This window comes from Janibacter melonis, assembly GCF_003721155.3.
Classification (GTDB): domain Bacteria; phylum Actinomycetota; class Actinomycetes; order Actinomycetales; family Dermatophilaceae; genus Marihabitans; species Marihabitans melonis.
Map to the genome: position 1 here is coordinate 678,717 of NZ_CP044548.2, position 57,671 is coordinate 736,387.

Consider the following 57,671-nt stretch of genomic DNA (forward strand, 5'->3'; position numbering starts at 1 on the left):
GCCCCCGGGTACACGCTGCACTACGACATGGTCTTCACCCCGCAGCTGCCGCTGTCGGCGCGCACGCTGGGGGTGGACGGCTCGGTCCCGCGCGCGGTCCCGAGCGATCTCGTCGTCGCGCTCGTCTCGACGCTCGTGCCCGGCTGGGTGGTGCAGAAGGTCGTGCTGCTCGGGTCCTTCGTCGTCGCCGGCGCCGGTGCGGGGCGTCTCGCGACGACCCGGCCGGGCAGCGTCGCCGCCGCCGCTCTCATGACGTGGAACCCGTGGGTGGCCGAGCGGCTGGCCATCGGGCACTGGGTCTACGTCGCCGGCCTCGCTCTGCTCCCGTGGGTGCTGGGCGGAGCCGTGGCCCACGTGCGGGCCCGCGCTGACGGTCCGGCGCGCGAGCGCTGGGCGCTGCCCGTCCTCCTCGTGCTCGCCGGGCTCGGCGGGTCGACCACCAACCTGCTCGCCGCGATCGTCGCGGCGGTCGCCGTCGTCGCGGCCGGCACCGGACGACGAGACCGGGCGCGCGGTCTCGCCGTCGTCGCCGTGGTGAGCCTCGTGGTCTCCGCCGCGTGGTGGTGGCCCTTCCTCACCGCGGCCCCGTGGAGCGCCGACCCCTCCGGGGTCGAGGCCTTCGCGACAACCGCCGACACCCCCTTCGGCCTCCTCGGCTCGGCCCTGCTCGGCGGCGGCATCTGGCACGAGCCGTCGTGGCCGGTCGAGCGCACCGGGGTGCTCGTCTCCGGGGTCGCCCTCCTGCTCACCCTCGCCGTGCTCGTCGCCGCCCTCGCGCGGCGGTCGTGGTGGGCCGACCCCCGCCGTCGCTCGGCGGCCCTCGTCGGGCTGCTCGCGCTGGTCCTCGCCGTGGTCCCGGCCACCGGGCCCGGTGCCGCCCTGACGACGGCGCTCGTCGAGCACGTGCCCGGCGCCGGCCTGCTCCGCGACTCGCAGAAGCTCCTCGCCCCCGCCGTCCTGCTCCTGGCCGTCGCCGCGGGCGCCGTCGTCGACGGCCTCGTGCGAGCACGGGCCGGCGTCGTCCTCGTCGTCGCCGCGGTCGTGTGGCCGGTCGCGACGCTGCCGGGTCTCGCCCTCGGGAGCGCGGGCGCCTGGGGGAGCGTCGACTACCCGGCCGCGTACGTCTCGGCCGCGGCCGCCGTCGACGACGCACCCGGGCAGGGCGCCGTCCTCGTCCTGCCGTGGAGCACCTACCGGGCCTACCCCTGGGACGCAGGTCGGGTCGTGCTCGACCCGTGGGATCGGCTCGTGCGGCGGGACGTCGTGCGCAGCGACGACCTGCCCGTGTCCGGGAGACGGGTGGTCGGGGAGGACCCGCGGGCGGCCGAGGTCGGCGAGCTGCTCCGCGGCGACGCCCCCGCGGCCGAGCAGCGCGAGCGGCTGCGTGCGCTCGGCGTGCGCTACGTCCTGCTCGACGCGAGCCAGCCCGGCGACCCCACGACGAGCACCGACCTCGGCGGAGCCGTCGTCGTGCGCGAGGGCGGGCTCACGCTCACCGATCTCGGGCCGACCTCGGTCGCGCCGCGACGTGATGCACCGGTCGGCCTCGTCCTGGCCGGTCTCGGGTCGCTCGTCGTCCTCGTCGGCGCGGCGCGGGCGCACCGGCGGGCGCCCGCACGGCGTCGCGCGGACGACGCGACGCGCGGGTAACATCGTGACGAGCATCGCCCTCGCGGGCGCGACGCCACGGCTACACTGACGCCGGAACCCACGAGAGGACGTGCAGTGAACAACGACAACAAGGTCGCCTACAACGTCGCCGGCGCTGTCATCGGCGCGTTGCTCGCCGCCGTCGCGATCTTCTCGATCGTCCAGGTCCAGAGCAGCGCCCAGACGCCGCAGGAGCACACCCGGCTGATCTCGTACGACAGCTGAGCCCCACGCATCACGAAGGGGGAGGACCGTGCCGGTCCTTCCCCTTCGTCGTGCCCGGCGGTCAGGCCCGCAGCGGCTCCGGCTCGGGCAGACGGTGCTCCAGCGCCGCGTCGCGGGGCGCGAGGAGGGCGTCGAGGTCGATGACGTCGTCCTGGTGGCGCGGGGCCAGCCCGAGGACCGAGGCGATGACGTGCTCGAGGCGCAGCCCGGTGCGGTGCCAGTCGAAGGACGCGGCGTAGGTGCGCGCCGCCCGACCGAGGTCCTCGCGCAGGCACGGGTCGTCGAGCAGGGTGCGCACGTGCGCCTCGAGCTGGGCCCGGTCGTCCGCGAGCAGGCCGGTGCGGCCGTGGACCATCGACTCGCTCGGCCCGCCGGCGAAGGAGTACGCGACCGCGGGCGTGCCGTGCAGCCCGGCCTCGACGATCGTCAGCCCCCAGCCCTCCTTGTGCGAGGGCATGACGACGACCCAGGAGGTCGCGAGCAGCCGGTGCTTGTCCTCCTCGCTGACGAAGCCATGCATGTGCACCCGGTCGGCGACCCCGCGCTCGCGGGCGTGCGCGACGATCTCGTCGGCCCAGTAGCCGTCGCCGACGACGTGGAGCACGAGACCGGGGTGGTCGACCTCGAGCTCGGCGAGGAGGTCGACGGCCTGCTCGACGTGCTTGTGCGGCACGAGGCGGCCGAGGAAGAGCAGGCTCGGCTCAGGGGTGCGGGGGAGCGCGGCGTAGGTGTCGAGGTCCGCGGGTCGGTCGTTGCCCGAGTACACGAGGTCGACCCGCTCGCGGTCGACGCCGAGACCGACGAGCTCGTCACGGGTCGAGCGCGAGACGGTGACGTACCGGCTGCGCCGGTAGACCCACGGGGCGAGGCGCGACTCGAGCGCCCAGCCGAGCCGGGCCAGCCGGGGGCCGAAGACCGCCGACCACTGGTCCTTGTGGACGTGGTGGACGACGTCGATGACCGGGACGGGGGAGACGAGCGGCGACCAGAAGGGCACGCCGTTCTGCACGTCGAGGACGACGTCGTACTCGTGACCGTGGCGCAGGACGTGCCACAGCCCGTGGAGGTAGCAGGTGAAACGGCCCCCGCGGCGGCGCACGACGACGTCGCCGTGGCGGTCCTCGCGTCGGGCCCCGGGGAAGCGGGCGGTGTGGATGACGACCTCGTGGCCCTGGCCCGTGAGGACCTCGGAGGTGCGCTCGGTGAAGGTCTCCGCGCCCCCGGCCTCGGGGTTCTCCCGGTCGCGCCAGGACAGGTAGAGGATGCGCAGCGCCCCGTCGGCGCGGCTCGTCGTCGAGCTCCGTCGTGCCACCTGGCCCTCGTCCTCCCGTTCGGCCACCGGGGCGCCCCCGGTGCGACGGTTAGGGTAACCCCGTGGGTTACCGGACGGTAGGCGAAGGGCGGTCGCGGGCGTGTGAGATCTGCCGCTCGTGGAGCCGGGGCTGGGCGATCGGCCGCGACCAGGTCCTGTGGCGCTGCGAGGAGTGCGGCCACCTCGAGCGCGACCTCGAGCACTGCCCGGCGTCGCACCGCGACCTCGCCTACGGAGGAGAGGCCACCCTCGACCGGGTCCGTCTCGACCTCACCTACCGGCTGCTCGTGCGCGGCGGCGTCCCCGCGTCGGTCTTCGAGATCGGCTACGGCGCCGGGCACCTGCTGCGCCGATTCCTCGACGACGGCGCCCAGGTCGCCGGCGTCGACCCCGACCAGCTGGGGGTCCACGTCGACCCGGAGGTGGCCCGCCGCGGACGCCTGCACCGTGGCGGTGTCGAGGAGATGGCCGGCGAGGACCTCGGCCGCCACGACCTCGTCTACGGCATCCATGTCGTCGAGCACGTCGCCGACCCGGCGGCGACCTTCGCGACGGCCCGCGCCCTGCTGCGACCCGGCGGCACGCTCAGCCTCATCACCCCTGCCGGAGACTCGAGCGGTCTGCGCCTGCACGGCGAGCACTGGTGGATGCTCGAGGACCCCACCCACGTCCGCTTCTTCACGGCGCGCTCGCTCGCCCGGGCCGCTCATGACGCGGGCCTCGTCGACGTCGAGGTGCGCCGCCCGGTCCTCGACAGCCTGAGCGTCGACGTCGCGAGCCTGGCCCGGCGCCGGGGGCGGCCGGCGCCCGGTGGCGTCCTGGCCTCGCGCCCGGTGCTCGCGGCGTCGGTGGCGAGCGTGCCGGCCGTCGTCGCCGCCCGGCTGGCGCGCCCGGCGCTGCGCCCGACCCTGCAGCTCGTGGCCCACGCGCCTGCGTGATGATGGCGCCGTGAGCGACGACGTGCGGCGACCCGTGCCCCGGCGCGGCCTGCGCCGCTCGGTGCGGCTCTTCCGCGTCTTCCTGCTCGAGCAGAGCGAGCCCGACGTCTTCTACTCCGCTCTCGCGCACGACTCGCGCGACCTCCTCGCCGAGTGGGTCGAGCTCGACGGCGCGAGCCTCGTCGACGTCGGCGCGGGCCCGGCCGACTTCGCGCGGGTCTTCCGCGGGGCCGGCGCCCGCTACGTCCCGCTCGACCACGACCCGACGGTGGCCTCGGTGCGCGACGGGGGCGTCGTGGGCGACGCATCCCGGCTGCCGCTCGCCGACGGCAGCGTCGACGTCGTCTTCTCCTCCAACGTCTGGGAGCACGTGCGCGACCCGCGCGGGGTGGCCGACGAGATGCTGCGGGTCACCCGGCCGGGCGGGGTGGTCCTCCTCAGCTACACGAACTGGCTGTCCCCGTGGGGCGGTCACGAGACCTCGCCGTGGCACTGGCTCGGCGGGGAGCGCGCCGTCCGCCGCTACGCCCGGCGCCACGGCCACCCGCCGAAGAACAGGGTGGGCGAGACCCTGCACCGGGTGAGCGTCGCCGACGGACTGCGGTGGGCGCGCGCGAGCGGCGCCGAGGTCCTCGTGGCCCGCCCGCGCTACCTGCCCGACGCGGCCCGTCACCTCCTGCGCGTCCCGGGGCTGCGCGAGGTGCTCACGTGGAACCTCCTGCTCGTCCTGCGCCGGCGATGAGCGCCGCCCACGACGAGCGCGTCGCGGTGCTGCGCGCCCGGTGGCACCGCCTGCTCGTCGTCGCCGGGCTCGCGCTCCTGCCGTGGCTCGTCGCCCCGGGGCGGGTGCAGCCGGACACGAAGCTCGACCTCACCGTCTCGCCGTGGCGCTACCTCGAGCGCTCCACCCACGCGTGGAGCACCCACAACGGCGTCGGCGAGCTGCAGAACCAGGCGTACGGCTACCTCTTCCCCATGGGGCCGGTGCACGGGGTGCTCACGAGCCTGGGGATGCCCGCCTGGGGGGTGCAACGGGTGTGGTGGGCGCTCGTGCTCGTCGTCGCCGTCCTCGGCGCCGAGCGCCTGCTGCGTCGCCTCGGTGTCCCCGGCACGGTGCCGGCCCTGCTCGGGGGTGCGCTCTACGCGCTCTCGCCCCGGGTCCTCACCATGCTCTCGGAGAGCTCGGTCGAGCTGTGGCCCTACGCGCTCGCCCCCTGGCTGGTGCTCGTCGTGCTGCCCCTCGCCGACCCGGCTGCGGGGTGGCCCGAGCTGCGTCGCTCGGCGGTGCGCACCTCCGCGCTCACGGTCTGCCTCGGCGGGGTCAACGCGACGGTCGACCTCTTCGCCCTCGCCCCGGCAGCGCTGTGGGTCCTCGCCGCCGCGCGAGGTCGCACCCGGCGGCGGGCCGCCGGGCTGTGGCTGCTCGCCGTGCTCGCCGGGTCCGCCTGGTGGCTCGCGCCGCTGCTCGTGCTCGGCCGGTACTCCTACCCCTTCCTCGACTACATCGAGCTCGCGGCGACGACGACCGGGGTGACCGGCGCCGTCAACGTGCTGCGCGGCGCGGACCACTGGCTGGCCTACATCCTCACCGACGCCGACCACCCGGTGTGGCAGTCGGGCTGGGTCCTCGCGCAGAGCGCCGTGGCCGTCGTCGCCACGTGCGTGCTCGCCGGGCTCGCGCTCGCCGGGCTCCTCGCCCACCGGGCCGCGCCGGACGTCGGACGCGACGCAGACCGCGACGTCGCGCCGGACCGCGACCCCGTCGTCGCTGCCTCGCGTCGGTGGGCGCTCGTGTGCCTGCTCCTCGGCGTCGTCGTCATGGCGGTCGGTCGCACCGGCACCGCCTCGGGGCCCCTCGCACCGCTCGTGCAGGACCTGCTCGACGGGCCGGCGGCGCCGCTGCGCAACGTCCACAAGGCCGACCTGCTCGTCCGCCTCCCGCTCGCGCTCGGCGCGGCGCTCCTCGCGGCCCGGGTCGGCTCGCCGGCCCCTGGCCGGCGGGTCCTGCGCCAGGCCGGCGCGGTCGCGCTCACCCTGGCCGTCGTCGGGTCGGTGCTGCCGGTGTGGCAGGGGCGGGTGGCCGACGCCTGGGGGTACGAACGCATCCCGCTCGAGGTGCGCCAGACGGCGGGCGACCTCGACCGGGCCGCGCAGCGCGACGGGGGGAGCACCCTCGTCCTGCCCTCGGCCCGGATGGCCCACCTGTCCTGGGGACGCACGAACGACGAGCCGCTCGGCGCCCTCGCCGAGAGCCCGGTCCTCGTCCGGGCGGCTGCGCCGCTCGGCCACCCCGGGTCGACCCGTCTCGTCGACCGGGTCGACCGGCTCGCGTCCTCCGGGCGGGCCCAGCCCGAGCTCGCGTCGGCGCTGCGCCGGCTCGGCGTGAGCCGGGTCGTCCTGCGCTACGACGGCGCACCCGACGAGCCGACGTCCGACCCCTTCGCCATGGAGGCCGCGCTCGTCGCGAGCCCGGGGATCGAGCACGTGCGCACCCGAGGGGCCGGTCGCACCGCCCTCACCCAGTGGGCGGTCGCCCCCGACCCGGCGGTGACGCAGGGGGTGCGCAGCGACCCCGTGGGCGCGGTCACCGTGGCCGCCGCCTCGCCCGAGGGCGTGCTCGACCTCGAGGCCACCGGCGTCGTCCGCCCCGGTGCGCCGGTCGTGCTCGCCGGCGACGCCGGGCCGCTGGGCCGGGACCCGCAGTTGGTCACCGACACCCTGCGGTGGCAGCTCTACAACGCCGGGCGACCCGCGGCCTCCGCGACCTCCCCGACCGTCGCCCAGGACGACCCCCGGCCAGGGACGACCGGGGCCCGGGCCCTGCCCCCCGGCGACGTCCTCGGCCGGGCGACGACGCGGACCTGGCCCGGTTACCGCTCCGTCGAGGTCAGCTCGACGGGCGCCGACCCCTTCGCCGGGGCCCGCGCCCCGGCCTCGGCGGGCCCGGGCGCCCTCGTCGACGGCGACCCCACGACGACCTGGGTCAGCGACCCGGATGACCCCGACCCTCGAGTCGTCCTCGAGCCCGACCGCCCTCTCGACGGGGGCGCGACCCCCGTCGTCGTCACGGTGCCCGACGGCCCCGCGCGGCCCGCACGGCTCGCGGTGAGCATCCCCGGCGGGGGTGCTGCGGGCTACCGCGACGACGTGGCCGTGCCGGCGACCGGCCGGCGGGTCACCCTCACGGTGCCCTCCGGCGGGCAGCGCGTCGAGATCGCCCCGCAGCGCGCCGCGGGCAGCTCCGTCGTCGGGCTCAGCGAGGTCGACCTCGGTGCGACGCCGACCTACCCGTGGACCCGGCGCGCGGGGACCGCGCTCACCCTGCCCGCCGCGCCCGGGGCCGAGGCCGCGCTGCTCACCCGGGACCCGCGGGCGGCCGCGTCGACCGCCCAGGGCGAGGACCCGGCGAGCCTGCGGCGCAGCGTCTCCGGCCTCGACGGCGATCTCGCGGTGACGGCCTGGCTGCGCCCGCGCCCCGGTGCGGCCCTCGAGCACCTCCTCGACCGCGGGTGGGACCTCGCGGGCAGCACGCGCGGCGACCAGGAAGACGTCGGCGCGTCGCTGCGCTCCAGGCCGGGGGCGGCTCTCGACGGCGACCCGCAGACGCGGTGGCAGCCCGACCCGGGTGAGGACCGGCCCCGCCTCGTCGTCGACCTCGGCTCGGCCCAGCCGGTGAGCCAGATCCGGCTCGGAGCACGCCTGGGTGGCCTCGTGCGGGTCACCACCGACACCGGCGCGTGGCTCGTGCCCGCGCAGGCCGGGGCCCTCGACGTGCCGGCGGGCACGACGCGGCGCGTCGAGCTCGTCTTCGAGCGATCCGGCGAGTGGGTGGCGCCGGAGGTCGAGCTCGTCGGTCCGGCCCGTTCGGCGGCGGGACCGGTGACGACGGCGTGCGGGCAGGCCGGTCGCGTGCGCGTGGACGGCGCGGCCGTCGACCTCGAGGTGACGGCGAGCCCGGACCAGCTGATCGCCGGGACGGTCCTGCCCGCCCGGACCTGCCCGGCAGCGGCGCCCGTCGCGCGCCCGGAGGGCATCGCCGTCGAGGCCGTCGCCGGCGAGGCCTTCGTGCCCGAGCGGGTGCTCCTGCGCACCCCCGGGGCCCAGCCCGGCACCACGCCGACGCCGGCCCGCGCCGTCGAGGGCGTGAGCGGCGAGGCCGAGGACCGGACGATCACCCTCGGCGCAGGCGGTGACAGCGTCGTGACGACCGACCAGGGAGCCAACCGCGGGTGGCGAGCGACCGACGCGGAGGGCCGGGTGCTGCGCCCGGTGACGGTGGACGGGTGGCGCCAGGGCTTCGTCGTGCCGGCAGGGGAGGCCGGTGCCGTCCGGGTGAACTTCGTGCCGTCGACGACCCATCGGGTCGGCCTCGCGGTCGGCGGGGTGCTCGCCGTCGTCGCGCTCCTCGCCGGGGCGGCGAGCCTGCTCGGCGGGCGTCGCCGGTCCGTCTCGGCCGCGGCGGCGGACGTCTCGGTCGCCGGGCCCGACCCAGGACGGCCCATGACCGACGGGCGCACCACCGCGGGACCCGCGCCGGTGTGGGGGGCGCCGCTCCTCGCCGCCCTCGTCGGGCTCCTCGTCGCCGGGCCTCTCGGCCTGCTCGCGGCGGCGGCCGCCTCGCTCGTGCCCGCGCGGGCGCGCAGCGCTGCCGTCGTCACCCTCCTCGGCGTCGCGGGGGTGGCCCTGGCGGTGCTCGGGGTCGCCGAGCGGCAGTCCCTCGGCGCGCTCGTCGCCCAGCTCCTCGGCAGCGCCGTGCTCGGGCTCGTCAGCGCGGGGCTGCTGCGCCCGCGGGCGACCCGACCGGCTCCTGCCGCAGGCGCCGCAGGGCCGGACGCTCCACCCCCACCCAGGTGAGCGCCGCGAGCCCGAGGCTGATGACGAGCACCGCGACGAGCAACCACCCCGCGGGGACGGCGAAGAGCGGCAGCGAGAGCGTGGCGAAGAGCACCTGCAGCACGAGGACGTGCCACAGGAAGACGCCATACGACAGGTCGCCGGCCCAGCGGGCGGCCCCGGCGGCGGGAGATCTCTGGACGCGCTCGTCGGCACCGCGGGCGAGCGCTGCCGCGAGGAGCAGCGCGGCGAGCACCGCGTAGAGCAGCTCCTTGACGACGGCCTCGGCCGGTGACGGCGCGGCGAGGTCGCGGGGGCCGGCGAGGGGGGTGCACGCGACGAGCAGGACGAGACCGGCCGTGAGCACGAGCGTGCCGGGGCTCGTCGCGACCGTCTCGCGCAGCGCGCCCCAGCGCGCGGGCAGGGCTGCGCCGTCCAGCGAGACGACCGCGGCCACCAGCCCGACGGCGAACCACGCGGCGTGCCCGACGACCGACGTCGCGAGCGGCCCGGACCACCCGGCGCCGGGGGCCGAGGCGGCCAGGGCCTGGACGGCGAGACCGACGAGAGCGAGGACGAGGACACCGCAGAGGACGGCCCGCCCGCGTGCCGCGCCGGGCAGGCGGCGCAGGAGGACGCCGAGGGCGCCCGCCGCGAGGGGGAGGAGCAGGTAGAAGCACACCTCGGTCGTCAACGACCACGTCTGGGTGAAGGACTGGAAGGTCGGGCCGACGAGGCCCTGCCCGACGACGAGGTGCACGAGCACCGTGCGCACCGACACCGGGTCGGCGGCACGACCGCCGATGACGAGCGCGGCGAGGACCACGGCCGCGAGGACGAGCAGGTAGGCGGGCAGGATCCGCACGGCTCGGTGGCGGGCGTAGCGCGCGACCCGAGCGGGGGGCGGGTCGTCGGCCAGCGCCCGGGCGAGCGCGGGGCGCCCCAGGAGGTAGGCGGAGATCGCGAAGAAGACCGCGACGCCGCTGTCGCCGCGGGCGGCGAGCGCCCCGAGCACGCCGTCGCGGGACGCGCCCGACCAGAAGCCGACGTGCGAGACGAGGACGAGCAGGGCGCCGACGCCGCGCAGCGCGTCCAAGGTCACCACCCGATGCCGCTGCACGTGTCCCACCACCCTGTCGTCCTCACCTACTCTTCGGTAGTCACGAGCCAGTGTGGACTACGAGAGAGGGACGTCATGGATGCGGTCCGGCCGGTGCTGCGCGCCCGCGCCCCCCTTCGCGTCTCCTTCGCCGGAGGCGGCACCGACGTCTCCCCCTTCCCCGAGCGCGAAGGGGGAGCGGTCCTCTCCGCGACGATCAGCAGCTACGCCTACGCGACGCTGCGGCCGCGATCGGACGGGCGGATCACCGTCGAGTCCCACGACTACGGCACCTCCATCGGCTACGAGGTCGGCGGGCCGGTGGTCTTCGACGGGCACCTCGACCTGCCCAAGGCCGCGATCAGCCGGATCATGGCCTTCGACGGGGCGATGGAGTCCCAGGGCTTCGACCTCTTCCTGCACACGAACGCCCCGCCCGGCTCCGGTCTGGGGAGCTCGAGCGCGGTCATGGTCGCCGTCATCGACCTCGTCGCGCGCCACTGCGGCATCCACCTCGACCCCTACGAGATCGCCGCCCTGGCCTACCGGCTCGAGCGCGACGACCTCGGCATCCCCGGGGGCTACCAGGACCAGTACGCGGCAGCCTTCGGCGGCTTCAACTTCATGGAGTTCCGCGGCGAGGGCGATGTCGTCGTCAACCCGCTGCGCGTCCAGGCCGACACGGTGCACGAGCTCGAGCACAACATGCTCCTCGCCTACACGGGTCGCACCCGCGTGAGCGACCACATCATCGAGGACCAGGTGACGCGCTACGAGAGCGGCGAGCACGAGGCGGTCGCCGGGCTGCGCGCCCAGCGCGACCTCGCCGACGCGATGAAGATCGCCCTGCTGCGCGGCCGGGTCGACGAGGTGGGCCGCCTCCTCGGCGAGGCCTGGCGCGAGAAGCAGCGGATGTCGACGCGCATCGCGACGCCTCTCATCTCCGAGGCGGTCGAGAGGGCGCTCGAGGTCGGCGCGCTCGGCGGCAAGGTGACCGGCGCCGGCGGCGGTGGGCACATGATCTTCATCTGCGAGTTCGAGCGGCGGCACATCGTCGCCGACACCCTCATCGGCATGGGGCTCTCGGTCTCGGAGTTCACCTTCACCCAGCACGGCGTGACGACGTGGCGGGGGCGGCGATGAGCGCCGACGTCGTCGCCGCCCGGCTGCGGGCCGGGACGCTCGCCTGGTCCCGCCTCGCCGAAGACCTCGCCGAGCCCGCGCTCGTCGCCCAGGTCGAGGCGGCCGGCTCGGTGGTCGTCGAGGCGCTGCGCGAGGGCCGGACCCTCCTCGTCGCCGGCAACGGCGGCTCGGCGGCCATCGCCAGCCACGTCGCCGCGGAGTTCCTCGGCAAGTGCGTCCACGACCGCCACCCGCTCCCGGCGATCTCGCTCGCCGAGTCGCACAGCTCGCTCACCGCGATCGGCAACGACTACGGCTTCGAGCAGGTCTTCCTGCGCGGGGTGCAGGCCTTCGGCCGCGAGGGCGACGTGCTGCTCGCGATGTCGACCTCGGGAGCGAGCCCGAACGTCCTGCTCGCCGTCGAGGAGGCCCGCGCCCGCGGCCTGCGCACGGTCCTCATGGTCGGGGAGCGGGGCGAGGGCCGCCGCGGCCTGGCCGAGCACACGCTCGTCGTGCCCTCGGACGAGACCCCGCGCATCCAGGAGGTCCACATGCTGTGGGCCCACGCGTGGTGCGAGGCGGTCGACGAGGTCCTCGCCGACGAGGCGGGGACGCGCGGTCCGTGACCGGCCCGCACCCGGCCGACGGGCCGCCGATCCCGCCGGCGGGGGAGGGCGCCCCCTTCGACCTCGTGCTCCTCGACCGTGACGGGACGCTCAACGTCCAGGTCGTCGACGACTACGTGCGGGAGCCGGGGGCGCTGCGCCTGCTGCCCGGTGCGGCGGCGGCCGTAGGGCGGCTGCGTGCCGCGGGCTGCCGGGTCGTCGTGGTCACCAACCAGCGCGGCGTCTCGCGCGGGCTGATGACGCTGACCGACCTCGACGCCGTGCACGAGCGTCTCGAGGAGGAGCTGGCCGCGCGGGGCGCCGCGCTCGACGCCGTCCTGTCCTGCGTGCACGCGGCGGGGGAGTGCGGGTGCCGCAAGCCCGCGCCCGGTCTCCTCGACGAGGCCTTCCGGCGCGCCCCGTGGGCCGCGCGCGAGCGCAGCGTCCTCGTCGGCGACAGCGGCTCCGACCTCGCCGCGGCGCGCGCCGCCGGCGTCCCGGCTCGTCGGGTCGGGCCGGCCGGCGCGGCCCCGTCGTTGCTCGACGTCGTCACCGACCTCCTCCAGGGGCGCGACGGGTGATCCCGCGGGCGGCGCACCGCTCCGACGACCGGTGCGGCGGTGTGACGTCCCCTACGCTGTGCGCAGGTTCCGGGCCGCGCGATCTCAGTGCTACTGTCCGGTAGGTTTTGCTGGCGGACCAAGGAGGGTTCACACGTGCGCAAGGTTCTTCCGGCAGTGGTCATCGGGCTCGGTGCATTCCTGCTGACGATGGGTCTGCTGCTCAAGTTCGTGGCCTACCCGCGCCTGGCCGTCGTCCCCCTCGACATGAACACGCAGGCCGTCGTCGTCGACGACGACGCGAGCTTCTTCGACGCCGACAACGTCAAGCCCGCCACGGGCAAGCTGACGACGATCTCCACCGTCATCGGCGACCCGCAGGCCTCCGAGGACGCCTCGGAGCAGACCGGGCGCAAGGTCGCGGTGTGGGAGCTCGGGCAGAAGTCGGACAACAACGACGACAACTACCCGATGTCCGCGAGCACCGAGCGCGTCGCCTTCGACCGGACCACCGGCGAGGCGATCAACTGCTGCGAGGAGAACGTCGACGGCACCCAGGTGACCCACGAGGGCCTCGTCGTGAAGTTCCCCTTCGACACCCAGCCGGTCGACACCTACCGCTGGTGGGACGGCAACACCAAGGCGGCCTACCCCGTGAAGTACGAGGGCGAGGACGAGGTGCAGGGCATGGGCGTGTACAAGTTCACGACCGACGTGCCGCTGACGAAGTACGCCACCCGCGAGCTGCCCGACTACGCGCTGGGTCTCAAGGACGCCGGCCCCATCCAGGCCGACCGCTACTACTCGAACAAGCGTACCTTCTACGTCCAGCCCGCGACCGGCGTCATCATCGACCGCGTCGAGGAGCAGCACCAGGAGTTCCGCGCCCCGGGTGCGGAGACTCTCGACGCGCTCGACACGACGTCGCGCTTCACCCAGGAGACGGTCGACGCCAACGTCGAGGAGTACAAGTCCAAGGGCGCGCTCCTCGCCGCCGTCAACGGCCCGGCGTCCTACGCGATGATCGTCCTCGGGGTGCTGCTGCTGCTCGCCGGCGTGCTCCTCTCGCTCGTCCTCGGACGTCGCCGCCGCGAGGACGCCGCCCACGCGCAGCCCGCCTACGCCGGCACCCCGGCCTACTACGACAGCCCGGCCCACGGGGACGCCCCCGCGCCGGTCGACCCCGACCAGGACACCGTGCGGCGCTCGGACCTGCGGCGCGACGGCTGACGTGCGGGTCGTCGTCACGGGTGGCGCCGGGTTCCTCGGCTCCCACCTGTGCGAGCGGCTGCTCGCACGCGGTGACTCGGTCGTCTGCCTCGACAACTTCGTCACGGGGTCGGCGGCCAACCTCGCCCACCTCGCGCACGACCCGCGCCTCGAGGTCGTCGAGGTCGACGTCACCGACGACATCGACGTGGCCGGCGAGGTCGACCTCGTCCTGCACTTCGCGTCGCCGGCCAGCCCGGTCGACTACCTCAAGCTGCCGATCGAGACGCTCAAGGTGGGCTCGATCGGGACGCTCCACGCGCTCGACCTCGCCCAGCGCACCGGCGCCCGCTTCGTGCTCGCGTCGACCTCCGAGGTCTACGGCGACCCGGCGGTGCACCCGCAGCCGGAGAGCTACTGGGGCAACGTCAACCCCGTCGGGCCCCGCGGGGTGTACGACGAGGCCAAGCGCTTCGCCGAGGCGATCACGCTCGCGTACCGCACGACCCACGGGGTCGACACGGGGATCGTGCGGATCTTCAACACCTTCGGTCCGCGGATGCGGCCCAACGACGGTCGGGCGATCCCCAACTTCATCCGTCAGGCCCTCGCCGGCGAGCCGGTGACGGTCGCCGGGGACGGCAGCCAGACCCGCTCCATCTGCTACGTCGACGACCTCGTCGACGGCATCCTCGCGATGGCCGACTCCGGGCATGCCGGTCCGGTCAACGTCGGCAACCCGCACGAGATCTCGATGCTCGCGCTGGCGCGCTGGGTCATCGAGCTCACCGGCTCGAGCTCGAGCGTCGAGCACATCGCCCGACCCGTCGACGACCCCACCGTGCGCCAGCCCGACACGACCCTCGCCGTCGAGCTCCTCGGCTGGCAGCCGCGGGTCGAGATCGAGGACGCGCTGCAGCGCACCATCGAGTGGTTCCGCCAGGAGGCCGCCCACGGCCTCGACCTGCCGCCGCTCACGCCCGACGACACCGAGCACATCCTCTCGGGCCACTGACCCGGTCGGTCTCAGAGCGGCTTGTCGGCGACGACGACGAGCGTGCCCGGCAGGTGCTCGCCGCGCAGGGGCGACCAGCCGCCCCACGTCTGCGTGTTGCGCGCCGGCCACTCCGGCTCGACGAGATCGACGAGGGTCAGCCCGGCGCTGATGACCTCACGGACGCGGTCGCCGACGGTGCGGTGGTGCTCGACGTAGCTCACCTCGCCGAGGTCGTCGCTCTCGACGTACGGCGTGCGGTCGAAGTAGGAGCCGTGCGCGACCAGCCCCTCCGGGCCGGGGACGTCGGGGAAGGCCCACCGCACGGGGTGGCTCGTGGAGAAGGCCAGCCGGCCGCCGGGGCGCAGGACCCGCGCGAGCTCGTCGACGAGGGCTTGGCTGTCGGCGACGAAGGGGGTCGCGCCGTACGCGCTGAGGACGACGTCGAAGGAGTCGTCGGCGAAGGGGAGCCGCTCCGCCGGGCACTGGACGAGGAGCGGTCGGGGTCGCTCGGGGGACGCCGCGTCGATGAGCGCCGCCGTGCGCAGCATCCCCATCGACAGGTCGGTGGAGACGACGCGCGCCCCCTGGTCGGCGGCCCAGCGCCCGCCCTGCGCGCCGCCGCAGCCGAACTCGAGGACGTCGAGGCCGTCGAGGTCGCGCTCGATGCAGCCGAGCTCGTGCTCGTGCCAGCCCTCGGGGCCCCACACGAGGTCGCGGTCGCCGAGGAAGGCGCCGTGCTCGAGGTAGTAGTCGAGGGCCTCGGCGTCCCACCACCCGCGGTTGGCGACGGAGGTCTCGTCGGGGTCGGACGGGCGACGGTCGACGCCGTGGGTCATCGCTCTCCTCGTGCGCTCGGGCGGCTTTTGGTGGTGGGTCCTCGTGTGGCTAGGATGGAGGGGTCTTTCCTGTGCTCCGCCCCGATCCTCCTCGGACCGCCGGCGCAGCCCACGGGGACATCGCAACTGTGGCACACGCACCACCTGCCGCAGGCGCACCCCGCACCACCTGTCCGCACAACGAACCTGTCCGCAACGGAGCTCCTACTACATGACTGCCACCACGGTCCCCGCGACCGCCCCCGAGATCGCTGTCAACGACATCGGATCTCAGGAAGACCTCCTCGCTGCCATCGACGCCACGATCAAGGACTTCAACGATGGCGACATCGTCGAGGGCCACATCGTCAAGGTGGACCGCGACGAGGTGCTGCTCGACATCGGCTACAAGACCGAGGGCGTCATCCCCTCGCGCGAGCTGAGCATCAAGCACGACGTCGACCCCGGCGAGGTCGTCGCCGTCGGTGACGCCGTCGAGGCCCTGGTCCTCCAGAAGGAGGACAAGGAGGGTCGTCTCATCCTGTCCAAGAAGCGTGCGCAGTACGAGCGCGCCTGGGGCACGATCGAGAAGATCAAGGAGGAGGACGGCGTCGTCACCGGCTCCGTCATCGAGGTCGTCAAGGGTGGTCTCATCCTCGACATCGGCCTGCGTGGCTTCCTCCCCGCCTCCCTCGTCGAGATGCGTCGCGTCCGCGACCTCCAGCCGTACGTCGGCAAGGAGATCGAGGCCAAGATCATCGAGCTCGACAAGAACCGCAACAACGTCGTGCTCTCGCGTCGTGCGTGGCTCGAGCAGACCCAGTCCGAGGTGCGCACCACCTTCCTCAAGGAGCTGCAGAAGGGCCAGGTCCGCACCGGCGTCGTCTCCTCGATCGTCAACTTCGGTGCCTTCGTGGACCTCGGTGGCGTCGACGGTCTCGTCCACGTCTCCGAGCTGTCCTGGAAGCACATCGACCACCCGGGCGAGGTCGTCGAGGTCGGCGACGAGGTCACCGTCGAGGTGCTCGACGTCGACATGGACCGCGAGCGTGTCTCCCTGTCGCTCAAGGCGACGCAGGAGGACCCGTGGCAGCACTTCGCCCGGACCCACGCGATCGGTCAGGTCGTCCCGGGCAAGGTCACCAAGCTCGTCCCCTTCGGTGCGTTCGTGCGCGTCGAGGACGGCATCGAGGGCCTCGTGCACATCTCCGAGCTGGCCGAGCGCCACGTGGAGCTGCCGGAGCAGGTCGTCCAGGTCGGCGCCGAGATCTTCGTCAAGGTCATCGACATCGACCTCGAGCGTCGCCGCATCTCGCTGAGCCTCAAGCAGGCCAACGAGGACGGCGCCAACCTCACCGAGTTCGACCCGACGCTCTACGGCATGGCCGCCGAGTACGACGAGCAGGGCAACTACAAGTACCCCGAGGGCTTCGACTCGGAGACCAACGAGTGGCTCGAGGGCTACGAGACGCAGCGCGAGGCCTGGGAGAAGCAGTACGCCGAGGCGCACGCCCGCTGGGAGGCGCACCGCGCCCAGGTCGAGAAGTCGGCCGCCGACGACGCGGCTGCCGCCGAGTCGGGCGAGTCGACTAGCTCGTACTCCTCGGACAGCGCCCCGTCCACGAGCAGCCAGGCCGCCCCGGCGTCCTCCGGCGGCTCCGCCGGGGGCACCCTCGCCTCCGACGAGGCGCTCGCGGCTCTGCGCGAGAAGCTCACCGGCAACTGACCTCAGGTCACCCCGTGCGAAGGGGGCCGCGCACCGCTCGGTGCGTGGCCCCCTTCGTCGTCCCCGCGAGCCCGCCTACAGTGGCGGCCATGCTGCACGTGGGACTCACCGGTGGGATCGGGTCGGGCAAGTCGAGCGTCGCGCGACGGCTCGCGGAGCTCGGCACGGTCGTCGTCGACGCGGACCAGGTGGCCCGCGACGTCGTGGCGAAGGGGGAGCCCGCCCTCGCCGCGGTCGTCGAGCGCTTCGGCCCGCAGGTCCTGCGCCCCGACGGCGGGCTCGACCGGCCGGCGCTCGGACGGGTCGTCTTCGCCGACCCCGAGGCGCTGCGCGCCCTCGAGGGCATCACCCACCCCGCCGTGTGGGAGCGCACCGCACTGCTGCGCGAAGAGGCCGCGGGCGCGGGAGCCGCGGTGCTCGTCCACGACATGCCGTTGCTCGTCGAGAAGCAGATGTCGCCCGAGTACCACCTCGTCGTCGTCGTCGAGACCCCCGTGGAGACGCGGGTGCGCCGGCTCGTCGAGCACCGGGGGATGCCCGAGGAGGACGCGCGCGCCCGGATGAGGTCGCAGGCCGACGACGAGGCCCGCCGCGCCGCCGCCGACGTCGTGCTCGACAACGACGGCACCCCGCATGAGCTCGTGGAGCAGGTCGACCGCCTCTGGCGCGAGCGGCTCGCCCCCTTCGCCGAGAACCTCCGCACGGGGACCCCGGCCGCGCGGACCGACCAGCCGGCGCACGACAGCCCCGACGAGCATCGCGGTGCCCGGCTCGCCGCTCGCGTCGCGCACGTGCTGGGGGAGCGGTCCGCGCAGGTCGTGCCGGTGCCGTCGACCAGGGGCGTCGAGCTCCAGGCCGCCCTGCGGCCAGGGGGCGCCGAGGGCGACCTTGTCGGCCTGCTGGCCGCCGCAGGATACGTGCGCGACGACACCTCGGCGGAGGAGCACGTCTACCTCGGGTGCGACCCCGGTCAGACGGTGCGGCTGCGGCTCGTCCCCTCGCCGCGGCCGGGCAGGCCGTAGCCGACGAGACCGGGCTGGGTGAGCGAGAGGTGGCGCACCTTGATCGCGTCGCCCTCGTTGCCGCCGACGGTGACGACGTCGTGCCCGTGCCGGGTGACGAGGAAGTGGACGTGCTCGCCGGGCATCGACCCCTTCGCCCAGACGAGCAGGTCACCGGGGACGGGCACGTACCCGCTCCCGGCCTCGCGGAAGCGCCCGGTGCCGCGCAGGTGATCGGTGAGGGTGAGGACGCCCGGGATGCGCCAGCCGCCCGAGGCCGGGTTGCGCAGCGGGACCCCGGCCTCGCGCAGGACCCACGAGGCGAAGTCGGCGCACCACGGCTCGACGACGCCCTCGGCGTACCTCGTGCCGGGTCCCTGGTCGGCGTGCTCGGCCCGTGCCGTCGTGAGGACGCGGCGACGCGTGGGCGGCAGACCGCGGGGGATCGCCGGGAAGTCCGGGTCGACCTGGCCGAGGGTGGGTCGGGCCGGCCGCTGCGTCGCGGCGACCGGTGCGCAGGCCGCGAGCAGGCCGAGCGGTGCGGCGGCGAGCAGCGCCCGCCGACCGGGTCCGCGTCCGTCCCCCCGTGCCATGGACGTGATCGTAGACCTCCGGCGTCGTCGGCCCGCTCGCCTACGCTGCGGCCATGCCGTCCTACCGGGTCGCGATCGACGTCCACGAGACCCACCCGGGTGTCTCCCCGCCGAGCCTGCTCCCGCTCGCCGAAGAGCTGCTCGCGCGCACCCACCGCGTCGAGGACCGGTCGGTCGAGCTCGTCCGGATGCAGCCGCAGGTGCACCTGCGCTTCCTCGTCGAGACGAGCACGGACCGGCAGGAGGACGACGAGGCCGAGGACGCCGTGCGCCGTCTCGTCGCCGATCTCACGGCGTCGGCCGTGCTCGGACGGTGGGTCCTGCGCCGGGGACCCGGCGGGCACTGGCGGGTCGTGCGCGAGGGGTTCGCCCCGGAGCCGCCGGACGTGCCCGTCGACTTCTGATCAGGTCTGCGCGGCGCGCCCGGTGGTGGACTCGCGGGCCACGAGCGTCCACGGCACCGCGACCTCCTGGCTGGGAGAGGTGTCGCCGTCGATGCGCGAGACGAGCATCTCCAGCGCCCGTCGCGCGAGATGGGTGAGGTCGGGGGAGATGGTCGAGATCGAGGGGTTCGCGTACCGCGTCTCGGCGATGCCGTCGAAGCCGATGACCGCGACGTCCTCGGGCACCCGCACGCCGGCCTCGGCGCACGCCCGCACGGCACCGACCGCCATGAGGTCGTTGAAGCAGAAGACGGCGTCCGGGGGCGAGGGCAGGGCGAGGAGCTGCTGCATCGCCGCGTACCCGTCGCCCCGCTCGAAGTGGGGCACCCCGACGACGAGCTCGGGGTCGTAGGCGAGGTCGGCGGCGCGCAGCGCCTGCCGGTAGCCGCGCAGGCGCTCCGACGCGGTGCCGCGCACGGTCTCCCGCCCGATCGCCGCGACGCGCCGCCGGCCGAGCGTCAGGAGGTGCTCGGTGGCCGCGCGGCCCGCCGCGACCGAGTCGACGGCGATGTGGTCGTAGCCGGTGGGGGTCGGCCGCTCGCCGAGCAGGACCATCGGCAGGTCGTCGTCGCGACCGGCGATCTCGTCGGCCGAGAGCGCGAGCGGCGAGAAGATCACGCCGTCGATGACGTGCGAGCGCATCCCCTCGAGGACGACGCGCTCCGCGTGCTCGTCGCCCCCGGTGGCGTCGAGGAGCACGATGAAGCCCATCGCGGCCGCCTCGCTCGTCACCTTCGCGGCGAGCTCGGCGAAGTACGGGGAGTCCATCGCCGGCACGGCGAGGGCGAGGAAGCCGGCACGCCCGTGCTTGAGGTTGCGGGCCGAGAGGTTGGGCCGGTAGCGCAGCTCCTCGATGGCGGCGGAGACCTTCGCCCGGGTCGCCTCAGTGACGTGGGGATGATTGTTGACGACGTTCGAGACCGTCTTGACCGACACCCCGGCCCGCTCCGCGACGTCCCGCAACCGTGCTGCCACGCCCGACCTCCTCCGCGGCACGTGGTCGTGCCGTCCTCACTCGTACCGCATCACGGGTGCGCCTGCACCCTCGGGACCGGCGCACCCCGTCGGGTGCATTTTCGTCCCGACCTCTGGACAAGCATGTCATCCGTTGTAAAGATGGCGCCCAGCACCCGCGTTTCCACCGTTGCAAAGGCGACGGCAAGAGCATCGGTGCAGGTCACGGCAATGTCGCCGAACGGTCGAGGAGGACCACCGCATGGGCCATGCCACCGTCAGGGTCGACCCGGCGTTCGCCGTCGGGCCGCTCAACCGGCGTCTCTTCGGCTCGTTCGTCGAGCACATGGGGCGGTGCGTGTACACGGGGATCTACGAGCCCGAGCACCCCAGCGCCGACGCCCTCGGCTTCCGTCGCGACGTCGCCGACCTCGTCCGCGAGCTCGGCGTCACCGTCGTGCGCTACCCGGGCGGCAACTTCGTCTCCAACTACCGGTGGGAGGACGGCGTCGGCCCGAAGGGGGAGCGCCCGGTCCGCCTCGACCTCGCCTGGCGCTCGATCGAGACCAACCAGGTGGGCACCGACGACTTCGTCGACTGGTGCCGCTCGGTCGACGTCGAGCCGATGATGGCCGTCAACCTCGGCACGCGCGGGATCGCCGAGGCGGTCGAGCTGCTCGAGTACTGCAACGGCGACGACGGCACGCAGGTGAGCGAGCGCCGGGTCGCCCACGGCCACGAGCAGCCGCACGACATCCGCGTCTGGTGCCTCGGCAACGAGATGGACGGCCCGTGGCAGATGGGCCACAAGACCGCCGAGGAGTACGCGCGGCTCGCCGAGGAGACCGCCCGGGCGATGCGCCGCCTCCAGCCCGACCTCGAGCTCGTCGCGTGCGGCTCGAGCAACCGGGGGATGCCGACCTTCGGGACGTGGGAGCGGGTCGTCCTCGAGCGCTGCTTCGACCTCGTCGACCACATCTCGGCGCACGCCTACTACGAGCCGCACGACGGCGACCTCGACTCCTACCTCGCGTGCGCCGAGGACATGGACCGCTTCATCCGCTCGGTCGTCGCGACGGCCGACCACGTCGCCGCGGTCCGCGGCAGCGACAAGCGGATCGGCGTGAGCTTCGACGAGTGGAACGTGTGGTTCCAGGCCCGCTTCGACGGCGAGAGCAGCCTGGCGATCCGCGAGGCCCCCGAGCTCATCGAGGACGTCTACGACGTCATGGACGCCGTCGTCGTCGGCAGCCTGCTCATCACGCTCATGCAGCACACCGACCGGGTCGCCATGGCCTGCCAGGCCCAGCTCGTCAACGTCATCGCCCCCATCTCCACCCGACCGGGTGGCGCGTCGTGGCGGCAGAGCATCTTCTACCCCTTCGCCCTCACCGCCCGGCACGCCCGCGGCACGGTCCTGCGGCCCGCGGTGGTGAGCACCGCCGTGGAGACGGCGGAGTACGGCGCGCTCGACCAGCTCCTGCTCACCGCGACCCTCGACGAGGGCAGCGGCGACCTCGTGATCTTCGCGGTCAACCGCTCGCGCACGGAGCCCTGCGAGCTCACCCTCGACGTCGTCGGCCTCGCCGGGTCGGCCGCGGGCGGGGCGGGCTACCGCCTCGTCGAGCACCTCGTGATCTCCGACGAGGACCCCCACGCCCGCAACACCGAGGACGACCCCGAGCGGGTCGTGCCCGGTGCCGGCACCAGCACCCTCGACGGCGCGACCCTGCGCTCCGTCCTGCCCGCCATCTCCTGGCACTGCATCCGCCTCACCGAAGGGACACCGCGATGACCAGCTTCACACCACGAGGACCCAGCCGAGCGCCGCTGAGCCGGCGCAGCCTGCTCACCGGGGCGCTCGGCGCGGGCACCGCGCTCGGGCTCTCCGCCTGCGGCGGCGGCGGCTCGAGCAGCGTGCCGGGCCGCAGCTCGGCCACCGGCGGGGGCGGGGCCACGGGCTACGACGGCCCGAAGGTCACCCTGCAGTTCTGGAACGGCTTCACCGGCGGCGACGGCCCCTTCATGAAGAAGCTCGTCGACGAGTTCAACGGCGAGCACGAGAACATCGCCGTGACGATGAACACGATGCAGTGGGCGGACTACTACGCGAAGCTGCCGTCGGCCGTCTCGGCCGGCAAGGGCCCCGAGATCGCGATCATGCACGTCGACTCCGTCGCGACGAACGCTGCACGGCGCGTCATCCAGCCGCTCGACGACGTCGCCTCGGCGCTCAAGCTCACCGAGGCCGACTTCGCGAAGGTCCCGTGGGACGCCGGCGTCTACCAGGACCAGCGCTTCTCGATCCCGCTCGACGTGCACCCCCTCGGCTTCTTCTACAACAAGGACGTCATGGAGAAGGGGGGCCTGGACCCCGAGAAGCCGCCGACCGACGCCGAGTCCTACATGTCGGCGCTGGAGTCGATGAAGTCCAAGGGGCTGCAGGGCCACTGGGCCAGCCCCTTCCCCTTCACCGGCGGGCTCACCGTGCAGTCGCTCGTCTACCAGTTCGGCGGCTCGATGTTCGCCGAGGACGGCAGCGAGGTCCTGTGGGCGGACGAGGCCGGGGTCGAGGCCCTCACGTGGTTCTCGAAGCTCGTCACCGACGGCCACTCGCCGGGCAAGATCGCCCAGGACGCCGACATCGTCGCGCTCGAGAACGGCAAGACCGCCTTCAACTGGAACGGCATCTGGACGATCAACACCCTCAAGGAGAAGAAGGACCTCCAGTGGGGCGTCGCGGCGCTGCCGAACATCGGCGGCCAGGCCGCCGCGTGGGCGGGCTCGCACCAGTTCGTCCTGCCGACCCTGAAGACCCCGGACGAGGACAAGTCCACCGCCGCCCGGGTCTTCCTCAACTGGATCAGCACGAAGAGCCTCGAGTGGGCGAAGGGGGGCCAGGTGCCCGTGCGCAACGAGGTGCGCGAGTCCGCGGACTTCGAGGCCCTGCCCGAGCAGTCGACCCTCGCCGCCCAGATCGACGACCTGCGCTTCCCGCCGGCCGTCGCCGGCATCGGCGACGCGATGCCCGAGTTCGACAAGGCGCTCAACCTCGCCGTGCTCGGCTCGAAGGACCCCAAGACCGCCCTCGAGGAGGCGGCCGGCCGGGCCAACAAGATCCTGGAGGCCAACCAGAAGAAGTACGGCTGAGCGATGGCCACGACGACGACCGAGCCCGTGCCCGTGGCGCCGCCCACCGCGGCGGCGCCGCGGCGCCGGCGCTCCGGGATCCACGGGTCGGTGCTCACGCCCTACCTCTTCCTCGCGCCCTTCCTCTTCCTCTTCGTCTGCTTCGTCCTCGTGCCGGGGGTCTTCGGCATCTGGATCTCGTTGCACGACTGGGACTTCCTGCTGCCGGGCAAGCCCTTCGTCGGTCTGCAGAACTACGCCGACCTCTTCGACAGCAGCTCGGTGCAGTACGGGGCCTTCTGGGCGAGCATGCGGGCGACGGCGATCTTCGTCGTCGGCAGCGTGCCCTTCCTCGTCGTCCTGCCGCTGCTCCTCGCCATCGCGCTCAACCGGTCCTTCCCGGGCCGGACCTTCTTCCGGGCCGTCTTCTTCGCCCCCTTCGTCCTCGGCGTCGCGGTCGTCGGCCTCATGTGGCGCTACCTGCTCGACCCGAGCTTCGGTCTCGTCAACGGCATGCTCGGCGCGATCGGGCTGCCCGACGACATCCCGTGGACGACCGACCAGCCGTGGGCGTGGATCTCGCTCATCGGCGTCACCGTGTGGTGGACGGTCGGCTTCAACGCCGTCATCTACCTCGCCGGGCTCGCCGACATCCCCGCCGAGCACTACGAGGCAGCCGAGCTCGACGGCGTCAACGCCTGGCAGCGGCTGCGCTACATCACGCTGCCGGCCCTGCGGCCGGTCCTCATCTTCGTCGTCGTCACGACCTTCCTGGCCAGCGCCAACATGTTCGGCCAGAGCTACCTGCTCACCCAGGGCGGGCCGGGCGACAGCACCCGGACCGCCATCATCACCATCACCGAGCTCGGTCTCACGCAGTTCCGGATGGGTCAGGCCTCGGCGATGAGCTACGTGCTCGCGCTCTTCCTGTGCCTCGTCTCGCTGCTGAACTTCTGGGCCCTGCGAGAGAGGAGGTGACCCGATGACCCGTCGCCGCGGACCCCTCTTCTGGGTCACCATGGGAGTGCTCAGCCTGGTCTTCGTCGGGCCGCTCCTCCTCGTCCTGCTCACGTCGCTGAAGTCGCAGGGCGAGGCGCGCAGCGTGCCGCCGACCTACCTGCCCTCGGAGTGGACCGCCCGGGCCTACGACGTCCTCTTCTTCCAGGACGACGCGAGCCCCGTCGTGCGGTGGTTCGCCAACTCGTTGCTCGCGGCGAGCCTGCACGCGATCCTCGTCGTCACCGTCTGCGCGATGGCCGGCTACGCGCTGGCGCGGCTCGAGTTCCCCTTCAAGCGGGCGATCTTCGCGATGATCATCGCCACGCTCTTCGTGCCGGGCTTCATCTTCCTCATGCCGAACTTCATCATCCTCGACCGGCTGGGCTGGCTCGACACGATCTGGGCGCTCGTCGTGCCCGGGGCGGCGGGAGCCTTCGGCGTCTTCTTCATGCGCCAGTTCTTCCTCGGGCTGCCCAAGGAGCTCGAGGAGAGCGCCCGGCTCGACGGGGCGGGCCCCTTCCGCACCTTCGCGAGCATCGTCCTGCCCAACGCCCGGCCGGCCCTCGTCACCCTCGGGGTGCTCAGCTTCCTCACCAACTGGAACGACTTCATCTGGCCGATCTACGTGCTCTTCTCCCCGGAGCGTCTCACCCTGCCCGCCGGCCTGAGCCGGCTGCAGGGCGCGTACACGATCGACTACCCGGTGGTCATGGCCGGCGCGATGCTCGCCGCCATCCCCGTCCTCGCGCTCTACGTCTTCGTGCAGCGCTACGTCATCGAGGGCGTCGCGAGCAGCGGCGTCAAGGGCTGACCCCCGTCAGGAGCACCATGCGCACCACGAAGCACCGCCTCGCCGTCGTCACGACCGCCCTGCTCGCCGCCGTCGGGCTCGTCGCCGGGCCGTCCTCCGGCGCCACCCGGCCGGACGACCCCGCCCCGCCGCGACCCGTGGCGCAGAACGCGGTGTCGGACAGCTTCTCCGACACCTACGCCGACCCCTCGGTCATCCGGGGGAAGGACGGGTGGTGGTACACCTACGCGACCTCCGACCCGCTCGTGTCCGGTGGCACCCCCGGGCTCATGCACATGGCCCGGACGAAGGACTGGTCCTCCTTCGAGTACCTCGGCACGGTCTTCACCGACGCGACCCGGCCGACGTGGGCGACGCGGACCTCGGGGCTGTGGGCGCCCGACGTGCGCAAGATCGGCGACCGGTACGTCATGTACTTCACCGTGACGGACTCGACCCAGCACCCGCAGGGCGACGACTCGGCGATCGGCGCGGCGACGGCGCCCACCCCGGCGGGGCCGTGGACGGCCACGGACGGCCCGGTCGTGCCGCCGCGAGCCGCCCCGGGCGGCGGCTGGTGGTGGACCTTCGACCCGTCGGGCTTCACCGACCTCGACGGGCAGCGCTACCTCTACTACGGCAGCTACTTCGGCGGCATCTGGGTGACGAAGGTCGCCGACGACGGCCTCACTGCGGTCGGCGAGCCGGTCCGGGTCGCCGTGGACAACCGCTACGAAGGGGCGTACGTCGTGCGTCGGGACGGCTGGTACGTCCTCATGGCCTCGGCCGCCAACTGCTGCGCGGGCCCCTCGACCGGCTACTCGGTCTTCGCCGGGCGCTCCCGCAGCCCCATGGGCCCCTTCGTCGACGCCGAGGGCACCTCCCTCGACACCTCCGCGGTGGGCGGGACCATCGCGCTCACCCAGAACGGCAACCGCTTCGTCGGCGTCGGCCACCACGCGGTCGTCACAGACAGCACGGGTGCGGACTTCGTCGTCTACCACGGCATCGACCGGCACGACCCGTGGCTGGCCGAGCCCTTCGGCATCAACCGGCGCCCGATGCTCGCCGACCGGCTGGACTGGGTCGACGGCTTCCCCCGCACCCGGGCCGGCGCCGGGCCGAGCGACACCCCGCAGCCCGGTCCCACCCTCGGCTCCTCGCTCGGCATCACGCCCGAGGACCCCGCGGCCGGTGGCTTCACCGGGATGCGCGTCGGCCCCCGCGACCGGCTCGGCGGAGCCACCGGGCTCGTGCGCGGCACGGCGAGCACCCGGCGGGCCGCGCCCGCCGGCGACGTGCACGTGCGGCTCGACATCCGAGGGGACAAACCCCTGCGTGTCACCCTTGGCCGCGCTCCCGGGGTCACCGTGACGGTCGACCCCCGGGGCCGCACGCTCGGGATGAGCACGAGCGGCGCCGGCCGACCGCTGCGCGACTCGACCGCGCTGCCGAGCACGAGCGGGTGGCAGACGCTCACCGTGCGGGCCACGGACGGGCAGGTCCGGGCCTCGCTGTCCGAGGACGACCTCCATGACCCGTACGCCGAGGTGACGCTCGAGCGCGACCGGCTCCGCGTCGGGTCCGCCCCGGTGCGCCTGAGCAGCGGGGGCACGGTCGTCGACAACGTCGTCGTGACCCCGGCGGCGCAGGACGCCCGTGAGCTCGCTCCGGTGCCCCAGGCGGGTCCCCTCATCACGGGCGAGGAGTTCGACGACGCCTCGACCCCGGCGCTGACCTGGGTGCGTGAGAACCCCCAGGCCCGCGTCGAGGACGGGCAGCTGCGCTGGCCGGTAGAGGGCACCGACCTCACCGGCGGGGGCAACCAGGCCGGGCTGCTGCTCCACGACGCGCCCGACGACGGCGACTGGATCGCGCAGACGAAGGTCCACCTCGACCTCGGCACCGACGAGATCCGCAACTACCAGCAGGCGGGCCTCGTCGCGCACGCCACCGACGACGACTTCGCCCGGCTCGGCACCGTCGCGATCTGGAACACCCGGCAGACGGAGTTCGGTCGTGAGGTCGCCGCGGCTCCCGACGGCCGGACGTCGTACGGCGGTGCACTCGTGGGGACCGCCGCCCCCACCATGTGGCTGCGCCTGGCGCACCACCGCACGGCGGAGGGGGAGCACCTCTACCGCGCGGGGACGAGCCGGGACGGCCGGACGTGGACGTGGGGCGCGACCTGGGCGCTCGGCGCCGGCACCGAGCCGAGGATCGGGCTCTACTCGCACGGCGGGGCGTCCCCGGCCGCCGTGGCCTCCTTCGACCACCTGCGCTTCTACCGCACCCGGTGGCCCTCCGACCCCGGCGCCGGGTGAGCCGGTCAGGGGTGCGACGGGCTCGCTCGCGAGGACGGCGCACGGCCGCCGTCCTCGCGGGCGCGGCCCTCGCCCTCAGCGCGTGCCAGTCCCCGACACCCGACGCCGCCCCGCGGCAGGAGAGCGAGAGCATGACCGGCTTCACCAACCCCGTGTGGGCGAGCAACTTCCCCGACCCGCAGGTGCTCGACGCGGACGGCTCGTACGTCGCGATCGCGACGAACGGCAACGGGATGAACGTCCAGACCCTGACGAGCACCGATCTCGTCGACTGGAGCCAGGGATCGGACGCGATGCCCGAGCTCGCGAGCTGGACGTCGCCGGGCAAGGTGTGGGCGCCCGAGGCCGTGCAGATCGGCGACCAGTGGGTCATGTACTACACGACCCGCGCCCCGGACCCCGAGATCCAGTGCATCGGCGTCGCCGTCTCCGCGCAGCCGGAGGGGCCCTACGTCGACGACAGCGACGGACCCCTCGTGTGCGAGGAGGACGCGGGCGGGTCGATCGACGCCCACCCCTTCGTCGACACGGACGGCCAGGCCTACCTGTACTGGAAGAACGACGGCAACGCCGTCGGGGTCGACACGTGGATCTCGGTGCAGCGCCTCGGCCCGGACGGGACGACGCTGCTCGGCGAGCCCGAGCGGGTCATCCGCCAGGACCTCGCGTGGGAGGGCGACCTCGTCGAGGGGCCCTTCGTGCGGGAGGAGGACGGGGTCTACCACCTCTTCTACTCCGCCAACGACTTCGGCTCGGACCGGTACGCGGTGGGGCACGCGACCGCGGAGGCGCCGACGGGCCCCTTCGTCAAGGACGACGAGCCGGTCCTCGTGAGCAACGAGGTGGCCGCGGGGCCGGGGCACAACTCCCTCGTCGAGCGCGACGGGCGGGTGTGGATGGTCTACCACGCATGGGCGCCGGACGCGGTGGGCTCCGAGGTGCCCGGGCGCACGATGTGGCTCAGCGAGGTGACCTTCGACGGGCGCCCGGTGAGCGTCGACCCGCCGGCGTCGGAGGTGCCGACGCGACCCTGACCCCGGCGTCCCGGAATACGTTGTCGGTGCGTGCGCTTAGGTTGTCCATATGCGTCCCGTGACCGATCTGCAGCGCACGGTGGCCCCCTTCCAGGTGGTCTCCGAGTTCGAGCCCGCCGGCGACCAGCCCGCAGCCATCGCCGAGCTGGCCCGCCGGGTCAACGCGGGGGAGCAGGACGTCGTCCTCCTCGGCGCCACCGGCACCGGCAAGTCGGCGACGACGGCCTGGCTCATCGAGCAGATCCAGCGCCCGACCCTCGTCATGGCGCCGAACAAGACGCTCGCCGCCCAGCTGGCCAACGAGTTCCGCGAGCTGCTGCCCAACAACGCCGTCGAGTACTTCGTCAGCTACTACGACTACTTCCAGCCCGAGGCCTACGTCCCGCAGTCGGACACGTACATCGAGAAGGACAGCTCGATCAACGAGGAGGTCGAGCGGCTGCGTCACTCGGCGACCAACAGCCTGCTCACCCGGCGTGACGTCGTCGTCGTCGCGTCGGTCTCGTGCATCTACGGCCTCGGCACCCCGCAGGAGTACGTCGACCGCATGGTCCGCCTGTCCGTCGGCGACCAGGTCGACCGCGACACCCTGCTGCGCCAGTTCGTCACGATGCAGTACACCCGCAACGACCTCGCCTTCACCCGCGGCACCTTCCGGGTGCGCGGGGACACCATCGAGATCATCCCGGTCTACGAGGAGCACGCGATCCGCATCGAGCTCTTCGGCGACGAGGTGGAGCGCGTCTACACCCTCCACCCGCTGACCGGCGAGGTGATCCGCGAGGAGCAGGAGATGTACGTCTTCCCGGCGACCCACTACGTCGCCGGGCCCGAGCGCATGGAGCGCGCGATCGTCGGCATCGAGCACGAGCTCGAGGAGCAGCTCAAGGTCTTCGAGAGCCAGGGCAAGATGCTCGAGGCGCAGCGGTTGCGCATGCGCACGACGTACGACATCGAGATGATGCGCCAGGTCGGCAGCTGCTCGGGCATCGAGAACTACTCGATGCACATCGACGGCCGCCAGCCCGGGTCCGCGCCGAACTGCCTGCTCGACTACTTCCCCGAGGACTTCGCGCTCGTCATCGACGAGTCGCACGTCACCGTGCCCCAGATCGGCGCGATGTACGAGGGTGACGCCTCGCGCAAGCGCACCCTCGTCGACCACGGCTTCCGGCTGCCGAGCGCCATGGACAACCGACCGCTGACGTGGGAGGAGTTCCTCGAGCGCACCGGTCAGACCGTCTACCTCTCGGCGACCCCCGGCGACTACGAGATGGCCAAGAGCGACGGCGTCGTCGAGCAGATCATCCGCCCGACCGGGCTCGTCGACCCCGAGATCGTCCTCAAGCCGACGAAGGGTCAGATCGACGACCTCCTCGACGAGATCCGCACCCGCACCGAGCGCGACGAGCGCGTCCTCGTCACGACGCTGACGAAGAAGATGGCCGAGGACCTCACCGACTACCTCCTCGACAAGGGCGTGCGGGTCCGCTACCTGCACTCCGACATCGACACCCTGCGCCGCGTCGAGCTGCTGCGCGAGCTGCGGCTCGGCGAGTACGACGTCCTCGTCGGCATCAACCTCCTGCGCGAGGGTCTCGACCTGCCCGAGGTCTCGCTCGTCGCCATCCTCGACGCCGACAAGGAGGGCTTCCTGCGCAGCAGCCGCTCGCTCATCCAGACGATCGGTCGCGCGGCGCGCAACGTCTCCGGTCAGGTGCACATGTACGCCGACAACATCACCGACTCGATGCAGCACGCGATCGACGAGACCCACCGGCGGCGCGAGAAGCAGATCGCCTACAACACCGAGCGCGGCATCGACCCGCAGCCGCTGCGCAAGAAGATCGCCGACATCACCGACATCCTGGGCCGTGAGGACGCCGACACCGACGCCCTCATCGGCTCGGGTCGCACCCAGTCGCGCGGCAAGACCTCGCGCAGCGCGAAGGGGGCGCCCGCCGGCGGCAACCGCGGCAAGGACCTGCCCAGCGGCGAGCTCGCCAGCCTCATCCAGGACCTCACCGACCAGATGCACCAGGCGGCGACCGACCTGCACTTCGAGCTCGCGGCCCGGCTGCGCGACGAGATCTCCGACCTCAAGAAGGAGCTGCGTCAGATGACGCAGGCGACCGGCTGAGGGGACTTCGCACAGGTGAGCCGGGCCCGACCGTCGGGCCCACGGGGTGGGCTCCGGTCGTCACGGGCCCGACGCATCTGCGACGATGGTCTGCGCGGAGGGGAGTATCCCCACGCGGTGTCCTCGTCAGCACGGCACCTCGGCCCCCTTCGGCCGGGAGGCCCGGGGTACCGGCCCCTGGGTGGGAGAGACCTCCGGACATGACCGAACCCTGTCCGGAAGGCGACCCCAGCACGTGACATCGATCCCCGCCAGCATCCCTGGCATCGCACCGAGCATCATCAGCGGCGGCACCATGGACGTGCCGACCTGGGTCTGGCTCCTCACCCTCGGCGTGGCCGCAGCGGTGCTGATCTTCGACGTCGTCCTCATCGCTCGCCGGCCGCACGTGCCGTCGAACAAGGAGGTCGGCACGACCCTCGCCGTGTACGTCTCGGCCGCCATCCTCTTCGGCCTGGGCATCTGGTGGGCCGAGGGCAGCACCCGCGCGGGTGAGTTCTACGCCGGCTGGCTCACCGAGTACTCGTTGTCGATCGACAACCTCTTCATCTTCCTCATCATCATGGCGAGCTTCCAGGTGCCGGCGAAGTACCAGCAGATCGCCCTCATGTGGGGCATCATCATCGCCATCGTGCTGCGGACGATCTTCATCTTCGTCGGCGCCGCGGCGATCAACCGCTTCTCCTGGGTCTTCTACATCTTCGGCGCCTTCCTCATCTACACGGCGATCAAGCTCGCCGTGCAGAAGGACGACGACGACGAGGAGTTCGAGGAGAACCGCTTCCTCAAGTACATGGAGAAGACGATCCCCTCCACCAAGGAGTGGAGCGCGAAGATCTTCACCAAGGAGAACGGCAAGCGGGTCGCCACCCCGATCTTCTTCGTCGTCCTCGCGCTGGGCATGACCGACCTGCTCTTCGCGCTGGACTCCATCCCGGCGATCTACGGCCTGACCAAGGAGCCGTACATCGTCCTCACGGCCAACCTCTTCGCCCTCATGGGTCTGCGGCAGCTGTACTTCCTCATCGGTGGTCTGCTGAAGAAGCTCGTCTACCTGAGCATCGGCCTGGCCGTGCTGCTCGCCTTCATCGGCGTCAAGCTCATCCTCCACGCCCTGCACGAGAACGAGCTGCCCTTCATCAACGGCGGCGAGCACATCCCGGTCCCCGAGATCCCGATCTCGGTCTCCCTGGGCGCCATCGTCGTCATCCTCGGCATCACGACCATCGCCAGCCTGTGGAAGACCCGCAAGGACGAGCGCCAGGGCGTCGAGAGCTGACCCGCCCCACCCGTCACCAGTTTCTCGGGTGACCCGATAAACCCCGGCTCAGCATGGGTAAGAAACTCGTGCTGAGCCGGGGTTTGTCATGTCGAGCGCGCGAGGAGGTGGGTGCGGACGCCCGACGCTGGAGCTCACCCGCCAGCGAGCCTCACCCGTCACCAGTTTCTCGGGTGACCCGATAAACCCCGGCTCGGCAAGAGAAAGAAACTCGTGCGAAGTCGGGGTTTGTCATGTCGAGCGGACGAAGGGGGAGGGGCCCGCCCGACCGAGCGAAGGGGAAGGAACTCACCTGTCCGGCCGAAGGGGGAGCGAGCCCATCTGTCCGACTGAAGGGGCAGGCGGACCGACCCGGCGACGGGCACTTTCTTCGCCGAGTACATCTAGGCGCCGGTCTCGGTGAGGTGGGCGGGGGTCTCGCCCTCGGAGCGCTCCCGAGGCCGGCCGAGGACGAGGACGCTGGCGACGACGACGAGCGACATGCCGACGAGCTGTGGCCCCGAGAGGACCTGGCCGAGGACGACGAGGCCCGCGAGGGCCGCGACCGCCGGCTCGAGGCTGAGCAGGATCCCGAAGACCGTCGCGCTCATCCGTCGCAGCGCGAGCAGCTCCAGCGAGTACGGCAGCACCGAGCTGAGAAGCGCCAGGCCCAGCCCCTTGAGCAGGTGCTCCGCGGTGACGGTGTGCCACCCGAGGGCGCCCGCGGGCAGCACGACGACCATGGCGACGACCATCGCCAGGCTCAGCCCGTCGAGCCGGTCGAAGACGGCGCCGGTCCGCGAGGAGCACACGATGTAGGCCGCCCAGAAAGCCCCTGCGAGCAGCGCGAGACCGATGCCCCGCCAGCTGAGCTCGGACAGCGGCAGGTGGGTGACCTCGGAGACGAGGACGACGCCGACCGCCGCGACGGCGACCGCACCGAGGTCACGGACGCGGCGCGACCCGGCAGCGGCGAGGAGCAGCGGGCCGACGAACTCGAAGGTCACGGCGACCCCGATCGGCAGGTAGGCCAGCGAGGCGTAGAAGGCCCAGTTCATCCCGCCGAGCGCGACACCGAAGAGCAGCACGGTGCGCCAGGCTGCGGGGGAGTGGCCGAGCAGGCGGGGCCGGGCGAGGACGAGCATGATCGCCGCGGCGAAGACGAGGCGCAGGAGCACGGACGTGCTCGCGCCGACCTCGGGGACGAGGGTCGCGGCCAGGGCCCCGCCGAACTGGACGGACAGGACCCCGCCGAGGACGAGGAGAGGTGCCGGGACGGCGTCGGCGCGGCTCACCAGCCCCGCTCGCGCCACTCGTCGAGGTGGGGCCGCTCGGCACCGATGGTCGAGTCGGCGCCGTGCCCGGGGTAGAAGTGCGTGTCGTCGTCGTAGACCCCGAAGAGCCGCTCGACGACGTCGCCGTAGAGCAGCTCGAAGCTCTGCCCCTCCATCTTCGTGTTGCCCACCCCGCCGGGGAAGAGCGTGTCGCCGGTGAAGAGATGGGTCGACCCCTGCGGGTCGCGGTAGGCCAGGGCGACCGAGCCGGGCGTGTGCCCGCGCAGGTGCGAGACCTTGAGCACGACGTCACCGAAGCGCACCTCGTCACCCTGGCGCAGCAGGTGGTCGGGAGCCACGGGCAGCCCGACGGCGTCGTCGACGCCGGCGTAGGTCTCGGCGCCGGTCTCGCGGGCCACCTCGGGCAGAGCCCGGTGGTGGTCCCAGTGCTGGTGCGTCGTCACGAGGTGCCCGAGCGAGCCCCCGCCGAGCGCGACGAGCGCGAGGCAGCGCTCGGCCTCGTCGGCGGCGTCGACGAGCAGCTGCTCGCCGGTCGAGCGGCAGGTGAGCAGGTAGACGTTGTTGTGCATCTGCGACACCGACATCTTGCGGATCGTCAGCGCCGGCAGCTCGCGCACGTGCACGGGCCCGCCCGGGGTGACCTCGCCGGTGTACTCGTGGGTCTCGGTCAGCGTCTCGCTCATGGCGGCACGCTACCGCCGCCCGCCCGACCGTGGGACCGGGCGTCCGGCGCCCGCCCTGCCGGGCCGAGGACCCGGGCGAAGGGGGAGCCTCAGGCGGTCGCGGTGGCCCGGGCCTTCGCGTCGGCGAGGTGGTAGGCCGCGCCGATGAGGGTGAGGTGCGAGAAGGCCTGGGGGAAGTTGCCCGCCTGCCGGTCGTGCTCGGTGTCGTACTCCTCGGCGACGAGACCGACGTCGTTGAGCAGCCCGACGAGACGGTCCATGAGCTCCTCCGCGCGCTCCACCTGGCCGGTCACCGCGAGCGCGCTGACGAGCCACCAGGAGCAGGCGAGGAAGGGGTGCTCTTCGCCGGCGAGCCCGTCGACACCGGTCTCCGTGCGGTAGCGCAGGAGGAAGCCGCCGCGCATGAGGTCGTGCTCGACGGCCGCGATCGTGCCGTGCACCCGCGGGTCGTCCGGCGGGAGGAAGCCGACGAGCGGGATGAGCAGCAGCGAGGCGTCGACCTCGTCGGTGTCGTAGTGCTGGGTGAAGGTCTGGCGCTCCTCGCTCCACCCGCGCTCGCACACCTCGGCGTGCACGCGGTCGCGCAGCGTCCGCCAGGTCTCGACGTCGCCGCTCAGCCCGTGCTCCTCGACGGCGCGGATGGCGCGGTCGAAGGCGGCCCAGACCATGACCCGGCTGTGGGTGAAGTGCCGCAGCGGGCCGCGGATCTCCCACAGCCCGTTGTCCGGCTCGTCCCAGTGGGTGGCGAGGCTGTCGACGAGGGCCCGCTGGATGGCCCAGGACTGGTGCGACTCCTCGAGCCCGAGCTCGCGGGCGTCCTCGAGGGCGATCATCACCTCGCCGAGGACGTCGGTCTGCTTCTGGTCGACGGCCCCGTTGCCGATGCGCACCGGCCGGCTGCCCGCGTACCCGGGCAGGTGGTCGAGCTCGCGCTCGGGCAGCTCGCGGCCGCCGTCGACCGCGTACATGATCTGCATGTCCTCGGGGTCGCCGGCGACGGCACGCACGAGCCAGTCGCGCCACAGCTTCGCCGTGCCGACGTAGCCCGACTGCAGGAGCGCCTCGAGGGTGAGCGAGGCATCACGCAGCCAGCAGTAGCGGTAGTCCCAGTTGCGCACCCCGCCGAAGTCCTCGGGCAGGCTCGTGGTCGGCGCCGCGACGATGCCGCCGCGACGGGTGTCGGTGAGCAGGCGCAGCACGAGCAGCGAGCGGACGACGGCCTCGCGGTGCGGCCCTTCGTAGGTGCACCGGCTCGCCCACTCGCTCGACCGCGCGACGGTCGCCTCGACCCGTCCGCCGACGTCGAGCGCCGGGGGCACCTGCTTCCACGACGAGAACCACGTGAGCGTGAAGTCCAGCGTCTCGCCCGCGCGCACCTCGAAGCGGTCGCGGTGGTGGTGGTCGTCGGGATGCGGCAGCCGGCTGCCGCGCAGGACGAGCATGTCGGGCCCGGCGATCGCCGTGAGGAGGTCGTCGCCGTGGTGCGTCGTGTGGGTCACCCACGGGGTGACCTTGCCGTAGGCGAAGCGCACGACCCACTCGTGCTCCATCTCGACGGTGCCGGACACCCCTTCGACCCGGCGGATGATGTCGGCCCGGTTGTCGCCGAGCGGCATGAGATCGGTCACCCGGACGGTCCCGGACGCCGTCTCGTGGGTCGTCTCGAGGACGAAGGAGTCGCCGCGATAGCTGCGCGTGGTGCGCGCCTCGCCGACCGGGCCGATGAGCCAGCGGCCGTGCTCGGGGGTGCCGAGCAGCGCGGTGAAGCACGACGGCGAGTCGAAACGGGGGAAGCAGAGCCAGTCGATCGACCCCCCGCGGCTGACGAGGGCGACGGTCTCGGTGTCGCCGATGACGGCGTACTCCTCGATCGGTGTGCTCATCCGCTCACCCTACGGGGGGCCGCCGAGGGGGCCGCAGGCGCAACGCTGTCGGTGGCGAGACATAAAGTTGTGGCCGTGACTTCCGCACCCCACGCCCGGCACGGCTCTGCCCTGCACGACCAGCTCGTCGTGCGAGGCGCCCGCGAGCACAACCTCAAGGACGTCTCGATCGAGATCCCGCGGGACAGCCTCGTCGTCTTCACCGGTCTGTCCGGGTCGGGCAAGTCCTCGATGGCCTTCGACACGATCTTCGCCGAGGGCCAGCGCCGCTACGTCGAGTCCCTGTCCGCCTACGCCCGTCAGTTCCTCGGCCAGATGGACAAGCCCGACGTCGACTTCATCGAGGGCCTGTCCCCGGCGGTCTCGATCGACCAGAAGTCGACGAACCGCAACCCCCGCTCCACCGTCGGCACGATCACCGAGGTCTACGACTACCTGCGCCTGCTCTTCGCCCGCGCCGGCCGCCCGCACTGCCCCCGCTGCGGCGAGCCGATCACCCGGCAGAGCCCGCAGCAGATCGTCGACCGCCTCCTCGAGCTGCCCGAGGGCACCCGCTTCCAGGTCCTCGCGCCCGTCGTCCGCGCGCGCAAGGGCGAGTTCGTCGACCTCTTCTCCGAGCTGCAGACGAAGGGGTACAGCCGCGCCCGCGTCGACGGCACCGTCGTCAGCCTTACCGACCCGCCGAAGCTCGAGAAGCAGGTCAAGCACACCATCGAGGTCGTCGTCGACCGTCTCGTGGCGAAGGGGGCGGAGCGCACCGCCCAGCGTCGGCTCACCGACTCCGTCGAGACCGCGCTGCGCCTCGCCGACGGCATCGTCGTCGTCGAGTTCGTCGACGCGCCGGTCGACGCCGACGAGCCGGGGGAGCGGCCCGCACCGCTCGACGCCCAGGGCGAGCCGCTGCCGCGCGAGCGCCGCTACTCCGAGCGGATGGCCTGCCCGAACGACCACCCCATCGAGATGGACGAGGTCGAGCCGCGGTCCTTCTCCTTCAACTCCCCCTTCGGCGCCTGCCCGCACTGCACCGGCATCGGCACCGAGCTCGAGGTCGACCCCGAGCTCGTCGTCCCCGACGAGGACCTCACCCTCGAGGAGGGAGCGATCGCCCCGTGGGCGGCCGGCACCCAGTCCGCCCAGTACTTCCAGCGCACGATGAGCGCCCTCGGCGACGACCTCGGCTTCGACATGAGCACGCCGTGGCGGGCCCTGCCGGAGCGGGCGCGCACCGCGCTGCTCCACGGCCAGAACCACAAGGTGCACGTGCGCTACCGCAACCGCTTCGGCCGCGAGCGCTCGTACTCGACGGGCTTCGAGGGGGCGATCTCCTTCATCCGGCGCCGCCACGGCGAGACCGAGTCCGAGTGGAGCCGCGAGAAGTACCAGGGCTACATGCGCGAGATCCCCTGCCCGCACTGCCGCGGCACGCGCCTGAAGCCCGAGGCCCTCGCGGTCCTCGTCGGCGGTCGCAGCATCGCCGAGGTGTCCTCGCTCTCGATCGCCCAGGCGGCGACCTTCCTCCACGACGTCGACTTCACCCAGCGCGAGCGGGCCATCGCCGAGCAGGTCATCAAGGAGATCAACGCCCGGCTGGGCTTCCTGCTCGACGTCGGCCTGGACTACCTCTCGCTCTCCCGGGCCGCGGCGACGCTCTCCGGCGGCGAGGCCCAGCGGATCCGGCTCGCGACGCAGATCGGGTCCGGTCTCGTCGGCGTGCTCTACGTCCTCGACGAGCCGAGCATCGGGCTGCACCAGCGCGACAACCACCGGCTCATCGAGACCCTCACCCGCCTGCGCGACCTCGGCAACACCCTCATCGTCGTCGAGCACGACGAGGACACCATCGAGGTCGCCGACTGGGTCGTCGACATCGGCCCCGGTGCCGGCGAGCACGGCGGTCGCGTCGTCCACAGCGGCGAGGTCGCCGGGCTGCTCGAGAGCGAGGAGTCGCTCACGGGCAAGTACCTCTCCGGCCGCCTGCAGATCCCCGTGCCGGACGTGCGCCGGCCCCAGCAGCCGGGCCGCGAGGTCACCGTGCGCGGCGCCCGCGAGAACAACCTCCAGGGCGTCGACGTCACCTTCCCCCTCGGCAACCTCATCGCCGTCACCGGTGTGTCGGGCTCGGGCAAGTCGACCCTCGTCAACGACATCCTCTACACGGTCATGGCCAACAAGCTCAACGGCGCCCGCCGCGTGCCCGGCCGGCACAAGACCGTCACCGGGCTCGTCGAGAACCTCGACAAGGTGGTCCACGTCGATCAGAGCCCCATCGGGCGCACCCCGCGCTCGAACCCCGCGACGTACACGGGCGTCTTCGACAACGTCCGCAAGCTCTTCGCCGACACCGAGGAGGCGAAGGTCCGCGGCTACCAGCCCGGTCGCTTCTCCTTCAACGTCAAGGGCGGGCGCTGCGACGCGTGCTCGGGCGACGGCACGATCAAGATCGAGATGAACTTCCTGCCCGACGTCTACGTGCCGTGCGAGGTGTGCAACGGCGGGCGGTACAACCGCGAGACGCTCGAGGTCCACTTCAAGGGCAAGACGATCGCCGACGTGCTCGACATGCCGATCGAGGAGGCCGAGGACTTCTTCGCCGCGGTCCCGGCCATCGCCCGGCACATGAAGACCCTCAACTCCGTGGGTCTGGGCTACGTGCGTCTCGGCCAGCCGGCGACGACCCTGTCCGGCGGCGAGGCGCAGCGCGTCAAGCTCGCCTCGGAGCTGCAGAAGCGCTCCAACGGGCGCACGGTCTACGTCCTCGACGAGCCGACGACCGGTCTGCACTTCGAGGACATCCGCAAGCTGCTCCTCGTCCTGCAGGGCCTCGTCGACAAGGGCAACACCGTCATCGTCATCGAGCACAACCTCGACGTCATCAAGAACGCCGACTGGGTCATCGACATGGGTCCCGAGGGCGGCGACGGCGGCGGGCAGGTCGTCGCGACCGGCACGCCGGAGAGCGTCGCGGCGCAGCACGAGCGCACCGGGTCGCACACCGGCCGCTTCCTCGCCAAGGTCCTCGCCCGGCACGACGTCGTCGAGGTCGGCGAGCTCCCCGAGCCGGTCGAGACGACGCCGGCGAAGGGGGCGAAGAAGACCGCGACGAAGAAGGCGGCCACGAAGAAGGCGACCACGAAGACCGCCCCGAAGAAGGCGACGTCGAAGACCGCCGCGGCGAAGAAGGCGACGACGACGAAGGCCACCCCGGCCCCGGCGGAGATCTCCGGCCGGGCCCAGGCCGCGGCCCGTCGCGCCCGCAAGGCCGGCTGACCCGCCTCGTCGCGACCGCCCTGACCCGACCGCCGGGCACGACGACGGGGCCCCACCGGATGATCCGGTGGGGCCCCGTCGTCAGCGGTGCGGGTGCTCAGTCCTCGCCGAGGTAGGCCTTGCGCACCTCGTCGCTCGTCAGCAGCTCCTCGCCGGTGCCCTCGGTGACGATCTTGCCGACCTCGAGCACGTAGCCCTTCGTCGCGATCTTCAGGGCGGCCCGGGCGTTCTGCTCGACGAGCAGGATCGTCGTGCCCTGCTCCTGCAGGGTCGTCACCGTGCTCATGATGCGCTTCATCATCAACGGCGACAGACCCATCGAGGGCTCGTCGAGCATGAGCAGCTTGGGGCGGCTCATCATCGCCCGGCCCATGGCGAGCATCTGCTGCTCGCCGCCGGAGAAGGTGCCCGCCGGCTGCTTCGAGCGCTCCCCGAGGATGGGGAAGAGCTCGTAGGCGGCCTTGAGGTCCTTGCGGATGCCGTCGTCCTTGCGCCCGTAGGCACCGAGGAGGAGGTTCTCCTCGACGCTCATCCGGGGGAAGATCCGCCGGCCCTCGGGGGAGTGGGCCAGGCCCAGACCCACGATGTCGTGCGCGGGCACGGTGGAGATGTCCTGACCCTGGTAGAGGATCTGGCCGGCCACCGGGCGCAGCAGGCCCGAGATCGTGCGCAGCGTCGTCGTCTTGCCGGCACCGTTGGTGCCGATGAGCGAGACGACGTCGCCCTCGTCGACGGTGAAGGAGATGCCCTTGACCGCCTGGATCTTGCCGTAGGCGACCTTGAGGTCCTTGACCTCGAGCATGGGGCTCATCGGCGCTCCTCCTCGGGCTCGTGCCCCTCGTTCTGCTCGGGCAGCTCGCCCTCGGCGCGCAGCACCTCGATCTCCTCGTCGGTGAGGTCGGACGTGTCGATCTCGTCGTCGTCCGCACCGCCGATGTAGGCCTCGATGACGCGCGGGTCGGACTGGACCTCACCGGGGGAGCCCTCGATGAGGGTCTCGCCCCGGACCAGGCAGAGCACCCGGTCGCAGAGGTTGAAGATGAACCGCATGTCGTGCTCGATGACGACGACGGCCATGCCGAGGTCGCGGATCCGGAAGATGAGGTGCATCGCCTCTTCCGTCTCCTTGGGGTTCATGCCCGCCGTCGGCTCGTCGAGCAGGATGACCTGCGGGTCGGTCGCCAGCGCACGCGCGATCTCGAGCTTGCGCTGCTCGCCGTAGGGCAGGTTGCGCGCGAGGCTCTCCGCCTTGTGGTCGAGCCCGACGAAGTCGAGGAGCTCGTGCGCGCGACGCAGGCTCTCCGCCTCCTCCTTGCGGAACTTCGGTCCCCGGATGATCGACGTGAAGGCCATCGAGGTCGTGCGGCAGTACCGCCCGACCATGACGTTCTCGAGCGCCGTCATGTTGTTGAAGAGCCGGATGTTCTGGAAGGTGCGCGCCATGCCGGCGGTGACGACCTCACGGGGTCGCGGCGGGAGCCGCTTGCCCTGGAGGGTCACCTCGCCCGAGGTGGGCTTGTACATGCCGGTGAGGCAGTTGAAGAAGGTCGTCTTGCCGGCACCGTTGGGTCCGATGAGACCGACGATCTCGCCCTCGTGGACGGTGAAGGAGACGTTGTTCACGGCCGTGAGACCGCCGAACCTCATGACGATGTCGCGCGCCTCGAGCACGACCTCGCCGGTCTCGGCGGGGGTGCGCTGCGGGGTGTCGCTCACGGTGGTGCTCATCGGGTCTCCTCCTCGATCGCGAGATTGCGGTCCTCGATGACCTCGGCCAGCTCCTCGTCGTCCTCGTGGAACTCGAGCTGGCGGCGCCTGCTCGCGACGAGGCCCTCGGGGCGGAAGCGCATCATGAGCACGAGCAGCAGCCCGAAGAGCAACAGCCGGTACTCGCTGAAGAAGCGCAGCTTCTCCGGCATGAGCTTGAGGACCACCGCGCCGAGGATGACGCCGGCGATCGTGCCCATGCCGCCGAGCACGACCGCGGCGAGCAGGAAGGCCGACTCGAGGAACTGGTACTGGTCGGGCGTCACCGAGGTGTCGTAGTGCGCCTTGACCGTGCCCGCGATGCCGGCGAGGAAGGCACCGCCGGCGAAGGCGAGCAGCTTGAGGCCGAAGACGTTGACGCCCATGGCCTCCGCCGCACGCTCGTCCTCGCGGATGGCGACCCAGCCGCGCCCGATCCGGCTGTTGTTCATCCGCGCGAAGACGAGGATGAAGATGCCGGTGAGCAGGAGCATGAGCAGGTAGTAGTTCGCCGCCCGGCTCAGCTCGATGCCCGCGACGGTGTGGGTCGCCCCGAAGTCGAACCCGAAGATCTTGAGGTTCGGGATCGCGGTGACGCCGTTGGGCCCGTTCGTGAGGTCGGGGCCGTTGTTGCCGTCGAGGTTGAACATCGTCAGACGGAAGATCTCGCCGAACGCCAGGGTGACGATGGCGAGGTAGTCGCCGCTGACCCGCAGCGTCGGCGAGCCGACGATGAGGCCGAGGAAGGCCGAGAAGAGCCCGCCGATGAGCGCGGTGACGATGAAGGGCGGGTGCCAGTCGATCTGCGAGGACGCCGCGCCGGACAGGATCGCGCCGACGTAGGCACCGGCGCCGAGGAAGGCGATGTAGCCGAGGTCGAGCAGACCGGCGAGGCCGACGACGATGTTGAGGCCGATGGCGGTCGTGGCGAAGATGAGCACGCCCGTCGCGATCGACATGTTGATCTCGGACCCGTCCTGGGTGAACGGGAAGAGGAAGGCCGCGGCGAAGGCGCCCAGGGTGAGGACGTGGCGGTGCCGCTGCGCGGCCGCCCCGACGTACCCGAAGAAGCCGGCCTTGGCCAGACCCGTCCCGATGACCCCGACGGTGACGAGGAAGAGGACGAAGACCCACGCGTCGTCGCGCCCGAGGGCGTACGCGGCGATGGCCAGGGCCACCGCGCAGATGATCGCGATGAGCGCGATCTCGACCGTGCTCGGCGCCTTGACCGTGAAGGCGTCACGGGTGGCGACGAGCGGCCGGGCGAGGACGCCGCCGGCGAGGGTGACGAGGGCACCGACGAGGGCGACGTACACCCCTTCGTTGGCGTTGATGAGACCGCCCGCCTGGACCGCGACCCCGACGAGGGAGAGCGCGGCGAAGGCCGTCGACCCGATGCCGAGCGCCAGCAGCGCCGGCCCGGCCGAGAACCAGCCGATGACGGGGGCGAGCAGGCTGCGCGAGAGCGCGACGACGAGCACGGTGATGCCGAGCAGCATCGCGAAGATCTGCAGGCTCACCGGCCAGAAGCGGATGCTGATGTCGCCGAAGATCGGCTCGTAGGACCAGGACAGCAGACCCGAGACGAGCAGCAGGGCGCCGCCGACGAGACCGAGGATCACCCCGAGGCCGGAGCGGTCCGCCGGGGCCGAGGCCTCGGCGTGCTGGGGGTGCTGAGGAGCTGTGGTTGCGGTGCTCATGCGCGGTCGACCACCTTTGCGCCGAGGAGGCCCTGCGGCCGGAAGACGAGGATGAGGATGAGCAGGGCGAAGGCCCACACGTCCTTCCAGCTGGAGCCGCCGAACTGGTCGAGGCCGAAGGGCAGGAGGGTCGTGTACTGGGTCACGAGGGTCTCGACGACGCCGAGCACGAGCCCGCCGACGATCGCGCCCCAGATGTTGCCGATGCCGCCGAGGACCGCGGCCGTGAAGGCCTTGAGACCGGCGATGAAGCCCATCTTGAAGTTGATGTTCGTGTTGAGCAGGCCCTGCGAGACGCCGGCGATGGCGGCGAGCGCGGCGCCGATGGCGAAGGCCACGACGATGGTGCGGTCGACGTTGATGCCCATGAGGCGGGCGGTGTCGGGGTCCTGCGAGACGGCCTGCATGCCACGACCCGTGCGGGTCTTGGTGACGAAGTAGTAGAGCAGGGCGCCGCAGATGACGAGGCAGGCGATGGTGAAGATCGCCGCGCGCTGGATCGTCACGCCGAAGATCTCGAAGGCCGGGCCGGTGACGACGTCGATCTGCGGGAAGGGGATCTTCTGCTTCGCGCTCGGGAAGTCGAGCGGGTTGGCCTCGGAGACGATGAACGGCCGGTTGTAGAAGAGCCGGACGAACTCCTGGAGGAAGACCGAGATGCCGATGGCCGTGATGAGCGGGGCGAGACGCGGGGCGCCGCGCAGCGGCCGGTAGGCGACGCGCTCGGTGAGGACGGCGACGCCGACCGAGGCGATGATCGCGCCGATGACCATGACCGGCAGGATCCACAGGGCGGTCTGGCCCTGGAAGAGGATGAGGTAGGTGCTCAGCGCGCCGAAGGCGCCGATCATGAAGATCTCGCCGTGAGCGAAGTTGATGAGCTGGACGATGCCGTAGACGACGGTGTACCCGACGGCGATCAGCGCGTAGAGCGAGCCGATCGTCAGCCCGTTCACGAGCTGCTGCAGGAACAGGTCCACGAGGCCTCCTGGGTGTGGGGAGGGACGGGGGAGGGGGCGAGGGTGGCCCCGCGAGGTCGCCGTGGCGACCCGGGGACGGGGCGAGGGCTGTGCGCCCCCGCCCCGTCACCTGCTCGACGGCGAGATGCCGTCGCGCGGGATCACTTCTCGGTGAACTCCTCGGTGGAGACGTCGGTCCACTTGCCGTCCTTGACCTCGTAGGCCGTGAGGACGCGGGTCGTCGTGTCGCCGAACTCGTCGAAGGCGACCTTGCCGGTCGCGCCGTCGAAGGAGACGTCCTTCATCGCGTCGATCGTGGCCTGGCGAGCGCCCTCGACGTCGTCGGCGTCCTTGAGGGAGACCTTCATCGCCTCGATGATCGCGTTGGCCGCGTCGTAGGACTGGGCGCCGTAGGCCTCGTAGGGGTCGGAGTAGCCACCGGCCTCGTAGGCGTCGACGAAGGCCTTGGCCGAGTCGAGCTTCTCGGTCGGGGCGCCGATCGAGGTCGCGAGGTCGCCGTTGCTGTTCTTGCCGGCGAGCTTGACGAACTCGGGGCTGAAGATGCCGTCGCCACCCATGAGCGGGACGTCGAGGCCCTGGGCCTTCATCTGCTGGCTCAGCGGGCCGGCCTGGGGGTACTCGCCGCCGTAGTACACGGCCTTGGGGTTCTTGGCCTTGACCGAGGTGACGACGGCGTCGTACTTGTCGTCGTCGGGGTTGATCGTCTCGGCCGCCACGACCTTGCCGCCGAGCTTCTCGAACTCGGAGGTGAAGGACTCGACGAGACCCTGGCCGTAGGCCTTCTTGTCGTGGATCGTCGCGACCTCCTTGATGCCCGCCTTCTCGAAGAGGTAGCGCGCGGCGAAGGGGCCCTGGACGGCGTCGGTGGTGCAGGTGCGGAAGTAGTTCGCGTACGGCCGCTGCGGGTTGTCGGGGTCCTCGCCCTTGGTGAGGGAGACACCGGTGTTCGCCGGGGAGACCTCGACGATCTTCGCGGTGTTGAGGACCGGGGCGACCGTGCCGGCGACGGAGGAGTTGAGCGTGCCGACGACGCCGATGACGTCCTTGTCGCCCGCGAGCTTGGAGGCGGCGTTCTTGCCGACGTCGGGGTTGGCCTGGTCGTCCTCGGCCGCGACCTCGATCTTCCAGCCCTCGAGCTCACCGGACTCGTTGGCCTCCTTGACCGCGAGGTCGACGGAGTTCTCGATGCCCTTGCCGAGGGCGGACAGGTCGCCCGACAGGGGCGCGATGACACCGATCTTGACGACCTTCTCGTCGCCACCGCCGCCGCTGCCCGCGCCGTCGCCGCCACCGTCGCCACCGCGGGTCCCGCAGGCGGACAGTGCCATCGACATCGCGAGGAGCGTGGCCCCTGCTGAGATGACGGATCGCTTGGTCACGTTTCCTCCAGATGAAGAGATGCCGGGTCGTGCCCGGTGATCCACGACTGGCTCGTGGGCTGGCGTCAAGGTAGTGCGGTTCGTCGTCGGGCTGACCTCCCCATGCACGCACCGTGTCCGACCTGTTACCAGCGACGTCCTCCCAGGACCTGCACAGGCCGTTCGGGGCTCGTTCCTTGACAGCACTGCCAGGGTGGCGGCGTGAGCATTCACGAGCAGCCCCTGACCCGTCGTGCCGCCCTCGTCGTGCCCGCCGGCGGCGTCCTCGCCCTCTCCGCGTGCGGGGGTGACGGCGGGGGCTCGGGCGAGAGCACGAGCTCCTCGGCCGGCTCCGGTGACGCGGCCGCCGCCGGCGGGGTCTCCGTGCCGACGGCGGACGTCCCCGTCGGCGGCGGTGTCGTCCAGGACCGGGTCGTCGTCACCCAGCCCACCGAGGGCGAGTTCAAGGCCTTCGACGCGACCTGCCCCCACCAGGGCTGCGCCGTGGCGAAGGTCGAGTCCGGCACGATCACCTGCCCGTGCCACGGCAGCACCTTCGACGCCAGCACGGGCGACGTCACGGGCGGGCCCGCGCAGAAGGGGCTCACCGCGAAGGAGGCCACGGTCGACGGGGACACCGTCACCGTCGCCTGAGGGTCACCCCCTTCGCTGTCAGCCCGCCCGCCTAGGGTGAGCGGGTGGCCGACCCAGCGACCTACCGCCCTGCCCCGGGGTCGATCCCGACCGACCCCGGCGTCTACCGGTTCCGTGACGCCCACGGCCGGGTCATCTACGTCGGCAAGGCGAAGTCGCTGCGCTCGCGGCTGTCGTCCTACTTCCAGGACATCTCCGGGCTGCACCCCCGCACCGCACGGATGGTGCGCACCGGCGCCTCCGTCGAGTGGACCGTCGTGTCGACCGAGGTCGAGGCGCTCCAGCTCGAGTACGCGTGGATCAAGGAGTTCGACCCGCGCTTCAACGTCAAGTACCGCGACGACAAGTCCTACCCCTACCTCGCGGTGACGATGTCCGAGGAGTTCCCGCGGGCGATGGTCATGCGGGGGAGCAAGCGCAAGGGGACCCGCTACTTCGGGCCGTACACCCACGCGTGGGCGATCCGCGAGACCCTCGACCTGCTCCTGCGCGTCTTCCCGGTGCGCACGTGCAGCAACGGCGTCTTCCGGCGCGCCCAGCAGGTCGGGCGTCCCTGCCTGCTCGGCTACATCGACAAGTGCTCGGCGCCGTGCGTCGGCCGGGTCGACCCCGACGAGCACCGCGCCATCGCCGAGGAGCTGTGCGACTTCATGGCCGGCAGCTCCGACCGCTTCGTGCGCCGGCTCCAGGCCCGGATGCGCGAGGCCTCCGCCGAGCTCGACTTCGAGGCCGCCGCACGGCTGCGCGACGACATCGGCGCGCTCACCAAGGCCCTCGAGAAGTCCGCGGTCGTCCTGCCCGACGGCACCGACGCCGACGTCTTCGCCCTCGCCGACGACGAGCTCGAGGTCGCCATCCAGGTCTTCCACGTCCGCGGCGGTCGCATCCGCGGCCAGCGGGGCTGGGTCGCGGAGAAGGACGCCGAGACCCTGCCCGAGGTCGTCGCCCACCTCCTGCAGCGCGTCTACGGCGAGGAGGAGGTGCCGCGCGAGGTCCTCGTCCCGGTGCTGCCGGACGACCCCGACGCGATGACGCAGTGGCTGCGGACCCGGCGCGGCTCGCACGCCGACCTGCGCGTCCCGCAGCGTGGCGACAAGCGCGCGCTCATGGAGACCGTCGAGCGCAACGCCACCCAGGCGCTCGCCCGCCACAAGGTCGCCCGTGCCGGCGACCTCACGGCGCGCAGCCAGGCCCTCCACGACGTCCAGGAGGCGCTCGGCCTCGACGACGCGCCTCTGCGCATCGAGTGCTTCGACATCTCTCACATCCAGGGCCAGGAGGTCGTCGGCTCGATGGTCGTCTTCGAGGACGGCCTGCCCCGCAAGTCCGAGTACCGCCGCTTCGTCGTGCGGGGCGACGTCGACGGGCGCACCGACGACACCGCGGCGATGCACGAGGTGCTCACGCGACGCCTGCGTCATCTCGTCTCCGTCGACGAGCACGGCGGCGACCGCCCGGGCATCGACGAGGAGACCGGCCGACCCCGGCGCTTCGCCTACCCGCCCAACCTCGTCGTCGTCGACGGCGGCGCGCCGCAGGTGGCCGCCGCCCAGGCGGTCGTCGACCGGCTCGGCATCGAGGACGTCGCCCTCGTCGGCCTGGCCAAGCGCCTCGAGGAGCTGTGGCTGCCCGGCGAGGAGCACCCGGTGATCCTGCCGCGCAGCTCCGAGGGGCTCTACCTCCTGCAGCGGGTGCGCGACGAGGCGCACCGCTTCGCCATCACCTTCCACCGCCAGCGCCGCAGCAAGGCGATGACGGTCTCCGCGCTCGACTCGGTCCCCGGGCTGGGGCAGATGCGCAAGGCGGCGCTGCTGGGCCGCTTCGGCTCGGTGAAGCGGATCCGGGCGGCGAGCGTCGAGGAGCTCGCCGAGGTGCCGGGCATCGGCCCGGCGACCGCAGCCCGGATTGCGGCAGAGTTGGGCGCGCAGGCCCCCGAGCCGGCCGTCGACCCGCGCACCGGCGAGGTGCTCGACGACGCGCCCGCCCCGGTGGCGGGCGCCGACGCCGGGGCCGCGGCAGAGCAGGTCCCCACCCGAGAGCAGGAGGACGCACGATGAGCAGCGACGGGCCGCAGGAGCAGGGCCAGGGCGCCGACGAGCTGCCGGAGGTCTTCGTCGTCACCGGCATGAGCGGCGCGGGTCGCTCGACGGTCGCCAACGTCATGGAGGACCTCGGCTGGTACGTCATCGACAACCTGCCGACGATCATGCTGCCCCAGCTCGTCGAGCTGGCCACCGAGGCCGACGACGGCCGCGCGCAGGGCCTGCGCCCGCGCAAGGTCGCCATCGTCCTCGACATCCGCGCGCGAGGTTTCGCCGACCTCCACGAGTCGGTGGAGAAGCTGCGGGCGAGCGGCTGGACCCTGCGGCTGCTCTTCCTCGACGCGACCGACGAGGCGCTCGTGCGCCGCTTCGAGTCGGTGCGGCGCCCGCACCCGCTCCAGGGCACGGGCCGGCTGCTCGACGGGATCCAGCAGGAGCGCGCGCGCCTGGCGGACCTGCGCTCGTCGGCCGACCTCGTCATCGACACCTCGGGCCTGAACGTCCACCAGCTGTCGCGCAAGATCCACCCGCTCTTCACGACGACGGCCGGTCACAAGGTGCGCCTCGCGCTCATGTCCTTCGGCTTCAAGTACGGCGTCCCGCTCGACGCGGACTACGTCTTCGACATGCGCTTCCTGCCCAACCCCTACTGGGTCCCCGAGCTGCGATCGCACACCGGCCGCGAGGCCCCGGTCGCCGAGTACGTCCTGCGTCAGGAGGGAGCCGGCGACTTCCTCGACTCCGTCGAGCGGCTCCTCGAGCCGGTGATCGCCGGCTACCTGCGCGAGAACCGCAAGTACGTGACCCTCGCCGTCGGGTGCACGGGCGGCAAGCACCGCAGCGTCGCCGTCGCCGAGGAGCTGGCCTCCCGGCTCGCCGGCGAGGACGTCGAGACCTTCGTCGTCCACCGCGACCTCGGGCAGGAGTGAGATGACGGCCGCATTCACCCTCCCCGCGTCCATCACCCCCGAGCGTCACCTCGAGGTCGTCGCCCTCGGCGGCGGCCACGGCCTGGCTGCCTCGCTCACCGCGCTGCGCCACATCAGCGACGCCGTGACCGCCGTCGTCACCGTCGCCGACGACGGCGGCTCGAGCGGGCGGCTGCGCGAGGACTTCTCCGTACTGCCCCCGGGCGACCTGCGGATGGCTCTCACCGCGCTGTGCGACGACAGCGACTGGGGCCACATGTGGTCGGCGGTCCTGCAGCACCGCTTCGACGGCGACGGCGACCTCGGTGGCCACGCCCTGGGCAACCTCCTCATCGTCTCGCTCTGGCAGCTCATCGACGACCCGGTCGCCGGTCTCGACCTCGTCGGACGACTGCTCCAGGCCCGGGGGCGGGTGCTGCCGATGTCGGCGGTCCCGCTCGAGCTCATGGCCCAGGTGCGCGGCGTCGACCCGGCCGACCCCGACGACCGCTCGACCGTCGTCGGTCAGGTCGAGATCGCGCGCACGACGGGGGTCGTCGAGTCGATCGCCGTCCTCCCGCACGACCCGCCGGCCCGCCCGGAGGCCGTCGAGGCCGTCCGCGGGGCCGACGCCGTCATCCTCGGCCCGGGGTCGTGGTTCACGTCCGTCCTCACGCACCTGCTCGTGCCCGAGCTGCGCCAGGCGCTCGTCGAGACCGACGCGCACCGCATCCTCACCCTCAACCTCGAGATGAGCACCGACGAGACCCAGGGCTTCTCCGCCGTCGAGCACATCGAGCGCCTGCGCAGCACGGCGCCCGAGCTCCACGTCGAGACGGTGCTCGCCGACCCCTCGGTCGTCGACGACCGCGAGGGCCTCGAGCGGGCCTGCGCGAGCATCGGCGCCGAGCTCGCCCTCTACGAGGTCGCGCAGCCGGGGCGTCCGGGGCAGCACGATGCGCTGCGACTGGGTGCGGCGTACCGTGACATCCTCGAGCTGCCCCGGAGATCCCGGGGGAGCCGCGAGAGGTAGGACGCACGCATGGCGATGACCGCACGGGTCAAGGACGAGCTGAGCCGGCACGAGGTGACGAAGACCTGCTGCCGCAAGGCCGAGATCGCCTCGGTGCTGCGCTTCGCGGGCGGTCTGCACATCGTCGGCGGGCGGATCGTCGTCGAGGCCGAGCTGGACACCGCTCACGCCGCGCGTCGCCTGCGCCGCGACATCGCCGAGGTCTACGGCCACGAGTCCGAGCTGCTCGTCCTCGCCGCCGGCGGCCTGCGCCGCGGCACCCGCTACGTCGTGCGGGTCGCCCGGGAGGGCGAGGCCCTCGCCCGCCAGACCGGTCTCGTCGACGGCCGCGGGCGGCCCGTGCGTGGTCTGCCCCCCAAGGTCGTCGGCGGCTCCCAGTGCGACGCGGTCGCCGCCTGGCGCGGCGCCTTCATCGCCCACGGCAGCCTCACCGAGCCCGGCCGGTCCTCCTCCCTCGAGGTCACCTGCCCCGGTCCCGAGTCGGCCCTCGCCCTCGTCGGGGCCGCCCGCCGCCTCGGCGTGCCGGCCAAGGCGCGGGAGGTGCGCGGCGTCGACCGCGTCGTCATCCGGGACGGCGACGCCATCAGCGCCCTCCTCGTGCGCCTCGGGGCCCACGACGCCGTCCTCGCCTGGGAGGAGCGGCGGATGCGCCGCGAGGTCCGGGCGACCGCCAACCGGCTGGCCAACTTCGACGACGCCAACCTGCGACGCTCCGCCCGGGCGGCCGTCGCCGCCGGGGCACGGGTGCAGCGCGCGATGGAGATCCTCGGCGAGGACATCCCCGACCACCTCGAGCAGGCCGGCTCTCTGCGCGTCGAGCACAAGCAGGCCTCGCTCGAGGAGCTCGGCCGTCTCGCCGACCCGCCGATGACCAAGGACGCCGTCGCCGGCCGGATCCGCCGTCTGCTCGCCATGGCCGACAAGCGCGCCGCCGAGCTCGGGATCCCCGACACCGAGGCCTCGCTCTCGGCCGACCTCCTCGACGGCTGACACCCCCTTCGCGCCCCTGCCCACCCCCTGTCGGCCACCCGCCGAGCACCTCCCGACCACCCGGCGTCCGCATCGCCGACCGGTGCGACGCACCTCACCCCGACCCCCTAGGGTGGAGGGGCACCCTGGGCCGCGCTGAGGCGGCCGACTCGACCACCTGAGAGGCATCACAGTGACCGTTCGTGTTGGGATCAACGGCTTCGGCCGCATCGGCAAGAACTTCTACCGCGCCGTGCTGGCGTCCGGCGCCGACATCGAGGTCGTCGCCGCGAACGACCTCATGGACAACAAGACCCACGCGCACCTGCTGAAGTACGACTCGATCCTCGGTCGTCTCGGCCAGGACGTCACCTACGACGACGACTCCATCAGCGTCGGCGGCAAGCGCATCCGCATCTTCGAGGAGAAGGACCCGGCGAAGATCGACTGGGCGAGCGAGGGCGTCGACGTCGTCGTCGAGTCCACCGGCTTCTTCACCGACGCGACGAAGGCCAAGGCCCACATCGACGGCGGTGCGAAGAAGGTCATCATCTCGGCCCCGGCCAAGAACGAGGACATCACCATCGTCATGGGCGTCAACGACGACCTGTACGACCCGCAGAAGCACACGATCATCTCCAACGCGTCGTGCACGACGAACTGCCTGGCCCCCATGGCCAAGGCGCTCAACGACGGTCTGGGCATCGAGCGCGGTCTCATGACGACCATCCACGCCTACACCGGTGACCAGCGCCTCCACGACGCCCCGCACAGCGACCTGCGTCGCGCCCGCGCCGCCGCGCTCAACATCGTCCCCACCTCGACCGGTGCGGCCAAGGCCGTCGCCCTCGTCCTCCCCGAGCTCAAGGGCAAGCTCGACGGCTACGCCCTGCGCGTGCCGGTCCCCACCGGCTCGGCCACCGACCTCACCTTCACCGCCGGTCGCGAGACGACCGTCGAGGAGGTCAACGAGATCGTGCGCAAGGCCGCGGAGTCCGGCCCGATGGCCGGCCGTCTCGTCTACACCGAGGACCCGATCGTCTCCAAGGACATCGAGACCGACCCGGCGAGCTGCATCTTCGACGCGGGCCTGACCAAGGTCATCGGCGACCAGGTCAAGGTCGTCGGCTGGTACGACAACGAGTGGGGCTACTCCAACCGCCTCGCCGACCTCTGCCTGCTCGTCGGCCAGAGCCTCTGACCCACCTCGGCTGACAAGGACGCACGGATCGTGAAGACCATCGCCGACCTCGGAGAGCTGCGCGGCCAGCGCGTGCTCCTGCGGTCCGACCTCAACGTCCCGCTCGACGGGAGCACCATCACCGACGACGGACGGATCCGTGCCTCGCTGCCGACGATCCGCGAGCTGACCGAGGCGGGTGCGCGCGTCGTCGTGTGCGCCCACCTCGGTCGGCCCAAGGGCGCTCCCGAGGAGCGCTACTCGCTGCGCCCCGTGGCGCAGCGCCTGGGCGAGCTGCTCGGCCAGGACGTCGCCTTCGCCACCGACACGGTGGGGGAGTCGGCGAAGGGGGTCGTCGCGGACCTCCAGGACGGCGACGTCGCCGTCCTGGAGAACCTGCGCTTCAACCCGGGCGAGACGAGCAAGGACGAGAGCGAGCGCGGTGCCTTCGCCGACGAGCTCGCCGCCCTCGCCGACGCCTACGTCAGCGACGGCTTCGGCGTCGTGCACCGCAAGCAGGCCTCGGTCTACGACGTCGCGACCCGCCTGCCGGCGGCCGTCGGCGGTCTCGTGCGCACCGAGGTCGACGTGCTGCGCCGCCTGACGAGCGAGCCCGAGCGGCCGTACGCGGTCGTCCTCGGCGGCGCGAAGGTCTCCGACAAGCTCGGCGTCATCGACAACCTCCTCGGCACCGCCGACCGCCTGCTCGTCGGCGGCGGGATGGTCTTCACCTTCCTCGCCGCCCAGGGCCACGAGGTCGGCACGAGCCTGCTCGAGGCCGACCAGGTGGACCGGGTCCGCGAGTACCTCGAGCGGGCCGAGCGCGACGGGGTCGAGATCGTCCTGCCCGTCGACGTCGTCGCCGCCACGGAGTTCTCCGCGGAGGCCGACCACGAGGTCGTCGCCGCGGACGCGATCCCCGCCGACCGCATGGGTCTCGACATCGGCCCGCGCTCCGGCGAGCTCTTCGCCTCGCGTCTGGCCGACTGCCGCACCGTCTTCTGGAACGGCCCGATGGGGGCCTTCGAGATGGCCCCCTACGCCGCCGGGACGAAGGCGGTCGCCCAGGCGCTCGTCGACGTCACCGCGACCGGCGCGCTCACCGTCGTCGGCGGTGGCGACTCGGCCGCCGCGGTCCGTCAGCTCGGCTTCGAGGACGCCGACTTCGGGCACATCAGCACCGGGGGCGGCGCGTCCCTGGAGTACCTCGAGGGCAAGGAGCTCCCGGGGCTGCAGGTCCACGAGACCCAGGAGGGCACGCGATGACCGGCCGCACCCCGCTCATGGCGGGCAACTGGAAGATGAACCTCGACCACATGCAGGCCGCGCACCTCGTGCAGAAGCTCGACTGGACGCTGCGCGACGCCAAGCACGACCACGCGGCCGTCGAGGTCGTCGTCGTGCCGCCCTACACCGACCTGCGCTCCGTGCAGACCCTCGTCGACGGCGACAAGCTCGCCCTGCGCTACGGCGCGCAGGACCTCTCGCAGCACGACAGCGGCGCGTACACCGGCGAGATCTCCGGCGCCTTCCTCGCGCGCCTCGGCTGCACCTACGTCGTCGTCGGCCACAGCGAGCGCCGTGAGCACCACGGCGAGAGCGACGAGGTCGTCGCGGCGAAGGCCGCCGCGGCCTACCGTCACGGGCTCACCCCCGTCGTGTGCGTCGGCGAGGGTCTCGAGGTCCGCCAGGCCGGCGAGCACGTCGCGCACGTCGTCGAGCAGGTGCGCGGCTCGCTCGCGGGCCTGAGCGAGGAGCAGCTGGCCACCGTCGTCGTCGCCTACGAGCCCGTGTGGGCCATCGGCACCGGTGAGGTCGCCACGCCCGAGGACGCCCAGGAGGTGTGCGCCGCGATCCGCGAGGAGCTCGCGCAGATCGCCTCGCCCGAGGTCGCCGACGCGGTCCGGGTCCTCTACGGCGGGTCGGTGAAGTCCGGCAACGTCGCGGCGATCATGGCCGGCGCCGACGTCGACGGCGCGCTCGTCGGCGGGGCCTCGCTCGACGCCGAGGAGTTCGCCGCCATCTGCCGCTACCAGGCGCACCTCACCACCTGATCCGGCGTGGGCAGGTATCCTGCCGTGTCAGACCGACCGCACGACCGACCCGAAGGCCGACAGACGTGGACGCAGTACGCATCGCCCTCCAGGTGATCCTCGTGATCACCGGGCTGATCCTCACCCTCCTCATCCTCATGCACAAGGGCAAGGGCGGCGGCATCTCCGACATGTTCGGCGGCGGCATGACCGCGTCCCTCGGCAGCTCGTCGGTGGCCGAGCGCAACCTCACGCGCTTCACGGTCGTCGTGGGGCTGCTGTGGTTCGTCTCCGTCGTCGGCATCGGCGTCATCGACCGCTTCGACGTCTGAGGAGCAGCACATGGCTGGTGGAGGGAACGCGATCCGGGGCAGCCGCGTGGGCGCCGGACCGATGGGCGAGGCCGAGCGGGGCGAGATCGCCCCGCGGACCTTCGTCTCGTACTGGTGCGGCAAGGGCCACGAGGTGCGCCCGAGCTTCGCCCTCGAGCCCGGGGTCGAGATCCCCGAGCAGTGGGAGTGCACCCGGTGCGGTCTGCCCGCCGGGCAGGACAAGGACAACCCTCCTGCCCCGCCGCGGGCCGAGGTCTACAAGACCCACCTCGCGTACGTCAAGGAGCGCCGCAGCGACAGCGAGGGCGAGGAGATCCTCGCCGAGCGTCTCGGCGAGCTGCGCCGCCGCCGCGGCACCGAGTAGTCGCCCGCCGCGTCAGCGGCTGAGGCCGGCTGCCTGCGCGGCGTCCTCGTCGAGGAACCACACGGTGCGGACGGTCCCGCGGACCTGCGCCGCCGAGGACACGTCGGGGCCGGCGCCGTCGAGGCCGTCGCGGACGGCCTGAGCCTTGTCCGCGCCCGCGACGACGAACCACACCTCGCGGGTGCGCTCCATCGCCTCGAAGGTCAGCGAGACCCGCTCCGGCGGCGGCTTGGGGGAGTCGTGCACCGCGACCGTGATCGCGTCCTGCGCCATCTGGGCCGGGTGACCGGGGAAGAGCGAGGCGACGTGCCCGTCGGGGCCGACCCCGAGCATGAGCACCTCGAAGCCGCCTCGGCCGACGGAGCGCAGCTCCTCGGCGTACCGGCCGGCGGCGTCCTCGACGTCGTCCGAGCCATCCGGCCCCGGCACGCGATGGACGCGATCGTCCGGCAGCCCGAGCCGCGGCAGGCCGGCCTCGTCGGCCTGGGTGTCATTGCGCTCGGGGTCTCCGGACGGGAGGTAGCGCTCGTCGCCCCACCACAGCCCGACGGCGGAGAGGTCGAGCGGCTCGCGCTCGTGCTCCGCCACGAGGGCCGCGACGCTCGCGCCCCCCATCGAGCCCCCGGTGAGACCGATCTCGACCGGTCGCCCGGCGGCGGTGGCCTCCTCGACCACCGCGCGCAGGCGCCGGCCGACGGCCGCCGCGAGCTCGGTCTTGCCGGGCTCGACGACGACCTCGACCGGCGCGCTGCTCACGAGCCCTCGCTCTTGTCCGCGAGCTTGCGGCGTGCGGCCTGCTTCACCGCTGCCGGCTCTGCCGACTTCTTCTCGGGCTCGGCCTGGACCATCGCCGAGCTGCGGGTCGCCCGGGCCTGCTTCTCCAGGCGCTCCTGGGTCTTGCGGCTCGACGAGGGGGAGGGGACCTCCCCCTTCGCCACGGCCTCGGTCATCGTCAGACGACGCATCGTCACCAGGGGGAGGCCCTTGGTGAGGGCGTCCTCGTAGACCTCGTCCGCGTCGAGCCGCCGCAGCTCGTCGGCGAGGCACTCGGCGTCGCTGCGGTGGGCCAGGGCGATCGCGCGCTGCGGCTGCCCTGTCTGGTCCATCGTCGCCGTCTCGCCGTCCTGAGGGCGCACGAGGTCGATGATCCCCGAGCGCCGCTCCAGGCGTACCGAGATGATCCCGCTGCGGTCGCGCGATCGCACGACCGACACCGGGCAGCGCAGCCGGTGCTGGAGCCAGCCCGCGAGCAGGTCGGTCGAGGGCGAGTCGCCGGCACCGGTGACCGTCGCGCTCGTCACGGGCTCGAAGGGGGCCCGGTCCAGCGCCGAGGCGAGCAGCCCTCGCCACAGGGTGACGCGCGACCACGCGAGGTCGGTGTCGCCGGGGCTGTAGGAGCGGGCCAGGGTCTTCAGCGCCGGCCCGATGCTCTCCAGCTGGGCCACGTCGGTGATCCGCCGCTGGGCCATCGCGCCGACAGGGTCGTGCGCGGGTGACTTCGGCGGATCCTTCGGCCACCACGCGACGACGGGGGAGTCGGGCAGCAGCAGCGGGATGACGACGCTGCGGGCATGGGCGACGAGCGGCCCGTAGAGCCGCAGGACGACGACCTCGCTGGCCCCGGCGTCCCCGCCCAGACGGATCTGCGCGTCGAGGCGCGCCTTGCCGCGGGTGTTGCCCGAGGCAACCGCGACGATGCGGCACGGATGCTGGTGGCTCGCGTCGTTGGCGATCTCGACGGCGTCGTCGATGTCGGCCTCGTCGGCGATGACGACGAGGGTGAGGACGCGCGAGAGCGCCATCGACCCCACGTCCTGACGCAGCCGGACGAGCTTCTTCGAGATCGCCTGGGTCGTCGTGCTCGGCAGGTCGATGATCACGGCATCCTCCACTCGCGGCCGTCACGGTGCATCATCGCGTCAGCGCTCGTCGGGCCCCACGTGCCCGCGGGGTACTGGTCGATGGAGCGCTGCTTGGCCCAGTACTTCTCGATGGGGTCGAGGATCTGCCAGGACAGCTCGACCTCCTCGTGCCGGGGGAAGAGCGGGGGGTCGCCGAGCAGCACGTCGAGGATGAGCCGCTCGTAGGCCTCGGGGCTCACCTCGGTGAAGGCGCGCCCGTAGCCGAAGTCCATCGAGACGTCGCGCACCTCCATCTGGTTGCCGGGCACCTTCGCCCCGAAGCGCATCGTGATGCCCTCGTCGGGCTGGACCCGGATGACGACGGCGTTCTGCCCCAGCTCCTCGGTCTCGGTGTCGTTGAAGGGCAGGTGCGGCGCCCGCTTGAAGACGACGGCGATCTCCGTCACCCGCTTGCCCAAGCGCTTGCCCGTGCGCAGGTAGAAGGGCACGTTCGCCCAGCGCCGCGTGTCGATGTCGAGGCGCACCGCGGCGTAGGTCTCGGTCGTCGAGGACTCGCCGACCCCGTCCTCGTCGCGGTACCCGATGACGTGCTCGCCGCCCTGCCAGCCCTCGGCGTACTGCCCGCGGGCGGTGTGCTTGCCGAGGTCCTTGGGGATGCGCACCGCGGCGAGGATCTTCTCCTTCTCGGCCCGCAGCGCGTCAGCGGTGAAGCTCGTCGGCTCCTCCATCGCGGTGAGGGCGAGCAGCTGCAGGAGGTGGTTCTGGATGACGTCACGGGCCGCGCCGATGCCGTCGTAGTACCCCGCACGACCACCGATGCCGATGTCCTCGGCCATGGTGATCTGCACGTGGTCGACGTAGTGGCTGTTCCACACCGGCTCGAACATCTGGTTCGCGAAGCGCAGCGCCAGGAGGTTCTGGACCGTCTCCTTGCCGAGGTAGTGGTCGATCCGGAAGATCGAGTCGGCCGGGAAGACCGACTCGACGACGTCGTTGAGCTCGCGCGCGCTCTTGAGGTCGTGCCCGAAGGGCTTCTCGATGACGACGCGTCGCCACGAGTCGCCCTCGCCGTGGGTCAGACCGCTGCGCTCGAGCTGCTGGCAGACCGTCGAGAAGGAGCCCGGGGGGATGGAGAGGTAGAAGGCGTGGTTGCCGTCGGTGCCCCGCTGCTCGTCGAGCTCGTGGACGGTCTCGGCGAGCAGGTCGAAGGCCGCGTCGTCGTCGAAGACGCCCGGCACGAAGCGGAAGCCCTCGGACAGGGCCCGCCACACCTCCTCGCGGAAGGGAGTACGGGCGTGGGCTCGCACCGCCTCGTGGACGATCTTGCCGAAGTCCTGGTCCTCCCAGTCGCGACGGGCGAAGCCGACGAGGCTGAAGCCGGGCGGCAGCAGACCGCGGTTGGCGAGGTCGTAGATCGCCGGCAGGAGCTTCTTGCGGGCGAGGTCGCCCGTGACGCCGAAGAGCACGAGGCTGCACGGCCCGGCGATCTTCGGCAGGCGCTTGTCCCGTGGGTCGCGAAGGGGGTTGTCCGTCGCGGTCACCTTGGCGGGCTTCATGCGTCGCCCTGCGAGACCGCCGAGGTCACGGCGGCGACGCCGCCGTCACCGGTGAGGTGCAGGACGAGGA

At 72.4% G+C, this 57,671-nt stretch carries 49 protein-coding genes (2 of these 49 cut by a window edge); 32 read left to right on the forward strand and 17 right to left on the reverse strand.

What is annotated here, in order from left to right:
- Positions 1-1,650, forward strand: partial view of an MmpA family trehalose lipid delivery protein gene (locus tag EEW87_RS03220; protein ID WP_123091672.1) — the 3' portion only. 78 nt of this gene lie to the left of the window's left edge; only the last 1,650 of its 1,728 coding nucleotides appear in the window; the start codon falls outside the window, past its left edge; its stop codon occupies positions 1,648-1,650.
- 75 nt (positions 1,651-1,725) lie between these two features.
- Entirely contained in the window at positions 1,726-1,875 is a 150-nt protein-coding gene (locus EEW87_RS03225; RefSeq protein WP_163562367.1) for a DUF2613 family protein, read from the forward strand.
- Positions 1,876-1,936: 61 nt separating this feature from the next.
- Here the strand turns inward: EEW87_RS03225 and EEW87_RS03230 are convergent, their stop codons facing one another.
- Positions 1,937-3,187 carry a glycosyltransferase family 4 protein gene (locus EEW87_RS03230; RefSeq protein ID WP_240341639.1) on the reverse strand — a complete coding sequence of 417 codons (1,251 nt, stop codon included), beginning with the start codon at positions 3,185-3,187 and terminating at the stop codon, positions 1,937-1,939.
- Positions 3,188-3,249: 62 nt separating this feature from the next.
- Between EEW87_RS03230 and EEW87_RS03235 the strand changes: the two genes are divergently transcribed.
- Genes EEW87_RS03235 through EEW87_RS03245 form a run of 3 tightly spaced genes read left to right on the forward strand, consistent with a single transcriptional unit; the run spans position 3,250 to position 8,979 of the window.
- On the forward strand, positions 3,250-4,125 hold the full coding sequence (locus EEW87_RS03235) for a class I SAM-dependent methyltransferase (protein WP_240341640.1): 876 nt from the start codon (positions 3,250-3,252) through the stop codon (positions 4,123-4,125).
- Positions 4,126-4,135: 10 nt separating this feature from the next.
- Positions 4,136-4,867, forward strand: coding sequence for a class I SAM-dependent methyltransferase (locus tag EEW87_RS03240; protein ID WP_229298878.1), 732 nt, complete (start codon positions 4,136-4,138; stop codon positions 4,865-4,867).
- Positions 4,834-8,979 carry an alpha-(1->3)-arabinofuranosyltransferase domain-containing protein gene (locus tag EEW87_RS03245; protein ID WP_148041563.1) on the forward strand — a complete coding sequence of 1,382 codons (4,146 nt, stop codon included), beginning with the start codon at positions 4,834-4,836 and terminating at the stop codon, positions 8,977-8,979. Before EEW87_RS03240 ends, EEW87_RS03245 begins: the two co-directional genes overlap by 34 nt.
- On the opposite strand, the gene EEW87_RS03250 is transcribed toward EEW87_RS03245, so the two are convergent.
- Positions 8,891-10,063 carry an acyltransferase family protein gene (locus tag EEW87_RS03250; protein ID WP_163562368.1) on the reverse strand — a complete coding sequence of 391 codons (1,173 nt, stop codon included), beginning with the start codon at positions 10,061-10,063 and terminating at the stop codon, positions 8,891-8,893. The two genes, EEW87_RS03245 and EEW87_RS03250, sit on opposite strands and share 89 nt — an antisense overlap.
- A 90-nt stretch (positions 10,064-10,153) precedes the next feature.
- On the opposite strand from EEW87_RS03250, the gene EEW87_RS03255 reads away from it, so the two are divergent.
- The 5 genes from EEW87_RS03255 to EEW87_RS03275 all read left to right on the forward strand — a co-directional run bounded on the left by EEW87_RS03255 (position 10,154) and on the right by EEW87_RS03275 (position 14,568).
- Complete coding sequence (locus tag EEW87_RS03255; protein WP_123091676.1) at positions 10,154-11,200, forward strand: GHMP family kinase ATP-binding protein; 1,047 nt, start codon at positions 10,154-10,156, stop codon at positions 11,198-11,200.
- Positions 11,197-11,805: a D-sedoheptulose-7-phosphate isomerase gene (locus EEW87_RS03260; protein WP_123091966.1), complete on the forward strand. Its 609-nt coding sequence runs from the start codon at positions 11,197-11,199 to the stop codon at positions 11,803-11,805. Before EEW87_RS03255 ends, EEW87_RS03260 begins: the two co-directional genes overlap by 4 nt.
- Positions 11,802-12,365, forward strand: a complete 564-nt coding sequence (locus EEW87_RS03265; RefSeq protein ID WP_163562369.1) for a D-glycero-alpha-D-manno-heptose-1,7-bisphosphate 7-phosphatase — start codon at positions 11,802-11,804, stop codon at positions 12,363-12,365. The genes EEW87_RS03260 and EEW87_RS03265 overlap by 4 nt, the downstream gene beginning before the upstream one ends.
- A 135-nt stretch (positions 12,366-12,500) precedes the next feature.
- Entirely contained in the window at positions 12,501-13,574 is a 1,074-nt protein-coding gene (pgfA, locus tag EEW87_RS03270) for a cell envelope lipid trafficking protein PgfA (RefSeq protein WP_148041564.1), read from the forward strand.
- 1 nt (position 13,575) lies between these two features.
- Positions 13,576-14,568, forward strand: coding sequence for a UDP-glucuronic acid decarboxylase family protein (locus tag EEW87_RS03275; RefSeq protein ID WP_123091679.1), 993 nt, complete (start codon positions 13,576-13,578; stop codon positions 14,566-14,568).
- Positions 14,569-14,579: 11 nt separating this feature from the next.
- Here EEW87_RS03275 and EEW87_RS03280 read toward each other — a convergent pair whose 3' ends face one another.
- Positions 14,580-15,386 carry a class I SAM-dependent methyltransferase gene (locus EEW87_RS03280; protein WP_123091680.1) on the reverse strand — a complete coding sequence of 269 codons (807 nt, stop codon included), beginning with the start codon at positions 15,384-15,386 and terminating at the stop codon, positions 14,580-14,582.
- 211 nt (positions 15,387-15,597) lie between these two features.
- On the opposite strand from EEW87_RS03280, the gene rpsA reads away from it, so the two are divergent.
- Both rpsA and coaE read left to right on the forward strand, forming a co-directional pair.
- A complete protein-coding gene (gene rpsA / locus EEW87_RS03285; RefSeq protein ID WP_068276069.1) occupies positions 15,598-17,091 on the forward strand; it encodes a 30S ribosomal protein S1 in 1,494 nt (497 codons plus the stop codon).
- 89 nt (positions 17,092-17,180) lie between these two features.
- Complete coding sequence (gene coaE, locus EEW87_RS03290; RefSeq protein WP_123091681.1) at positions 17,181-18,113, forward strand: dephospho-CoA kinase; 933 nt, start codon at positions 17,181-17,183, stop codon at positions 18,111-18,113.
- Here coaE and EEW87_RS03295 read toward each other — a convergent pair.
- Entirely contained in the window at positions 18,062-18,685 is a 624-nt protein-coding gene (locus tag EEW87_RS03295; protein WP_123091682.1) for a CHAP domain-containing protein, read from the reverse strand. The two genes, coaE and EEW87_RS03295, sit on opposite strands and share 52 nt — an antisense overlap.
- A gap of 53 nt (positions 18,686-18,738) precedes the next feature.
- Between EEW87_RS03295 and EEW87_RS03300 the strand changes: the two genes are divergently transcribed.
- Positions 18,739-19,089 (forward strand): hypothetical protein, encoded by a 351-nt coding sequence (locus EEW87_RS03300; RefSeq protein WP_123091683.1) that lies wholly within the window; start codon positions 18,739-18,741, stop codon positions 19,087-19,089.
- On the opposite strand, the gene EEW87_RS03305 is transcribed toward EEW87_RS03300, so the two are convergent.
- Complete coding sequence (locus EEW87_RS03305) at positions 19,090-20,103, reverse strand: LacI family DNA-binding transcriptional regulator (protein ID WP_123091684.1); 1,014 nt, start codon at positions 20,101-20,103, stop codon at positions 19,090-19,092. It lies immediately after the preceding gene.
- A gap of 241 nt (positions 20,104-20,344) precedes the next feature.
- On the opposite strand from EEW87_RS03305, the gene arfA reads away from it, so the two are divergent.
- The 8 genes from arfA to EEW87_RS03345 all read left to right on the forward strand — a co-directional run bounded on the left by arfA (position 20,345) and on the right by EEW87_RS03345 (position 31,777).
- Positions 20,345-21,877: an arabinosylfuranosidase ArfA gene (gene arfA / locus EEW87_RS03310; protein ID WP_123091685.1), complete on the forward strand. Its 1,533-nt coding sequence runs from the start codon at positions 20,345-20,347 to the stop codon at positions 21,875-21,877.
- The gene (locus EEW87_RS03315; protein ID WP_123091686.1) at positions 21,874-23,232 is read left to right on the forward strand and encodes an ABC transporter substrate-binding protein; all 1,359 of its coding nucleotides are present in this window, start codon (positions 21,874-21,876) and stop codon (positions 23,230-23,232) included. Before arfA ends, EEW87_RS03315 begins: the two co-directional genes overlap by 4 nt.
- 3 nt (positions 23,233-23,235) lie before the next feature.
- Positions 23,236-24,189 carry a carbohydrate ABC transporter permease gene (locus tag EEW87_RS03320; protein WP_123091687.1) on the forward strand — a complete coding sequence of 318 codons (954 nt, stop codon included), beginning with the start codon at positions 23,236-23,238 and terminating at the stop codon, positions 24,187-24,189.
- 4 nt (positions 24,190-24,193) lie between these two features.
- On the forward strand, positions 24,194-25,021 hold the full coding sequence (locus tag EEW87_RS03325; RefSeq protein WP_123091688.1) for a carbohydrate ABC transporter permease: 828 nt from the start codon (positions 24,194-24,196) through the stop codon (positions 25,019-25,021).
- 17 nt (positions 25,022-25,038) lie between these two features.
- Positions 25,039-27,324: a glycoside hydrolase family 43 protein gene (locus EEW87_RS03330; protein WP_123091689.1), complete on the forward strand. Its 2,286-nt coding sequence runs from the start codon at positions 25,039-25,041 to the stop codon at positions 27,322-27,324.
- 131 nt (positions 27,325-27,455) lie between these two features.
- Complete coding sequence (locus EEW87_RS03335; RefSeq protein ID WP_192826126.1) at positions 27,456-28,358, forward strand: glycoside hydrolase family 43 protein; 903 nt, start codon at positions 27,456-27,458, stop codon at positions 28,356-28,358.
- A gap of 49 nt (positions 28,359-28,407) precedes the next feature.
- Positions 28,408-30,498, forward strand: coding sequence for an excinuclease ABC subunit UvrB (gene uvrB, locus EEW87_RS03340; protein WP_068276044.1), 2,091 nt, complete (start codon positions 28,408-28,410; stop codon positions 30,496-30,498).
- A 295-nt stretch (positions 30,499-30,793) separates the two neighbouring features.
- Positions 30,794-31,777, forward strand: coding sequence for a TerC family protein (locus EEW87_RS03345; RefSeq protein WP_123091968.1), 984 nt, complete (start codon positions 30,794-30,796; stop codon positions 31,775-31,777).
- A gap of 383 nt (positions 31,778-32,160) precedes the next feature.
- Here the strand turns inward: EEW87_RS03345 and EEW87_RS03350 are convergent, their stop codons facing one another.
- From EEW87_RS03350 to EEW87_RS03360, 3 genes are all read right to left on the reverse strand, one after another.
- A complete protein-coding gene (locus EEW87_RS03350; protein ID WP_123091969.1) occupies positions 32,161-33,051 on the reverse strand; it encodes an EamA family transporter in 891 nt (296 codons plus the stop codon).
- Entirely contained in the window at positions 33,048-33,734 is a 687-nt protein-coding gene (locus EEW87_RS03355; protein WP_123091690.1) for an MBL fold metallo-hydrolase, read from the reverse strand. The genes EEW87_RS03350 and EEW87_RS03355 overlap by 4 nt, the downstream gene beginning before the upstream one ends.
- An 89-nt stretch (positions 33,735-33,823) precedes the next feature.
- On the reverse strand, positions 33,824-35,617 hold the full coding sequence (locus EEW87_RS03360) for a glycoside hydrolase family 15 protein (RefSeq protein WP_123091691.1): 1,794 nt from the start codon (positions 35,615-35,617) through the stop codon (positions 33,824-33,826).
- 75 nt (positions 35,618-35,692) lie between these two features.
- Between EEW87_RS03360 and uvrA the strand changes: the two genes are divergently transcribed.
- Complete coding sequence (gene uvrA, locus EEW87_RS03365; RefSeq protein WP_224767045.1) at positions 35,693-38,884, forward strand: excinuclease ABC subunit UvrA; 3,192 nt, start codon at positions 35,693-35,695, stop codon at positions 38,882-38,884.
- Between the two features lie 97 nt (positions 38,885-38,981).
- Here the strand turns inward: uvrA and EEW87_RS03370 are convergent, their stop codons facing one another.
- The 5 genes from EEW87_RS03370 to EEW87_RS03390 all read right to left on the reverse strand — a co-directional run bounded on the left by EEW87_RS03370 (position 38,982) and on the right by EEW87_RS03390 (position 44,689).
- Positions 38,982-39,686, reverse strand: coding sequence for an ABC transporter ATP-binding protein (locus EEW87_RS03370; protein WP_240341679.1), 705 nt, complete (start codon positions 39,684-39,686; stop codon positions 38,982-38,984).
- Positions 39,687-39,691: 5 nt separating this feature from the next.
- Complete coding sequence (locus tag EEW87_RS03375; RefSeq protein WP_083968863.1) at positions 39,692-40,612, reverse strand: ABC transporter ATP-binding protein; 921 nt, start codon at positions 40,610-40,612, stop codon at positions 39,692-39,694.
- Complete coding sequence (locus EEW87_RS03380) at positions 40,609-42,330, reverse strand: branched-chain amino acid ABC transporter permease (protein ID WP_123091693.1); 1,722 nt, start codon at positions 42,328-42,330, stop codon at positions 40,609-40,611. The genes EEW87_RS03375 and EEW87_RS03380 overlap by 4 nt, the downstream gene beginning before the upstream one ends.
- Complete coding sequence (locus EEW87_RS03385; protein ID WP_123091694.1) at positions 42,327-43,310, reverse strand: branched-chain amino acid ABC transporter permease; 984 nt, start codon at positions 43,308-43,310, stop codon at positions 42,327-42,329. Before EEW87_RS03385 ends, EEW87_RS03380 begins: the two co-directional genes overlap by 4 nt.
- A gap of 140 nt (positions 43,311-43,450) precedes the next feature.
- On the reverse strand, positions 43,451-44,689 hold the full coding sequence (locus EEW87_RS03390) for a branched-chain amino acid ABC transporter substrate-binding protein (protein WP_068276026.1): 1,239 nt from the start codon (positions 44,687-44,689) through the stop codon (positions 43,451-43,453).
- A gap of 201 nt (positions 44,690-44,890) precedes the next feature.
- Between EEW87_RS03390 and EEW87_RS03395 the strand changes: the two genes are divergently transcribed.
- From EEW87_RS03395 to EEW87_RS03440, 10 genes are all read left to right on the forward strand, one after another.
- The gene (locus tag EEW87_RS03395; RefSeq protein ID WP_123091695.1) at positions 44,891-45,322 is read left to right on the forward strand and encodes a Rieske (2Fe-2S) protein; all 432 of its coding nucleotides are present in this window, start codon (positions 44,891-44,893) and stop codon (positions 45,320-45,322) included.
- A gap of 44 nt (positions 45,323-45,366) precedes the next feature.
- Positions 45,367-47,379 (forward strand): excinuclease ABC subunit UvrC, encoded by a 2,013-nt coding sequence (uvrC, locus tag EEW87_RS03400; protein ID WP_123091696.1) that lies wholly within the window; start codon positions 45,367-45,369, stop codon positions 47,377-47,379.
- Positions 47,376-48,293 carry an RNase adapter RapZ gene (gene rapZ / locus EEW87_RS03405; RefSeq protein ID WP_123091697.1) on the forward strand — a complete coding sequence of 306 codons (918 nt, stop codon included), beginning with the start codon at positions 47,376-47,378 and terminating at the stop codon, positions 48,291-48,293. Before uvrC ends, rapZ begins: the two co-directional genes overlap by 4 nt.
- Before the next feature lies 1 nt (position 48,294).
- A complete protein-coding gene (locus EEW87_RS03410) occupies positions 48,295-49,305 on the forward strand; it encodes a gluconeogenesis factor YvcK family protein (protein ID WP_123091698.1) in 1,011 nt (336 codons plus the stop codon).
- A 9-nt stretch (positions 49,306-49,314) separates the two neighbouring features.
- Positions 49,315-50,295, forward strand: coding sequence for a DNA-binding protein WhiA (gene whiA / locus EEW87_RS03415; RefSeq protein WP_068276011.1), 981 nt, complete (start codon positions 49,315-49,317; stop codon positions 50,293-50,295).
- 172 nt (positions 50,296-50,467) lie between these two features.
- On the forward strand, positions 50,468-51,475 hold the full coding sequence (gene gap, locus EEW87_RS03420; protein ID WP_068276008.1) for a type I glyceraldehyde-3-phosphate dehydrogenase: 1,008 nt from the start codon (positions 50,468-50,470) through the stop codon (positions 51,473-51,475).
- Between the two features lie 30 nt (positions 51,476-51,505).
- Positions 51,506-52,720, forward strand: a complete 1,215-nt coding sequence (locus EEW87_RS03425; protein ID WP_068276006.1) for a phosphoglycerate kinase — start codon at positions 51,506-51,508, stop codon at positions 52,718-52,720.
- Entirely contained in the window at positions 52,717-53,508 is a 792-nt protein-coding gene (tpiA, locus tag EEW87_RS03430) for a triose-phosphate isomerase (protein WP_123091699.1), read from the forward strand. The genes EEW87_RS03425 and tpiA overlap by 4 nt, the downstream gene beginning before the upstream one ends.
- A gap of 65 nt (positions 53,509-53,573) precedes the next feature.
- Positions 53,574-53,819 (forward strand): preprotein translocase subunit SecG, encoded by a 246-nt coding sequence (secG, locus tag EEW87_RS03435; protein ID WP_123091700.1) that lies wholly within the window; start codon positions 53,574-53,576, stop codon positions 53,817-53,819.
- A 10-nt stretch (positions 53,820-53,829) separates the two neighbouring features.
- Positions 53,830-54,183 (forward strand): RNA polymerase-binding protein RbpA, encoded by a 354-nt coding sequence (locus EEW87_RS03440; protein ID WP_123091701.1) that lies wholly within the window; start codon positions 53,830-53,832, stop codon positions 54,181-54,183.
- Positions 54,184-54,195: 12 nt separating this feature from the next.
- On the opposite strand, the gene pgl is transcribed toward EEW87_RS03440, so the two are convergent.
- The 4 genes in view from pgl to EEW87_RS03460 are tightly spaced (each overlapping or abutting the next) and all read right to left on the reverse strand, a layout consistent with a single transcriptional unit that may run on beyond the window.
- Positions 54,196-54,939: a 6-phosphogluconolactonase gene (gene pgl, locus EEW87_RS03445; RefSeq protein ID WP_123091702.1), complete on the reverse strand. Its 744-nt coding sequence runs from the start codon at positions 54,937-54,939 to the stop codon at positions 54,196-54,198.
- Positions 54,936-56,063, reverse strand: a complete 1,128-nt coding sequence (opcA, locus tag EEW87_RS03450; RefSeq protein WP_123091703.1) for a glucose-6-phosphate dehydrogenase assembly protein OpcA — start codon at positions 56,061-56,063, stop codon at positions 54,936-54,938. The genes pgl and opcA overlap by 4 nt, the downstream gene beginning before the upstream one ends.
- Complete coding sequence (zwf, locus tag EEW87_RS03455) at positions 56,060-57,601, reverse strand: glucose-6-phosphate dehydrogenase (protein WP_123091704.1); 1,542 nt, start codon at positions 57,599-57,601, stop codon at positions 56,060-56,062. The genes opcA and zwf overlap by 4 nt, the downstream gene beginning before the upstream one ends.
- Positions 57,598-57,671: the final stretch of a glucose-6-phosphate isomerase gene (locus EEW87_RS03460; RefSeq protein WP_123091705.1), read on the reverse strand. 1,543 nt of this gene lie beyond the right edge of the window; only the last 74 of its 1,617 coding nucleotides appear in the window; its start codon lies beyond the right edge, outside the window; it ends in the stop codon at positions 57,598-57,600. The genes zwf and EEW87_RS03460 overlap by 4 nt, the downstream gene beginning before the upstream one ends.

Bases quoted from the DNA above. Each gene is read 5' to 3' on its own strand.
- uvrB (WP_068276044.1), top strand. From the start codon at position 28,408: ATGCGTCCCGTGACCGATCTGCAGCGCACGGTGGCCCCCTTCCAGGTG.
- tpiA (WP_123091699.1), top strand. From the start codon at position 52,717: ATGACCGGCCGCACCCCGCTCATGGCGGGCAACTGGAAGATGAACCTC.
- EEW87_RS03320 (WP_123091687.1), top strand. From the start codon at position 23,236: ATGGCCACGACGACGACCGAGCCCGTGCCCGTGGCGCCGCCCACCGCG.
- EEW87_RS03260 (WP_123091966.1), top strand. From the start codon at position 11,197: ATGAGCGCCGACGTCGTCGCCGCCCGGCTGCGGGCCGGGACGCTCGCC.
- arfA (WP_123091685.1), top strand. From the start codon at position 20,345: ATGGGCCATGCCACCGTCAGGGTCGACCCGGCGTTCGCCGTCGGGCCG.
- EEW87_RS03330 (WP_123091689.1), top strand. From the start codon at position 25,039: ATGCGCACCACGAAGCACCGCCTCGCCGTCGTCACGACCGCCCTGCTC.
- EEW87_RS03315 (WP_123091686.1), top strand. From the start codon at position 21,874: ATGACCAGCTTCACACCACGAGGACCCAGCCGAGCGCCGCTGAGCCGG.
- EEW87_RS03255 (WP_123091676.1), top strand. From the start codon at position 10,154: ATGGATGCGGTCCGGCCGGTGCTGCGCGCCCGCGCCCCCCTTCGCGTC.
- EEW87_RS03335 (WP_192826126.1), top strand. From the start codon at position 27,456: ATGACCGGCTTCACCAACCCCGTGTGGGCGAGCAACTTCCCCGACCCG.
- rapZ (WP_123091697.1), top strand. From the start codon at position 47,376: ATGAGCAGCGACGGGCCGCAGGAGCAGGGCCAGGGCGCCGACGAGCTG.
- EEW87_RS03440 (WP_123091701.1), top strand. From the start codon at position 53,830: ATGGCTGGTGGAGGGAACGCGATCCGGGGCAGCCGCGTGGGCGCCGGA.
- EEW87_RS03280 (WP_123091680.1), bottom strand. From the start codon at position 15,386: ATGACCCACGGCGTCGACCGTCGCCCGTCCGACCCCGACGAGACCTCC.
- EEW87_RS03345 (WP_123091968.1), top strand. From the start codon at position 30,794: ATGGACGTGCCGACCTGGGTCTGGCTCCTCACCCTCGGCGTGGCCGCA.
- EEW87_RS03410 (WP_123091698.1), top strand. From the start codon at position 48,295: ATGACGGCCGCATTCACCCTCCCCGCGTCCATCACCCCCGAGCGTCAC.
- EEW87_RS03375 (WP_083968863.1), bottom strand. From the start codon at position 40,612: ATGAGCACCACCGTGAGCGACACCCCGCAGCGCACCCCCGCCGAGACC.
- EEW87_RS03360 (WP_123091691.1), bottom strand. From the start codon at position 35,617: ATGAGCACACCGATCGAGGAGTACGCCGTCATCGGCGACACCGAGACC.
- zwf (WP_123091704.1), bottom strand. From the start codon at position 57,601: ATGAAGCCCGCCAAGGTGACCGCGACGGACAACCCCCTTCGCGACCCA.
- EEW87_RS03295 (WP_123091682.1), bottom strand. From the start codon at position 18,685: ATGGCACGGGGGGACGGACGCGGACCCGGTCGGCGGGCGCTGCTCGCC.
- EEW87_RS03355 (WP_123091690.1), bottom strand. From the start codon at position 33,734: ATGAGCGAGACGCTGACCGAGACCCACGAGTACACCGGCGAGGTCACC.
- EEW87_RS03370 (WP_240341679.1), bottom strand. From the start codon at position 39,686: ATGCTCGAGGTCAAGGACCTCAAGGTCGCCTACGGCAAGATCCAGGCG.
- EEW87_RS03380 (WP_123091693.1), bottom strand. From the start codon at position 42,330: ATGAGCACCGCAACCACAGCTCCTCAGCACCCCCAGCACGCCGAGGCC.
- EEW87_RS03300 (WP_123091683.1), top strand. From the start codon at position 18,739: ATGCCGTCCTACCGGGTCGCGATCGACGTCCACGAGACCCACCCGGGT.
- EEW87_RS03325 (WP_123091688.1), top strand. From the start codon at position 24,194: ATGACCCGTCGCCGCGGACCCCTCTTCTGGGTCACCATGGGAGTGCTC.
- rpsA (WP_068276069.1), top strand. From the start codon at position 15,598: ATGACTGCCACCACGGTCCCCGCGACCGCCCCCGAGATCGCTGTCAAC.
- whiA (WP_068276011.1), top strand. From the start codon at position 49,315: ATGGCGATGACCGCACGGGTCAAGGACGAGCTGAGCCGGCACGAGGTG.
- coaE (WP_123091681.1), top strand. From the start codon at position 17,181: ATGCTGCACGTGGGACTCACCGGTGGGATCGGGTCGGGCAAGTCGAGC.